Source organism: Cellulosimicrobium sp. AB352 (genome assembly GCF_049538415.1).
In the GTDB taxonomy this organism is placed as follows: Bacteria; Actinomycetota; Actinomycetes; order Actinomycetales; family Cellulomonadaceae; genus Cellulosimicrobium; species Cellulosimicrobium funkei.
On record NZ_JBMVFX010000030.1, the window covers coordinates 1 to 45,813 of the forward strand.

Sequence of the window (45,813 nt, forward strand, 5' to 3'; positions counted from 1 at the left end):
AGAGGCGGGCGATGCGCCGGTCGACGGCGCGGCGCACCGAGCGCAGGACGAGCGCGGCGGCCCAGGCGGCGCCGGCCCAGCTCGCGGTGCGGACGCTGCTGCGGGCGACGCGGCGCCGCCGCCCGCGGAACTCGCGGATGGGCCAGCCGACGTCCTGCGCGTGGCGGCGCAGGCGGGCGTCCGGGTTGATGGGGCACGGGTGCCCCACGGCCTCCATCATCGTCACGTCGTTGAGCGAGTCGCCGTACGCGTACGACGCCTCGAGGTCGATGTCCTCGCGCTCGGCGAGCGCCCGCACCCCGGCGGCCTTGGCGCGGCCGTGCATCATGTCGCCGACGAGCCGTCCCGTGTAGAAGCCGTCCTCGTGCTCCGCGACGGTGCCGAGCGCGCCCGTCGTCCCGAGCCGGCGCGCGATGAGCTCGCCGATCTCGACGGGGGTCGCGGAGACGAGCCACACCTGGTGCCCGGCCGCGAGGTGCTCGTCGAGCAGGCGGCGCGTGCCGGGGTAGATGCGCAGCGACAGGACGGTGTCGTAGACCTCCTCGCCGATCGCGGTGACCTCGGCGACGGAGCGCCCGGCGATGAGCGCGAGCGCGCGCGACCGGATGCGGTCGATCTGCTGCTTGTTCTCGCCGAACACGAGGTACCGGGCCTGGTGCACGGCGAAGCGCACGATGTCGAGCGTCGAGAAGAACTCGCGCTGGTATAGGGCGCGCGCGAGGTGGAACGACGAGGCGCCGCGGATGATCGTGTTGTCGACGTCGAAGAACGCGGCGGTGCGGTGCGGCGGACCGGGGGCGCGCGCGGGCGCCTCCTCGGGGAGCGTCGGCCGGGAGGTCGGGTCGGGGCCCGGGCCGGGAGACGTCGCCATGCCTCCACTCTAGGCGGTCGGGCTGCCGGGGCCTCGTACCCTGGGAGGCGTGAGCACCTCCGACGCCCCCGCCCCCGTCCTGCTGTTCGGTCGCGCGGGCTGCCACCTGTGCGACGACGCGCGGACGGTCGTCGAGGCCGTGTGCGCCGACGCGGGCGTCGCGTGGGCGGAGGTCGACCTGGACGCGCCGGGCACGGACCCGGCCCTGCGCCAGCAGTACGGGGAGTACGTGCCGGTCGTCACGGTCGGCGGGGTGCAGCAGGGTTTCTGGCGCGTGGACGCGCGCCGGCTGGCGCGTGCGGTGGCCCGGATTTCGGCGCCGCGCGCGGACCTGGGATGATTCCTCCCGTGGAGCGTGACCGTCGACGAGGACGGTCCCTGGACGACGGAGTGACGGTGGCTGAGCAGGTAGTCGGTGAGGTGACGGCGCCGGGGATCCCGAGCGCGACGGTGGCGCGGCTCCCGTCCTACCTGCGCGCGCTGCGGGACCTCGTGGCGCGGGGCGTCGGGACGACGTCGTCGGTCGAGCTCGCGGAGCTGTCCGGCGTGGGCCCGGCCCAGCTGCGCAAGGACCTGTCGTTCCTCGGCTCGTTCGGCACGCGCGGCGTGGGCTACGACGTCGACTCGCTGGCGCAGTACATCACCGAGGCCCTGGGCCTCGTCGACGAGCACCGCATCGCGATCGTCGGGATCGGCAACCTGGGGCACGCGCTCGCGAACTACTCGGGCTACGAGCAGCGCGGCTTCCACGTGGCGGCGCTCCTCGACGCGTCGCCGGACGTCGTCGGGACGCGGGCCGCGGGCCTCGTCGTCGAGCACGTCGACGCGCTCGAGGAGGTCGTGGAGCGCGAGAAGGTGTCGATCGTCGTCCTCGCGACGCCCGCGGCGCACGCCCAGGCGGTCGCGGACCGCGTGGTCGCGGCGGGGGTGCGCGAGATCCTCAACTTCGCGCCGCGCGCGCTCCAGGTCCCGGCGGACGTCGACGTGCGCGGCGTCGACGTGGGCAGCGAGCTGCAGATCCTCGCGTTCCACTCGCAGGCCCGCGCCCTCGCGGCGTCGCAGGAGCGCTGAGCGGCCCCGGCGTCCGGACCCGGGGACGACGAAGGGCCGCGTGCCGGTGCACGCGGCCCCTCGGGGCGGCTCCCCTGCCGGAGGGTGCCGGTCTCGCCCGGGACGTGCCCGGGACGACGGTCAGGCCTGCTTGATGGCCGAGACGTCGAGCGCGATCTTGATCTTGTCGCCGACGAGCACGCCGCCGGTCTCGAGCGCGGCGTTCCAGGTGAGGCCGAACTCCTTGCGCGAGATCTCGGTGGTCGCCTCGAAGCCGGCGCGCGGGTTGCCGAACGGGTCGGTCGCGGTGCCCGCGAACTCCGTCTCGAGCTCGACCGGCTTGGTGACGCCGTTGATCGTCAGGTCGCCGGCCACGACGTAGTCGTCGCCGTCGCCCGTGATGCGCGTCGACGTGAACGTCCACGTCGGCTTGTTCTCCGCGTCCCAGAAGTCGGCGCTGCGCAGGTGGTTGTCGCGGTTCTCGTCGCCCGTGCTCACGGACGCGGCGTCGAGCTGGGCGGTCACGGACGTCGACTCGAGGTCGTCGCCGACGGTGATCGTGCCGTCGGTGATCGCGAGGGTGCCGCGGACCTTCGAGATCCCGGCGTGGCGGACGGTGAACGACGCCTGCGAGTGCGACGCGTCGAGGGCGTAGGTACCGGTCGTGAGGCCGGCGGGCAGCGACGAGGCCATGGGTGCTCCTGCGGGTGGTCGGGGTCCGGGCGGACCAAGTGGTTGAACGTTCAACTTCGGAACGAGCGTATCAACAGCACCCCTCGGTCCGTCTATTCCCGTGGGGTGGAACAATGTTCCGACGCCCCCACGCCCCCGACCGCCCCCGCACCGCCGAGGACCCATGACCCGCAACGACGTCGACACCCCGACGGCGAGCACCGTCCGCACCCCCGCAGCCCCCGCCGCCGAGCCGCGCTGGCTCGACGCGGAGCAGCAGCGCCTGTGGCGCGCGTACCTCGACGGGACCGTGCGCTTCATCGAGGCGCTCGGCCGTGACCACGAGGAACGGTCCGAGGTGTCGCTCAACGAGTACGAGCTGCTCGTGCGCCTCTCCGAGAGCCCCGACCACACGCTGCGCATGTCGGCGCTCGCGGACGGGCTCGCCCGCTCGCGCAGCCGCGTGACGCACACCGTCGCGCGCATGGAGGCGCGCGGCCTGGTCCGGCGCTCCGCGAGCTCGGGCGACCGCCGCGGCGTGAACTGCGCGATGACGAGCGAGGGCTACCGCGTGCTCGTCGCGTCGGCGCCCGCCCACGTCGCGGCCGTGCGCCGGTACCTCGTCGACGTGCTCACGCCGGAGCAGTTCCGCGCGCTGGGCGAGGCGATGGCGGCCGTCGCGGAGGCGTGCAAGGCCGACCGCGACGCCTGACCACCCGTCCCGGCCCGTCGCGCCGGCCCGCGGTGGCGTGCGCCCGCCCCGAGTGCGGGACACTGGTGGGCATGGTCTCCACCATCGTCCACCTCCTGCGCCACGGCGAGGTCCACAACCCCGACGGCGTCCTCTACGGCCGGATCCCCGGCTACCACCTCTCCGAGCGCGGCCACGAGATGGCCCGCCGCGTCGCCGCGCACCTCGCGGGCGAGCCCGGGCCCGACGGCACGTCGCGCCCCCGCGCCGACCTCACGGTCGTCGTGGCCTCGCCGCTGCAGCGCGCGCAGGAGACCGCGACGCCCGCCGCCGAGGCGTTCGGTCTCGAGCTGGGCACGGACGAGCGGCTCATCGAGGCCGCGAACCACTTCGAGGGCAAGACCTTCGGCGTCGGGGACGGCTCGCTGCGGCACCCGCAGCACTGGCCCTACCTGTGGAACCCGTTCCGCCCCTCGTGGGGCGAGCCGTACGTGGAGCAGGTCGCGCGCATGCGGGCCGCCGTCGCCGACGCGCGGGACAAGGCGGCCGGGCACGAGGCGCTGCTCGTCAGCCACCAGCTCCCGGTGTGGCTCACGCGCCTGAGCTTCGAGAACCGCCGGCTCTGGCACGACCCGCGCAAGCGCGAGTGCTCGCTCGCGTCGCTCACGTCGCTGCACTTCGAGGACGACCGCCTGGTCGGCCTCCACTACACCGAGCCGGTCGCGGACCTCCTCCCGGGCGCGGCGACCGTCTCCGGGGCGTGACGTCGGTCATGTCCAGCGCTGTCGCCACGGCCGTCGCGTCCGAACTGCACGGTTCGGGCGTGGCGGAGGTCACGTCTCTCAGGTCCCGTTCAGGAAGCGCGGGCAGGGTGCGTCCCGTGATGCCGTCGTGACCGCCGACTCGCGCGCGCGTGCCGCGCGCCCCCTCTCCGTCGAGGCGCGGGCCGTTGCCCTGCCGTCGCGTCGGCGACCCGTGCGCCGTGCGCTGACGGGCGCCGTCGTGCTCGCCGCGACCCTCGGTCTCGCGGCGTGCGCGCAGGACTCCGGCGCCTCGACCGACGTCGTGGGGCAGGGCTTCGTCTCGGGCGACGGGTCGGTCCGCACGTGGGACGCCGACGAGCGCGGCGACGTCGTCGCGCTCACGGGCACGGACTACGAGGGCGAGCAGGTCGACACGAGCGCGTGGCTCGGGGACGTCGTCGTGCTCAACACCTGGTACGCGGCGTGCGCGCCGTGCCGGGCCGAGGCGCCCGACCTCGTGGCGCTCGCCAACGACCGCGCCGACGACGGCGTGCAGGTGCTCGGGATCAACACGACCGACGAGGCGGGCGCCGCCCAGGCGTTCCAGCGCCGGTTCGACGTCCCCTACCCGTCGATCGACGACCGTTCCGGCGAGGTCGTTGCGGCGCTCTCGGGCACCGTCCCGCTCCAGGCCGTGCCGTCCACCGTCGTGCTCGACCGCGAGGGCCGCGTCGCGGCGCGCGTCATCGGGCTCGTCGAGGGCTCGACGCTCACCGCCCTGGTCGACGACGTCCTCGCCGAGAGCTGACCGTGCCCGTCCTCACGCCCCTCGCCGCCGCGGTCCCCGCGGCCGCCGCGTCGAGCATCGGCGACACCTTCGCGACGACCGTGTGGAGCGGCTCGATGCTGCTCGCGGTGCCCGTCGCGGTCATCGCGGGCCTCGTCTCGTTCGCGTCCCCGTGCGTGCTGCCGCTGGTGCCGGGGTACGTCGGCTACGTCTCGGGCATGGCCGCGGCCACCACCGGCGACGGGGGCAAGGCGTCCCGGGGCACGACGACGGCCACGCGGGTCGCGGCACCGAGCCGGGGCCGCGTGCTCGCGGGCGTCGGGCTGTTCGTCGCCGGGTTCACGCTCGTGTTCGTGGCGCTCATGTTCGCCGCGGGCGCGATCGGCGTGCACCTGGTCCGCTGGGAGGACGTCATCACGCGCGTGCTCGGCGTGGTCGTCATCCTCATGGGCTTCGCGTTCCTCGGCGCGCTGCCCTTCCTCCAGCGCGAGCGGCGCCTGCACGTGAGCCCGCAGGCCGGGCTGTGGGGGGCGCCGCTGCTCGGCATCGTGTTCGGGCTCGGCTGGACCCCGTGCCTCGGCCCGACGCTCGTCGCCGTCCAGGCGCTGTCGCTCAGCGAGGCGTCGGCGGGGCGCGGCGCGATCCTCGGCGTCGCGTACTGCCTCGGGCTGGGCGTGCCCTTCCTCCTCATCGCGCTGGGGCTGCAGAGCTCGCAGCGCATGCTCGGGTTCCTGCGCCGGCACCGTCTCGCGATCATGCGGATCGGCGGCGGGCTGCTGGTGCTCATCGGTCTGGCGCTGGTCACGGGCCTGTGGACGACGTGGACGACGTCGCTGCAGGGCTGGATCGGCGGATACGTGACGGTGGTGTGAGATGAGCCGGCGGACCGGGGAGCCCGGGAACAGCGAGCAGGCCGAGCAGGCCGGCACGACCGTGCGGACGGGCTACCGCCCCGAGGGCATCGACGACGCGTTCTCCGCGGGCGACGGCCCGGGGGAGCGGACGCCGTCGGGCGGGAAGGGCGGCGCGGGAGGCGACGGCGGCCCGGCGCTCCCGTCGCTCGGGTGGCGCGGTGCGCTGCGCTGGACGTGGCGCCAGCTCACGAGCATGCGCGTCGCGCTCATGCTCCTCATGCTGCTCGCGGTCGCCGCGGTGCCCGGCTCGGTCCTGCCGCAGCGCCCGCAGGACCCGGCGGCGGTGCTGCGCTACCTCCAGGAGAACCCCACCACGGGGGAGTGGCTCGACCGTCTCGGCTTCTTCGACGTCTACGCGTCGGTGTGGTTCTCGGCGATCTACATCCTGCTGTTCGTCTCGCTCGTCGGGTGCATCCTGCCGCGGACGAAGGCGCACCTGCAGGCGCTGCGCTCCCGCCCGCCGCGCACGCCCCGCCGCTTCGACCGGTTCCCCGCGCAGGGCCGCGCCGTCACGGACGCGACGCCCGACGAGGTCGTCGAGGCGGCGAGCACGCACCTGCGCGGACGCCTGTCCTGGCTCCCGACCTTCCGCGTCGACACCGGCGCCGAGGACGCGACGCCCGCCCGCGGACGCGCCGCCGCCCGGCCCGCCGCGCGGACGGTCTCCGCGGAGCGCGGGTACCTGCGCGAGACCGGGAACCTGCTGTTCCACCTGTCCCTCGTCGGGCTGCTCGTCGCGGTCGCGACCGGCCAGCTCCTGCACTACCGCGGCCAGGCCATCGTCACCGAGGGCCGCGGGTTCGCGAACGCGGTCGTCGACTACGACACGTTCGAGAACGGCGCCTGGTTCCGCCCGTCGTCGCTCGTCCCGTTCTCCATGACGCTCGACGCGTTCGAGTCGGAGTTCGCGGCCGACGCCGCCGCGTTCGCCCAGTCGCGCGACTTCACGGCGTTCGTCACGGTGCGCGACCCCGACGGCGCCCATCACGAGGAGACCATCAAGGTCAACCACCCGCTCACCGCGGGCGGCGCGAAGATCTACCTCCAGGGCAACGGGTTCGCGCCCGAGGTCACGGTGCGCGACGCCGACGGCGAGACCGCGTTCTCGGGCCGCGTGCCGTTCCTCCCGGAGGACACGATGTACACGTCGCGCGGCGTCATCAAGGTGCCCGACGTCTCGGACGGCCTCGACCAGATCGGCCTCGTCGGGTACTTCCTGCCGACGGCCGAGATCAGCGAGGACGGCGAGACGGCGGCCTCGATCTACCCGCAGCCCATCAACCCGCTCCTCGTGCTCGAGGTGTACCGGGGCGACCTGGGCCTCGACGAGGGCCTGCCCCAGAACGTCTACCGCCTCGACACCGACGACCTCACGCCGTCGGTCGACGAGGACGGCGAGCGCGTGAAGATCCTCGTCGCGCCCGGCGAGACCGTCGACCTCCCCGACGGGCTCGGCACCATCACGTTCGACTCCCTGCCGCGCTACGTGGCCCTCGACCTGCGGCACGACCCGTCGCTGACGTGGGTGCTCGTCTTCTCGCTCGGCGCCCTGCTGGGCCTCGCCGTCTCCCTCTTCACGCCCCGCCGCCGCGTCTGGGTGCGCGCGTGGCGCGAGGAGGTGCCCGGCACGGGCGACGACGACGCCCCGCGCGAGCGGACCGTCGTCGCCGTCGCGGGGCTCGCCCGGGGCGACGACGCCGGGCTGCAGGGCGAGGTCGACTCGCTTCTCGCCGCGCTCCCGGGCGTGGCACCATCGGACGAGGGCGACCTCACCTCGTCGCCGGGGCGTGCCCCGGCGGACGGCACCCGCCCCACCGGGCGTCCCGCACAGGACCCGACCTCGCGCGACCGCGCACGAAAGGCTGACCGATGACCCTCGCCGAGCTGAGCCAGGACCTCGTCTGGGCCGCAGCGACCGCGCTGACCGTCGCGCTCGTCGCGTTCGCGATCGACCTCGCGCGCCTCGCGGGCCGCGCGGACCTCGAGCGTGCCGACGCCCGGGCCGGGGCGCGCGAGCGCTCCGCGGACCGCGCCGAGGTGCTCACCGCCGCGGGTGCCTCGTCGGCCTCCCCGTACGGGCCCGGCACGACGGACGCCGCCGACGCGGACCCGGCGGACGCCGCGCCGCCGTCGCGCAAGGCCGCGAACATCGGCGTCTCGCTGACGTGGCTCGGTACCGCGCTGCTGCTCGTCGCGATCGTCACGCGCGGCGTCGCGGCCGGGCGCACCCCCTGGGCCAACATGTACGAGTTCACGCTCGTGGGCACGTTCGTCGCGCTCGCGGCGTTCCTCGCCGTCTCCCTCAAGCGCGACGTGCGCTTCCTGGGCTCGTTCGTCACGGGGCTGTCGGTCCTGTTCCTCGTGCTCGCCCAGAACGCGTTCTTCGTCGTCGCGACGGGCGTGCAGCCGGCGCTCCAGTCCTACTGGCTCGTCATCCACGTCGGGGTCGCGATCATCGCGACGGGCATCTTCACCGTCGCGTTCGTCACCTCGGTGCTCCAGCTCCTGCGCGACTCGCGCGACTCGGGCAACGCGTTCCTCGGGGCCCGCGGGTGGCGCTGGCTCGACTCGACGCCGGGCGCGCTCCAGCTCGAGGCCCTGAGCTTCCGGCTCAACGCGGTGGCGTTCGTGCTGTGGACGTTCACGATCATCGGCGGGGCGATCTGGGCCGAGCACGCGTGGGGCCGCTACTGGGGCTGGGACCCCAAGGAGGTCTGGAGCTTCGTCGTCTGGATCGTCTACGCGGCCTACCTGCACGCGCGCACGACCCGCGGGTGGTCCGGCCGCCGCGCGGCGTACTTCGTGATCGTCGGCTACGCGTGCGTGCTCTTCAACTTCACCGGCGTCAACCTGCTGTTCAACGGCAAGCACTCGTACTCGGGCCTCAACCCGGGCGACTGACCCACCGCTGCGCAGCACCACGACGCGGCGCGGCACGACGAAGGGGGCCGCCGTCCGATCGGACGGCGGCCCCCTTCGTCATGCTGCGGGCTGGGTGGCGCGAGCCTCGTGGTGCTGCGGGCTGGGTGGTGCGAGCGTCGTGGTGCTGCGGGCTGGGTGGTGCGAGCGTCGTGGTGCTGCGGGCTGTGCGGTGCGAGCGGCGTGGTGTCGCGGACTCGGCGGTGCGAGCCTCGTCGTGGCGGGAGACTCGGGTCGCGCCAGGTGCCTCAGCGCGTCGCGTCGTCGCCGTCCTCCGAGGGGTTGCTCGCGCCGGGGCGGCGCGCGTCGCCGTCGTCGGTGCGGTCGTCCCCGGGGGTCGCGCCCGTGGCCGGAGCGTCGTCGGCGGGCGCCGGGGAGTCGTCGCGTGCCTGGCGGCGCTGCTGCTGCTCGAGCCGCCAGAGGAACTCGGGGTCGTCGTCGGGCGCGACGGGCGCGTTGCGCCGACGCCGCGCGCCCCCGGGGGCCGAGCCGGGGCCGGGGCGGCCGGCGGGGCGGGAGCGCGCCCCGGACCGCGACGCCGAGCGCTTGACGAGGATCCACGCGATGGGGCCGAGGAACGGCAGGAGGATGATGAGCACGACCCACAGCCCCTTGGGGATGCCGCCGCGTTCGTCCTCGTCGCTCGAGGCGAGGTCGACGAGCGCGTAGACGGCGAGACCGACGGCGAGCAGCGGGAGCAGGACGCGGAGCATGGCTCCAGCCTACGGGCCGTACCCTGGAGTCGTGCCTGTCGTCGTCTACTCCGTCCTGCGTCTGCTCCTCTTCGCGGTGGCGCTCGGCGCCCTCTGGTTCGCCGGCCTGCGCGGCTGGCTGCTCGTGCTCGTCGCGGCCGCCGTCGCGCTCATGCTGTCGTACCTGACGCTGAGCAAGCCCCGCGAGGCGGCCTCGCGCTACCTCGCCGCCCGGGCCGAGCACCGCGCCCGCACGGGCGAGCGGTTCTCCCGGGAGATCGAGGACGACGCGGCTGCCGAGGACGCGGCCGTCGACGGCGCCGCGGCTGCCGCCGGGTCCGCGGACCCCGCCGCGGTGGACAGGACGTCCAGCCCCCAGGCCGAGGCCGACGCGACCGGCCGCCCGGGCGCCTCCCCGGCGCGCTGACCGACCGGGGGCGCCGGAGCCGGCCCGGCCGGGCCCGCCCCCGCGCAGACCCCGCCGGGGCAGAGCCCGCCGACCCCGAGCGGGTCCGCGCTCAGAGCGCCAGCCCGACCCCCAGCAGGACGCCGTAGCCGAGCTCGAACAGGCCGGTGCCCGCGAGCACCGGGACGAGCAGCGGACCGCGCGCACCCGCGACCACCGGGACGGTGAGGAGCGCGGCGGGCAGCAGGAGCACGAGCGTGCCGAGCGCCCACGGCGACGCGAACGCGCACACCACCGCCAGCAGGAGCGGCACCCAGATCATCGCGACGTAGGCGCGGCGCGCCCGGAAGTCGCCGAGCCGCACCGCGAGCGTGCGCTTGCCCGCGACGACGTCGGTCGGGATGTCGCGAATGTTGTTGACCATGAGGATCGCGCACGCGAGCAGCCCGACGGCGACCGCGCCGACCGCGGACGGCCAGGTGACGACCCCGGCCTGCGTGTAGGTGGTGCCGAGCGTCGCGACGAGGCCGAAGAACACGAACACCCCGACCTCGCCGAGGCCGCGGTAGCCGTAGGGGTTGCGTCCGCCCGTGTAGTACCAGGCGGCGAGGATCGCGACGGCACCGACCGCCAGGAGCCACCAGTGGCCCGTGACCGCGCACAGGACGAGGCCCAGCACGCCCGCGACGCCGAACGCAGCGAACGCCGCGGCGCGCACCTGCGCGGGCCGCGCGAGGCCGGACGCGGTGAGCCGCAGCGGGCCGACGCGGTCGAGGTCGGTGCCGCGCACGCCGTCCGAGTAGTCGTTGGCGTAGTTCACGCCGACCTGGAGCGCGAGCGCGACCCCGAGGGCGAGCAGCGCGGGCCAGAACGCGAACCCGTCCACCTGGGCCGCGGCGCCGGAACCCACGATGACGGGCGTCGCGGCGGCAGGGAGGGTGCGCGGGCGTGCGCCCGCGACCCACTGGGTGGTGCTGGCCATGGTGCTCCGTCTCGGTCGTGCGTCTCGGGTCGTGCGGCGCGGTCGTGCCGGGGGTGGCCCGGCCGGCTCAGCCGGGCGGGGTGCGCCCGTGCCCGACGGCGATCCGGGCCACCGCGGCGCGGTCCACCTTGCCGGGCCCGCGCCGGGGGAGGTCCGGGACCACGAGCACGCGGCGGGGTGCGGCCGCCCGCTCCAGCCTATCCGCGACGCGGCCCCGCACGGCGGCGACGAGGTCGGGCGGTGCGCTCGTCGCGCCCCCGGCGCCCCCGGCGCCCACCGTGCTCGCCGTGCCCGCGGTGCCCACCGTGCTCACTGCGCCCGCCGTGCCCGCCGTGCCCGCCGTGCTCACGGTGCCCGACGTGCCCGCCGCGGCACCGTCGTCGTGCGGCGCGCCCGCCAGCGTGACGACCGCGACGACCTCCTGGCCCCACTCCGGGTGCGGCACCCCGACGACGCACGCCTCCCCGACGCCCGCGACCTCGCCGACCACGGCCTCGACCGCGGCGGGGGCGACGTTCACGCCGCCCGTGACGATCACGTCGTCCGCGCGGCCGAGGACGGTGAGCACCGGCGCGTCCGCGGGGCCGTCGAGCCGCCCGAGGTCGCTCGTGCGGAACCAGCGCGTGCCGTCGTCGTCGGTGCGGAACGCGGCGGCGGTCGCGTCCGGCTCCCCGAGGTAGCCGTGCGCGAGGAACGGGCCGGAGAGCTCGACGACGCCCGCCCCCTCGCCCTCGGTGTCACCGGCCGGGACCAGCCGGACGCGCGCGCCCGGGAGGGGGACGCCGTCGTACACGCAGCCTCCGCACGTCTCCGTCATGCCGTACGTGGTGACGACGCGCGCCCCCGCGGACCGCGCGCGGCGCAGCAGCGCGGGCGGCGTCGCGGCGCCGCCGAGGAGCACGGCGTCGAGCGAGCGGAGCGCGTCGAGGCCCGCGGCGCCGTCGGCGGACCCGGCGTCGGCCGCCTCGACGAGGCGGTGGAGCTGGGTCGGGACGAGCGAGACGTACCGCCGCTCGCCGCGCGGGGTGCGCGCGACGAGCGCCGCGAACCCGCCGGGGGTGAAGGGCTCGCCCGCGGGCGCGACCGTGAGGCCCCGCCCCGCGGCGTGGGCCCGCGCGACGACCTGCACCCCCGCGACGTGCGTCGGGGGCAGCGTGAGGAGCCAGTGCCCGGGGCCGCCCAGCCGCTCGTGCGTCGCGGCGCCCGACGCGCGCAGGGCGTCGGCACCGAGCAGCACCTCCCGGGGCGCGCCCGTCGAGCCCGACGTGCGCAGCACGAGCGCGGTGCCCGCGGGCACGTCGCCCGAGGTCGGCCCGGAGCCCTGGGGGCGGGGGAGCAGCGGGACGGGCGCGACGGGCGGGCCGTCGCCGTCGAGCGCGGCCCCGACCGCCGCGACGAGGGCGTCCAGATCGGCGGGGACGACGGCGCGGTTCACCGGATCAGCCTAGGTCGGGTCGTACCGTGGCCGAGGACACAGGTCCGTCGTGGTGCCGGCACGGGCAGGGGCCCCGGGCCGTCGGGAGGTCGAGGGTGACGAGGACGGGACGAGGAGTCCGGGGGAGCGCGCTCGCCGCGGTTGTGGTGGCGGCGGTGGTCGCGCTCGCCGGGTGCGCGGGCGAGCCGGCGACGCCGAGCACCACGACGGTCGAGCCCGACGCGTCGGGCACCAAGGAGGTGCCCCCGACGCCGGACGTCCCCCTCGTGTGGCCGCTCACGGGCGTCGCGGCCGACGAGGTCGCGGACCGGCCGGCGCTCGCGGTGAAGATCGAGAACGCGCCCCAGGCGCGCCCGCAGACCGGGCTCGAGCAGGCGGACGTCGTCTGGGAGGAGGTCGTCGAGGGCGGCATCACCCGCTTCGTCGCCGTCTTCCACTCGCAGGTGCCGCAGAGCGTGGGCCCCGTCCGCTCGGTGCGGCCGATGGACCCGGCGATCGTCGCTCCGCTGCACGGCGTCCTCGCGTACACCGGCGGGCAGCAGCCGTTCATCGACGCCTTGGGTGCCGCGGGCGTCCAGTCGGTCGTCATGGACGAGGGCGACGACGGCTTCACGACCACGCGCGCGCGGCGCGCCCCGCACAACGTGTACGGCAGCCCGGAGGCGTTCTGGGCCCAGGCCGACGGCGACCGCACGTCCCCGCCGCCCGCGCAGCTCGTGTTCGCCCGCGAGCCCGGGACGGCGACCGCGACGGTCGCGGGCGACGCGGCGACCCGGCTCGACGTGCGTCTCACGCACGCGAGCCGCGCGGTGTGGGAGTGGGACGGCGGCGAGGGCCGCTACGTGCGCAGCGAGGGCGACCGCCCGGCCGTCTCCGCGGACGAGGTGCGGCTGTCGGCGACGAACGTCGTGCTGCTCGCCGCGACGATGGTGGACACGCGGTTCAAGGACCCTGCGGGGGTGGCCGTCCCCGAGACGCAGCTCGTCGGGACGGGCAAGGGTGTCGTCGCGAGCGGCGGCAAGCAGGTCGCGGTGACGTGGTCCAAGGAGGGCGTCGAGGCCCCGCTCGTGCTCACCGACGCCGACGGCGCACCCGTCGAGCTCGAGCCGGGCGCGTCGTGGATCGAGCTCGTGCCCACGGGGTCCGGGAGCTGGACGGTGGGCTGACCCTCCGCCGTCGGGCGGACGGCGTCCTCCCCACGGCGTACGTCCGCTCCGCCCCGAGGGGGACCGTCCGCCGCGCAGGTCGAGCCGCGGGGCCGACGCGCGGGAGGGGTCCCGGGCGGCACCGTGGAGTCATGGCAACCGTCGTCCCGCACCCCGTCCACCCGTCCCAGCCCCGCACCCCGTCGGAGGGCACCCCGCAGCGCCCGGCCCCGACCTCGCTGCCGCCGTCGTACGCGCCGCGCACGTCGCGCGACGACGAGCCGGGCGCCGCCCGCTCGGCCGTCCCGGTCGTCGTCTCGGTCGGGCTCCTGTTCGGCCTCGCCGTCGCGGCGGCGTTCGTCGGTCGCGGCCTCCTCGAGATGCTGACGAGCCTCGTCGGCGGCTCCTGAGCCGCGGCCGTCAGAACGCGTAGCCGAAGCGTCCCCAGTCCGGGTCGCGACGCTCGAGGAACGCGTCGCGCCCCTCGACGGCCTCGTCCGTCATGTACGCCAGCCGCGTCGCCTCGCCCGCGAAGACCTGCTGCCCCATGAGCCCGTCGTCCGCGAGGTTGAACGCGAACTTCAGCATCCGGATCGCCTGCGGCGACTTCGTCGCGATCACGCGGGCGTACTCGATCGCGAGCGCCTCCAGGTCCGCGTGGTCCGCGACCTCGTTGACCGCGCCCCACTCGTACGCGTCCTGCGCGGAGTACTCCCGCGCGAGGAAGAAGATCTCCCGCGCGCGCTTCTGGCCCACCTGCCGCGCGAGGTACGCCGAGCCGTAGCCACCGTCGAACGACCCGACGTTCGCGTCGGTCTGCTTGAACCGCGCGTGCTCGCGGCTCGCGATCGACAGGTCCGCGACGACGTGCAACGAGTGCCCGCCGCCCGCGGCCCAGCCGTTGACGACCGCGACCACGACCTTCGGCATCGTCCGGATGAGCCGCTGCACCTCGAGGATGTGCAGGCGCCCCGCGCGGCCCGGGTCGACGGCGTCGCGCGTGTGCACGTCGCCGCCGCCGTCGGGCGCGGTCGTGTACTGGTACCCGGAGCGCCCGCGGATGCGCTGGTCGCCGCCCGAGCAGAACGCCCACCCGCCGTCCTTCGGCGAGGGCCCGTTGCCCGTGAGGAGCACGGTCCCGACGTCCGACGTCATGCGCGCGTGGTCGAGGACGCGGTACAGCTCGTCCACGGTGTGGGGCCGGAACGCGTTGCGCACCTCGGGCCGGTCGAACGCGACGCGGACCACGGGCAGGTCCCGCACGACGGCGCCGTCGGCGTCGCGCTCGACGCCGCGGTGGTAGGTGAGGTCGGTGAGCTCCTCGAAGCCGTCGACCTCGCGCCAGGCGCGGGGGTCGAACGTCTCGGAGACCTGGCGGGGGAGGGCGTGCTCCCGGCGGGCGGGGGCGCGGCTCGCGTCGTCGGGCACGGCGGGGGTGGGGTCAGTGCTGCTCACGCCCGCCACGGTAGCCGGTGCGCGAGCGGGCGGCGTGCGCGCGCCGGGGCGAGGCCCAGCACGAGGCCCGCCCCGACGACGAGCGTCCCGACGACCGACCGCGCGCTCGGCTCCTCGAACCCGAGCACGACCGACGCGACGAGCGCCGCCACGGGCAGCAGGCCGGCGAACAGCCCGGCGCGCGCGGGCCCGATCGTCGCGAGCCCGGAGTACCAGAGGAGGAACGCGACGGCCGTGACGACGACGGCGAGGTACGCGAGCGCGGCGAGCTCGGCGCCGTCGGGCACCGCGAGGAACGGGCTCCCCGACACCTGCTGCCGCACCAGCCCGAGCACGGCGAGCTGTGGCACGGCGAGGACGCACGCGTAGGCGGACACGCGCAGCGCGCCGAGCGTCGGCAGGAGGGGGACGGCGAGGAGCGAGAAGCACACCTCGCACGCGAGCGCGCCGAGCGCGAGCGCGACGCCGACGGGGTCGCCCGCGCCGCCGCCCTCCACGACCACGATCCCGGCGGTCACCACGACGGCGGCCGCGAGGGTGCGGACCGCGAGCCGTCGGGCCCGTAGCGCCCCCGCGGCCGCGAGGACGACGGGCGAGGCGCCCACGACGGCCCCGACGAGCGACGGGTCGGCGCGGCCCGCGCTCTCGACGACGAGGACGCTGAAGCCGACGAGCCCCGTGGCCGCGAGCGCGGTCAGGCGCCCGAGCGCGCGCGGCGAGGGGAGCACCCAGGGGACCCGGCGCACGGCGAGGACGGCGAACAGGACGAGCGCGGCGACGGCGTAGCGCGCGGCCTGGCCGCCCAGCACCGGGAACCCGGCGAGGGCGGCGGACGCGACGAACGACGAGCCGACGATCGCCATGCCCGCGGCGCAGCGCAGGTCGCCGGTCCGCAGGCTGCCGGGACGCTCGGGTGCGGGTGTCATGCCTCGACGGTAGGAGCGTCGTGGACCAGGGTGCAGGGCCAGGTCGTGCCTGGTTCACTGGGCCAGATGACGACCCGGCTCGCGCCCGAGGCCCTCCTGCTCGTGCTCGCCCCGCGCCCCGCGCGCGACGTCGGCCGCTGGTTGCAGGACGGCCTGCGCGCGGCCGTCGTCGAGGGGCGGGTCGCGGCGGGCACGGTCCTGCCGTCGGGCCGGGACGCCGCCGTCGCGCTCGGGCTCTCGCGCGGCACGGTGACGACGGCGATCGACGTGCTCGTGGGCGAGGGGCTGCTCGTGTCCCGGCCGCGGTCGGGCGTCGTCGTCGCGGCGCTCCCCGCGGCGCCGTCCCCCCGAGGGGCACCGCCCGCACGGGGCCCGGGGACCGAGAGCACCCGGCACGGCACGGCGGGCCCCCGGCCCGTGAGCGTCGGGACCCCGGACCCGGCGCTGTTCCCCCGGGCGGCGTGGGCGCGCGCGGTCCGCGACGGCGTCCGCGGGCTCGCGGACGCCGACCTCGGCTACCCGGACCCCCAGGGCCTGCCCGCGCTGCGCGAGGCGCTCGCGGAGCACCTGCGCCGCAGCCGCGGCGCGCACGTGACCGCGCACGACGTCGTCGTGGTGAGCGGCGTCGCCCAGGCGCTCGCGCTGCTCGCGCGGCTGCTCGCCGCGGGCCGGGTGGCGCCCGGGCCGGGGCCACGGCCAGGGACAGGGACAGGGCCCGTCACGGTCGCCGTCGAGGACCCGTCGTCGCGGGGCGCGCTCGAGCTCCTGCGCGACGCGGGGACCCGGCCCGCGGGCGTGCCCGTCGACGCCGACGGGCTGCGGACCGACCTGCTCCCCGAGGACGCGCGCGCCGCGCTCGTGACGCCCGCGCACCAGTTCCCGCTCGGCGTCGTGCTCGCCCCGGCGCGCCGTCGTGCGCTGCTCGCGTGGGCCGCCGCGGGGGACCGCCTCGTGCTCGAGGACGACTACGACGCCGAGCTGCGCTACGACCGTCGGCCCGTGGCATCGGTGCAGCCCCTGGACCCCGAGCGGGTCGTGCTCCTCGGCTCCGTCTCCAAGCTCCTGTCGCCCGCGCTGCGGCTCGGCTGGGTCGTCGCGCCGCCGCGCGTCGTCGGGCCGCTCGTCGAGGCCAAGCGCCACGCCGACCTCGGCACGTCCGTCCCCGAGCAGGCGGCGCTCGCGGCGCTCCTCGGCTCGGGCGCGTACCAGCGGCACCTGCGCCGGGCCCGGGTCGTCTACCAGCGGCGGCGCCGCGCGCTGCTCGCCGCGCTCGGCGAGGCCCTGCCCGGCGTCACGGTCGGGGGCGTCGCGGCGGGTCTCCACCTCGTCGTCCCGCTCCCCGGCCCGGCGGCCGAGGACGCGGCGGTCGACGGGCTGCGCGCGGCCGGCGTCCCCGTCGAGCCGCTGAGCGGGACGGGCGTCGAGCGCGCCGAGCCGACCGAGCACGGCGTGGTCGTCGGCACGGCGCGCGTGCGCGAGCCCGACGTCGCGCGCGTCGTCGACGCGCTGCGGGCGGCGGGCGCGGGACGCCTGCCCGCCTGACGAGCGCGCGGCCGGTGCCCTACGGTGTGCGGGTGGGGACGACGCCGACCGAGACCGCCGACCGACGACCCGCACCGCGGCGCCAGGCGCGCGGTGTCGCGCGCCGGGACGCGATCGTCCGCGCCGCCGCGGACCTCATCCTCCAGGACGGCCCCGCGGCGGTGACCCACCGCGCCGTCGCGACGCGCGCCGACGTCCCGCTCGCGGCCACCACCTACTACTTCACCGGCCTCGACGACCTCATGGGCGCGGCCGGCGAGCTCATCGTCACCGGGTGGGCGGAGCACGCGCACGGCGCCGCGGAGCGCGCGGCGCGCGGCGGGGACCGGGCCCGGGAGGACGCGCGCGTCCTCGTCGACGCCGTCCTGCCGCCCGGCGGGGAGAGCGAGCTGCGGGGCTTCTACGAGCACCTCGTCGGCGCGGGCCGCTACCCGGCGCTCGCCCGGGCCTACGGGAAGGGTCGGCAGGGGCTGGACGACGCCGTCGCGCAGCTCCTCGCCGTGCGGGGCCTCGGCCACGTCGCGGCGTCGCTCCTCGTCGCGGTCGTCGACGGCGCCGCCGTGAGCGCGCTGAGCGAGGGCCGCGACGTGCGAGCGCTCGCGGTCCGCCTCGTCGGCGAGCTCGTGGCACCCGGACCGCGCTGAGGTCGGGCGCCGCCGCCGGGTAGCCTCGCGGCCCATGACCCGACGCCCGTCCACCGCCCGACCCGCCCTGCGCGACCGCCTCGTCCCCGAGACCACCCGGACCCTCGTCTCGACCGTCGTCGCGCTCGTGACCGGTCCGGTCGTCGTGCTCCTCGCGGAGGGCCCGCTCGGCCTCGACGACCGCACCGTGCCCGTTGCGGCGGGCCTCCTCGTGTGGGTCGTGCTCGCCGGGCTCTCGTGCACGCTGACGTGCGTCGCGTTCGCCGGGCGCCGCGGCCCCGAGCTCGAGCGGGCCCTGCTGCGCGCGCACCCCGACGGGCGCGGCCGCGTCCGCACGCTGCTCCTCGGCGGCGGGTCGACGGCGTGGTCCGTCCAGTTCGCGGTCATGGCGCTGCTCGTCGGGTTCGCGCTCGCGCAGGGTGTCGCGTGGGCCGCGGCCCCCGCGCTGACCGTGCTCGGCGTCGCGGTCATCGTCGTGTCGTGGGTCGCGGTGCTCGTGTCCCACTCCGTGCACTACGCCCGCCGCGACGTCGCGGCGGGCGACGGCCTCGGGTTCGCGTTCCCCGGCGAGGGGCCGCGCGCCTACGCCGACTACGTGTACCTCGCCGCGGGCGTGAGCACGACCTTCTCGACCGCCGACGTCACGGTGCTCGACTCCGTCACGCGCCGGAAGGTCACGACCCACGCCGTCGTCGCGTTCGCGTTCAACGCCGTGATCGTCGCGCTCGTCGTCGTGGTGCTCGTCAACGCGTGAGGGCCGCGCGCCGCGGCCGTGCCCGCGTCGGTGCCGCGGGCCGACGACGACGCGTGGCATAGCCTGGGCGCGTGCCCGACTCCCGCGCCGTCGTCTACCGCACCCGACTCACCACCCGGTTCCGCGGGCTCGACGCGCGCGACGGCGTCCTCCTGCGCGGAGACGCCGGCTGGGGCGAGTTCTCGCCCTTCTGGGACTACGACGACGCCGAGTCCGCCTCCTGGCTGCGCGCCGCGCGCGAGGCGGCCGACGACGGCTGGCCCGCCCCCGTCCGCGATCGGGTCCCCGTGAACGTGACCGTCCCCGCGGTCGGGCCGGACCGCGCCCGGGAGCTCGTCGCCGCGTCCGGCGGGTGCCGCACCGCCAAGGTCAAGGTCGCGCAGCGCGGGCCCGACGGCGCGCTCGAACCCCTCGACGCCGAGGTGGCGCGTCTCGAGGCCGTGCGCGACGCGCTCGGCCCGGGCGGTCGGGTGCGCGTCGACGCGAACGGCGCCTGGGACCCCGACGAGGCGCTGCGCCGCCTCCCGCACCTCGACCGCGCGGCGGGCGGGCTCGAGTACGTCGAGCAGCCGTGCCCCGACGTCGCCGGCCTCGCGGCCGTGCGGCGCGGCCAGCGGGGCGACACCGCCGTGCCCGTCGCCGCGGACGAGTCGATCCGGCGCGCCGAGGACCCGCTCGCCGTCGTGCGCGCGGACGCGGCCGACGTCGTGGTGCTCAAGGTGCAGCCGCTCGGCGGCGTGCGCGCGTGCCTCGATCTCGCCGAGCAGGTGCGGCTGCCCGTCGTCGTGTCGTCGGCGCTCGAGTCGTCGGTCGGCATCGCCGCGGGCGTCGCGCTCGCCGCCGCGCTCCCCGCGCTGCCGTACGCGTGCGGCCTCGCGACCGTGAACCTGTTCGCCGCCGACGTCGTGGCCGCGCCGCTCGTGCCCGTCGACGGGGCCCTGCCGGTGGCCCGCCCCGCGCCGAGCGCGGAGGCGCTCGCGGCGACTGCGCCCGACCCGGGCACCGACCGGCGGTGGCGCGCGCGGCTCGACCGCGTCGCCGGCCTCGTGGCCGCCGGGAGCGTGCGATGAGCGCCGCCCTCGACCCGCTGCTGGACGGCCTGGACGCGCAGCCGCCCGCGGTGCGCACCGCGTTCGCGCTCGTGCACCGCCTCGCGCTCGAGGGAGTCGCGGACGTCGTGCTCGCCCCCGGGTCGCGCAGCGCTCCGCTCGCGTACGCGCTCGCGGCGGCGGCCGACCTCGGCCACCTCACGCTGCACGTGCGCGTCGACGAGCGAGCGGCCGGGTTCCTCGCCGTCGGGCTCTCGCGCGGCGCGGGCCCGCTCGTGCGCGGCGGCGTCGCGCTGCCCCGTCCCGTCGCGGTCGTCACGACGTCCGGGACGGCCGTCGCTAACCTGCACCCCGCGGTGCTCGAGGCGCACCACACGGGCGTCCCGCTCGTGCTCCTCACCGCCGACCGGCCGCACGAGCTGCGCGGCACGGGCGCGAACCAGACGACCCACCAGGCCGGGATCTTCGGCCCCGCGACGCGGTTCGCCGCGGACGTCCCGGCGCCCGACGGCCGCCCGGGCGAGGTCCGCGACCTCCTCGCCGTCGCGGCGCGCGCGCTCGCCGAGGCCGTGGGCGCACGCTCGGGGCACCCCGGTCCGGTGCACCTCGACCTCGCCTACCGCGAGCCGCTCGTGCCCGTCGGCCTGCCCGGCACTCCTCCCGCTGCCGCGCTCGCTGGGCCCACCGCCCCCGCCGCCCTCGATCCGGACCTCCCGGGTGTCCGCCCGGTCGTCGTCGTGCCGGCCGCCCCCGCGGCCGTGCCGACCGCCGTCGCGCCGGGCGACGTCACGGAGCCGCTCGGCACGCCGGTCGCCCCCGTCGCGCTGCCGGTGCCCGGCGAGCGGACGGTCGTCGTCGCGGGCGACGGCGCGGGCCCCGTCGCGCGCGACCTCGCCGAGGCGCGCGGTTGGCCGCTGCTCGCCGAGCCGTCGTCCGGGGCGGCGGGCGGTCGGCGTCTCGTCGTCGCGCACCCGCTCGTGCTCGGGGTCGACGCGCTCGTGGACGACGTGGAGCACGTCGTCGTGCTGGGGCGGCCCACGCTCTCGCGGCCGGTGCAGCGGCTCCTCGGGCGCGGGGACGTCGCGGTGACCGTCGTGGCTCCGGGCTCGCGCCCCTGGCCCGACGCCGCGCGCAACGCCTCGACCGTGCTCCCCGTGGTGCCCGCGGGGTGGCTCGAGCCCGCGTCCGCCACGGGCTGGGCCGAGCGCTGGCAGGCGGCGTCGGCCGCGGCGGCGGCCGTCGTCGCGGCGGCGACCGACGGGGCCCGGACCGACGGGCCGAGCGTCGCGCGCGCGGTCGCCGCGGCGGGCGGCCCGGACGACCTGCTCGTGGTCGGCTCGTCGAGCCCCGTGCGCGACCTGGGCCTCGTGCTCGGCCTCGACGGGCCCGGCCCGCGCGTGCTCGCCAACCGCGGGCTCGCGGGCATCGACGGGACCGTGTCGACGGCGCTCGGCGCGGCCCTCGCGACGGGTCGTGGCCACCGGCGCACCCGCGCGCTGCTCGGCGACCTCACCTTCCTCCACGACGTCGGCGGGCTGCTGCGCGGACCCGACGAGCCGCACGCGGACCTCCAGCTCGTCGTCGTGAACGACGACGGCGGCGCGATCTTCGCGGGGCTCGAGCCCGGGGCGCTGGGGGAGTCGTCCGAGGGCGCGCGCCGCACGTTCGAGCGCGTCTTCGCGACGCCGCACGGCGCGCACCTCGCGCCGCTGTGCGCGGGGTACGGGGTGGACCACCAGCTCGTCCAGGACGTCCCCTCGCTGCGGCACGCGCTCGCGGCACCGAGCCACGGCGTCCAGGTCCTCGAGGTGCGTGTCGGGCGCGCGGAGCGTCGTCGCGACGGCCTGCTCCTGGCGGACGACGTCCAGGCGGCGGTGCGTGCGGCGCTGTCCTCGGGCGGCTGAGGGGCGCGGAAAAACTCGCAGCAGACTCCCAGGTTCGTTCAAGCGTCGTTCAAGCGCGGCGGTGTGAAGTAGTGGGCAGAAGAAGGAGGCCCACCATGACGAACACCCCGGGCACCGAGCCCACCCCCGTCCCGACGCCCGACGCCACGCAGCCGCTGCCGGCCGCGACCGCGGGCGAGCAGGCACCGGTCCGGCCGTCGGCGCACCCGACCGGCCACCCGACGCAGCCGCTCCCGCCGCACCCCGTGCAGCACCTCACGACGCCGCAGCCCGCCCCGACGGGCCACGCCACCGCACCCGCGGGGCACACGCCCACCGCTGCGCCGGCGAACCCGTACGCGCGACCCGCGCAGGGCGCGCCCGCCCCCGGCGCGCACACGCCGTCCGGCAGCTTCGGCCCGCCGCCCGCACCGCCGGCCCCGGCCACCGCCGGGGAGAGCGGCGCCCCGCAGCGCCGCCGCACCTGGGTGCCGGTCGTCAGCGCCGCGGCCGCCGCGGCGCTCCTCGCGAGCGTCGGCACCGCCGGCCTCACCGGCGCGTTCGGCGCCGACCAGGACTCCGCGTCGCTCGCCGACGTCGGCCAGCAGCACGAGACGTCGGCCGCGCCCGTCGCCGACTCGTCGTCGCAGAACCCCGACTGGGAGGCCGTCACCAAGGCCGTCGCGCCGTCGGTCGTGGCGATCCAGGTCCAGACCCCGCAGGGCGGGGCCGAGGGCTCCGGCGTCATCATCGACGACAAGGGCCACGTGGTGACGAACAACCACGTGGTGTCCGGCGCCGAGAACGACACCGTCCAGGTCACGCTCAGCGACGGCCGCCTGTTCGACGCGAAGATCGTCGGGCTCGACCCGGCGACGGACCTCGCCGTCGTGCAGCTCGTCGACGCCCCCGACGACCTCCAGCCCGCGACGCTCGGCGACTCCGACGACGTGACCGTCGGCGAGTCGGTCCTCGCGGTCGGCAACCCGCTCGGCCTCGCGAACACGGCCACGACCGGCATCGTGTCGGCCGTCGACCGCCCGGTGTCCGCGTCCGGCGAGGGCGGCGGCACGTCCGTCGTCACCAACGCGATCCAGATCGACGCGGCCATCAACCCGGGCAACTCCGGCGGCCCGCTGTTCGACGCGCAGGGCCGGGTCATCGGCATCACGTCGTCGATCGCCACGCTGTCGAGCGGCGGTGGCCAGTCCGGCTCGATCGGCCTCGGGTTCGCCATCCCGGTGAACCTCGCCAAGACGATCGGCCAGCAGCTCGTCGACAACGGCACCGCGGAGCACGCGTTCCTCGGCGTGACGCTCGCCGACGCGACCGCGACGGCCGACGGCGTCACGCGCCGCGGTGCCGAGGTCCAGGAGGTCACCGACGGCTCGCCGGCCGCCGACGCGGGCATCCGCTCGGGCGACGTCATCGTCGCCATCGACGGCCACCCGGTCGGCGGGGCGGAGTCGCTCACCGCGTTCGTGCGCGAGCGGGCCGCGGGCGCCGAGTCGAAGCTCACCGTCGTCCGCGACGGCAAGACGCTCGAGCTCGACGTCACCCTCGCGACGCGCCCGGCGGACGACGAGACCACCGGCCAGGGGCAGACGCCGGGCCAGGACGGCCAGGGGCAGCTCCCCGGCCAGGGCGACCAGGGTGACCAGGGCGGCCAGCAGGGCGACCAGGGTCAGCAGGGCGACCCGACCGACCCGGGCAACGTCCCGAACCCGTTCGACTGGTTCTTCGGCGGCCAGGGCTGACCTGGCCCCGCACCCCGTCCCGCCACCTCCTCTGACCGTGGCGGGACGGTGGGCCGTCGGGGACGTCCCCGCCCCGGCGGCCCACCGCGCCGAGCGGCCGGCACGGATCTCCGTGCCGGCCGCTCGTCGTCGTCCTGGGGCGTTGCCGTGCGGTGCCGGTCGTGCGGGACCGGCGCGTCAGGCGCCGAGCGCGTAGCGCATCGGCTCGAGCTTCGCCTCGGACTCGGCGACCTCGGCCGCCGGGTCGGACGCCGCGACGATCCCGCACCCGGCGAAGAGCCGCACGGAGCGGGGGTCGGTGCCCGACAGCTCGGCCGAGCGCAGCGCGATGCCCCACTCGCCGTCGCCGTCGGCGCCCAGCCACCCGACGGGCCCGGCGTACCGGCCGCGGTCCATGCCCTCGATCTCGCGGATGAGGTCGCGCGCGACGACCGTCGGCGTGCCGCACACCGCCGCGGAGGGGTGCAGCGCGGCCGCGAGCGCCAGGCTCGTCGGCCCCGCCGCGGCGCCGCCCGACGCCCCGGGCGCGCTCGCGCCGCGCGCGAGGACGGCCGTCACGTCGGACGCGAGGTGCATGACGTTCGGCAGGTGCAGCACGAACGGGGAGTCGGGGACGTTCATCGACGAGCAGAACGGGGCGAGCGCCTGCGCCACGGACCGGACGGCGTACTCGTGCTCCTCCAGGTCCTTCGACGACCGGGCGAGCTGCGCGGCCCGCAGGAGCGCCTCGTCGTCGGACAGGCCGCCGCGCCGGATCGTGCCGGCGAGCACGCGGGACGTCACGAGGCCCTTCTCGCTGCGGACGAGCAGCTCGGGGGTCGCGCCGACGAGCCCGTCGACCGAGAACGTCCAGCACGCCTCGTAGGCGGAGGCGAGGCGCGCGAGCAGCCAGCGCGGATCCACGGGCTCGCTCGTGTGGGCGACGACGTCGCGCGCGAGCACCACCTTCTCCAGCGCGCCCGAGCGGATGCGCTCGACGCCTTCCGCGACGACGGCGGCCCAGTCGTCGGCGCCGAGCGCGCCGTCGTGCCAGGCCACGTCGCCCGGCGCGCGCACGGGCTCGCGGGGTGTGCGGCGCAGGGCGTCCGTGGGGGAGGAGGACAGCGATCCGGCGGTGTCCACCGTCGTGAGCCACGCGTGCCCGTCGCGTCGCCCGACGACGACGCGCGGCACGACGAGCACCCCGCCGGCCCGGACCGGGTCGTGCGCGTCGTCGCCCGGCGCGGAGTCGTCGAACGCGAACGAGCCGAACGCGACGGGGCCCGTGCCGGGCAGGCCCACCTCGTCGCGCACGACCGCGCGCGCGAGCGTCTCGTGCCACGCGGCCTCGGCGTCGGCGAACCGGCCGGGGCCCCACGTCTCGAGCCGCAGCGCCTCGCCCCAGCCGACGATCCCGTCGCCGCGGCGCACCCACGCGAGGGGCCGCGTGTCCGGCAGGAGGTCGACGAGGGCGTCGAGACCGCCGGGCAGGTCGGGGATCCGGGTGGTCCTCACGACCAGCGGGTGGGGCTGTGCGGCCGTGGCCGACGGTTCTGCGCTCATCGCCTCCCAGCGTAAGCCGCGGCGGTGCGACCGCGGGCGCGGGGACGTGGAAGCATGGGCGCCATGCCCCGTGCCAACCTGGACAAGAAGCCCTCCGAGGTCGCGTCGATGTTCGACGGGATCGCCTCCCGGTACGACCTGACCAACGACATCCTGTCGCTCGGGCAGGACCGCGCGTGGCGCCGGGCGACGGTCCGCGCGGTCGGTGCGCTGCCGGGCGAGAAGGTGCTCGACCTCGCGGCCGGGACGGGCACGTCCTCGGAGCCGTTCGCCGACGACGGCGTGCGCGTCGTCCCGTGCGACTTCTCCATAGGCATGCTCCAGGTCGGCAAGGAGCGCCGCCCGGACCTCCCGTTCGTCGCCGGGGACGCGACGCGGCTCCCGTTCGCCGACGGCACGTTCGACGCGGTGACGATCTCGTTCGGGCTGCGCAACGTCGTCGACACCGAGGGCGCGCTGCGCGAGATGCTGCGCGTCGTGCGGCCGGGCGGGCGCGTGGTGATCTGCGAGTTCTCGACCCCCACCTGGGCGCCGTTCCGCGTCCTGTACCAGGAGTACCTGGTCCAGGCGCTGCCGCGCATCGCCTCCGCGGTGACCCGCGAGGGCGGGTCGTACCAGTACCTCGCCGAGTCGATCGCCGCGTGGCCGGACCAGGAGGGCCTGGGCCGTCTCCTGCTCCGCGCAGGCTGGGAGAAGGTCGCCTACCGGAACCTCTCCGGCGGGATCGTCGCGCTGCACCGGGGCGTGCGCCCGGCCTGACGGGACGCCAGGTCCACGGCCCCGCGCGTGCCGCGCGGGGCCTTCTCGGCGACCCCGGCGGCACGCGGCCGCGTCGGCGCGCGTGCGCGGCGCTGACCTGGGACGACGGCGACCCGGGCGGGCGCGGACGCGCGGGAGGCTAGGCCATCGCGGCGCCGGCCCCCTTGCCCGCGAGTCCTCGTCCCCAGGGCCGGTCGTCGCCGGGCGCCAGGACCTTCGTCACAGGATCTCCCAGGGAAGGGTCGCCTTGCTACACATCTCCCGTCCGGAGTGACTAGAGTGGCGGTGTCCATTGTGACCGACTTCACAAGGACAGTGGATGCACCGTGTCCCGAGCCGGGCCACGGTGGAGCATCGCACGAGGACTCCGACGACGGGACGGCGAGGTGGGCACGGTGGGCGCGAGGCTCGACGACGCCGACGTGATCGTCGTGGGCGCCGGCCCGGCCGGTTCCGCGGCCGCCCACTACTGCGCCGCCGCGGGCCTGAGCGTGCTCCTCCTCGAGAAGTCCGCCTTCCCGCGCGACAAGATCTGCGGCGACGGCCTCACGCCGCGCGCGGTCGCCGAGCTCGTGCGCATGGGCGTCCCCACGCGCTCCGAGGACGGCTGGATCCGCAACCGCGGGCTGCGCGTCGTCGCGAGCGGCCGCTCGTGGGAGCTCGCGTGGCCGGACCTCGCGTCGTACCCCAGCTACGGCATGGCCCGCGCGCGCCACTCGTTCGACCGCACGCTCGCCGAGCACGCGCAGCGCACCGGCGCCAAGCTGCTCGAGCGCACCGCCGTCACCGGTCCCGTCCTCGACGAGCGCACGGGCCGCGTCGTCGGCGTCACGGCGCGCCCCGTGGACGAGAAGGGCCGGCGCGCCGGGGACGAGGTCACCTACCGGGCGCCCGTCGTCATCGCGGCCGACGGCGTCTCGTCCCGCTTCGCGCTCGCCCTCGGCCTCGCGCGGCGCGAGGACCGCCCGATCGGCGTCGCCGTCCGCACCTACTTCCGCACGCCCCGCCACGACGACCCGTGGATGGAGTCCCACCTCGAGCTGTGGGACGGCAAGCCCCGCGAGTCGAACCTCCTGCCGGGCTACGGCTGGATCTTCTCGCTCGGCGACGGCACGGCGAACGTCGGCCTCGGCTCGGTCAGCTCGACGCCCGCGCGCCAGTCCGCGGCGAACGTCGACTACAAGGACCTGTTCGCCACCTGGATGCGCAACGCGCCCGCCGAGTGGGAGTTCACGGAGGAGAACCGGCTCGCCCCGGTGCGCGGCGCGGCGCTGCCCATGGGCTTCAACCGCACGCCGCTGTACACGCGCGGCGTGCTGCTCGTCGGGGACTCGGGCGGCATGGTGAGCCCGTTCAACGGCGAGGGCATCGCGTACGCGATGCAGGCCGGGCGGGCCGCGGCCGACGTCGTGGCCCAGTCCCGCGTGCGCCTCACCGACGCGGGGCGCGAGCGTGCGCTGCAGACGTACCCGCGCCTCATGCGGCGCGAGCTCGGCGGCTACTACACGCTCGGCCGGTACTTCGTGAAGCTCATCGAGCACCCCGAGATCATGCGGATCTGCACGCGCTACGGGCTCCCGCGCCCGGTCGTCATGCGGTTCGTCCTCAAGCTCCTGTCGGACTGCTACGAGCCCCGCGGCGGCGACTGGGTCGACCGCGTCATCGCCGGGCTGACCAGGGTGGTGCCATCGTCATGAGCCCACGAGGTGGGCCGGCACCCGCGCACCACGCAGCGCCGGCACTCGCACCACCTGACCGCGGACCCGGACGACGCCGTCCGGGGAGACCCGTCCCGAGCCCCCACTCGAGGAGTCGACGATGACCAACCCGTACGTCCCGCTGCTCGTCCTCATGGGCGTGGCCGCCGTGCTCGCGCTCGGCGGCGTCGCCGCGAGCGCGGTCATCGGCCCCAAGCGGTACAACCGCGCCAAGCTCGACGCCTACGAGTGCGGCATCGAGCCCACGCCCCACGCCGTCGGCGGCGGGCGCTTCCCGATCAAGTACTACCTCGTCGCGATGACGTTCATCGTCTTCGACATCGAGGTCGTCTTCCTCTACCCGTGGGCCGTCGACTTCGCGACGCTCGCGACGTTCGGGCTGGTGGCGATGCTCGCGTTCCTCGCGCTCATCACCGTCCCGTTCGTCTACGAGTGGCGCCGCGGCGGCCTCGAGTGGGACTGACGGTGGCACCCAGCGTGGGCCCCGGCGGGCACCGGCGAGAGAACTAGGAGAGACACCATGGGGATCGAGGAAGCTCCCTCGGGCTTCTTGCTCACCACGATCGAGGACCTCGCGGGGTACCTGCGCAAGGCGTCGCTGTGGCCCGTGACGTTCGGCCTCGCGTGCTGCGCCATCGAGATGATGGCGGCTGGCGCGTCGCGGTTCGACCTGTCGCGCTTCGGCATGGAGGTCTTCCGCGCGTCGCCGCGCCAGGCGGACCTCATGATCGTGGCCGGGCGCGTGAGCCAGAAGATGGCGCCGGTCGTGCGGCAGGTCTACGACCAGATGAGCGAGCCCAAGTGGGTCCTGTCCATGGGCGTGTGCGCGTCGAGCGGCGGCATGTTCAACAACTACGCGATCGTGCAGGGCGTCGACCACGTCGTCCCTGTCGACATCTACCTGCCCGGCTGCCCGCCGCGGCCGGAGATGCTCATCAACGCGATCCTCGCGCTGCACGACCAGATCCAGCACGAGCCGCTCGGCGTGAACCGCAAGGAGGCGGCGCGCGCCGCCGAGGCGGCGGCGCTCGAGGCGACGCCCACGTTCCAGATGAAGGGGCTGCTGCGGTGACGGACGAGAAGAGCGGCGCCGGCACGCCGGTGCCGCAGCCGGAGGAGGTGAACGGCCCCCGGTCGGCCGACCTCGTGACCGGTGCCGGGGCGCCCCGCACGCTCGAGGTCGTCGAGGTCCGCGAGGGCATGTTCGGCGTCCACGGCTCGGGCGACACGTCCGGGTACGGCGGGCTGGTCCAGCCCGTGGCGATGCCGGGCGCGAGCGCGCGCCCCTACGGCGGCTGGTTCGACGAGGTCGTGGACGTCCTCGCCGAGGTGCTCGAGGCCTCCGGCGTCGCGTTCGACGCCGCGGTCGAGCGCGTCGTCGTCGACCCGCCCGGCGCGCACGCCGAGCTGACGCTGCACGTGCACCGCGACCACCTCGTCGAGGTGTGCCGGGCGCTGCGCGACGACCAGGACCTGCGCTTCGAGCTGAGCCTGGGCGTGAGCGGCGTGCACTTCCCGCACGACGTCGGCCGCGAGCTGCACGCCGTCTACCACCTGACCTCGATCACCCACGGCCGGCGGCTGCGGCTCGAGGTGTCGGTGCCCGACGCGGACCCGCACGTGCCGACCACGACGTCCGTCTACCCGACGAACGACTGGCACGAGCGCGAGACGTGGGACTTCTTCGGCATCGTCTTCGACGGCCACCCGTCGCTCGCGCGCATCGAGATGCCCGACGACTGGCCGGGCCACCCGCAGCGCAAGGACTACCCGCTCGGCGGGATCCCCGTCGAGTACAAGGGCGCGACCGTGCCCCCGCCCGACACGAGGAGGTCGTACTCGTGAGCACGCACACCACCGGCGCCCCCGGCGGCGCCCCGCACGCCACCCGTCCGCCCGTCGGCGACTTCGATCCCGGCGTCCCGAGCTTCGAGGCGTCCGGCGGCGACTGGGCCGAGATCGCGGAGAGCGCCGTCGCGGCCGCCGCGCTCGGCGAGGAGCGCATCGTCGTCAACATGGGTCCGCAGCACCCGTCGACGCACGGCGTGCTGCGCCTCATGCTCGAGATCGACGGCGAGACGGTCACCGAGGCGCGCTGCGGCATCGGCTACCTGCACACCGGCATCGAGAAGAACATGGAGTTCCGGACGTGGACGCAGGGCGTCACGTTCTGCACCCGCATGGACTACCTCGCGCCGCTGTTCCAGGAGACGGCGTACTGCCTCGCGGTCGAGAAGCTCCTCGGCATCACGGACGACGTGCCCGAACGGGCGAGCGTCATCCGCGTGCTGATGATGGAGCTCAACCGCATCGCGTCCCACCTCGTGTGCCTCGGCACGGGCGGCAACGAGATGGGCGCGACGACCGTCATGACCATCGCGTTCACCGCGCGCGAGGAGATCCTGCGGATCTTCGAGGCGGTCACGGGGCTGCGCATGAACCACGCGTACGTCCGTCCGGGCGGTGTCGCGCAGGACGTGCCGCCGGACCTCGTCGAGCAGGTGCGCCGGGCGGACCCGCTCGTGCGCCGCTACCTCGGCCAGCTCGGCGACCTCATGCTCGCCAACCCCATCTTCAAGGGGCGCCTCGTCGGGGTCGGGCACCTCAACCTCGCGGGCTGCATGGCGCTCGGCGTCACCGGACCGGTGCTGCGCTCGACGGGCCACCCGTACGACGTGCGCAAGGCCGACCCGTACTGCGGCTACGAGACGTACGACTTCGACGTCCCGACCGCGACGGGCGCCGACTGCTACGACCGCGTGGTGCTGCGGCTCGAGGAGTGCTACCAGTCGCTGCACATCGTCGCGCAGTGCCTGGACCGCCTCGAGGCGACGGCGGGCCAGCCCGTCATGGTCGGCGACCGCAAGATCGCGTGGCCCGCGCAGCTCGCGATCGGGAGCGACGGCCAGGGCAACTCGCTCGAGCACATCAAGGAGATCATGGGCTCCTCGATGGAGGCCCTGATCCACCACTTCAAGCTCGTCACCGAGGGCTTCCGGGTCCCCGTGGGGCAGGCGTGGCAGACCGTGGAGCACCCGCGCGGCGAGCTCGGGGTGCACCTCGTGTCCGACGGCGGCACGCGCCCCTACCGGGCGCACTTCCGCGACCCGTCGTTCAACAACCTCCAGGCCGTGGCAGCGATGTGCGAGGGCGGCCAGGTGGCCGACGTCGTGGTCGCGGTCGCGTCCCTGGACCCCGTGCTGGGAGGGGTGGACCGATGACCATCGACGCCGGACCTGCGACGGACGGGACGCCCGCCCGGCGGGCGCGCCCCGGGTACGACGCAGAGACGACGGCGCGCCTCGCCGCCGACGCCGCGCAGATCGTCGCGCGCTACCCCGAGTCCCGCTCCGCGCTGCTGCCGATGCTGCACCTCGTGCAGTCCGAGGACGGCTACGTGTCGCGCGACGGCATCCTGTTCTGCGCGGAGCAGCTCGGTCTCACCGCGGCCGAGGTCTCCGCCGTCGCGACGTTCTACACCCAGTACAAGCGCCACCCCAACGGCACCTACACCGTGGGCGTCTGCACGAACACGCTGTGCGCGATCATGGGCGGCGACGCGATCTTCGACGAGCTGTCTGAGCACCTCGGCGTCGGGCACGACGAGACGACCGAGGACGGCGCGATCACGCTCGAGCGCGTGGAGTGCAACGCGGCCTGCGACTACGCGCCCGTGATGATGGTCAACTGGGAGTTCTTCGACAACCAGACCCCCGGGAGCGCGACGGACGTCGTGGACCGGCTCCGCGCCGGCGAGGCCGTCGCCCCGACGCGCGGCGCGGCGAGCGTGTGCACGTTCAAGCAGATGAGCCGCGTGCTCGCCGGCTTCACCGACGGCCGCGCCGACGAGGGCGTCGGCGCGGGCGAGCCCACCCTCGCCGGCCTGCGGCTCGCGCGCGAGCACGGCTGGACCGCACCGACCGGTGAGACGGACGCGGAGGCGGCCCCGGACGGCGGCGCCCCCGCCGGCGGTGCGCCGGACGCCGGCGAGGCGCAGTCGAGCGCCGAGCGGAAGCCGACGACCGACGCCGACGTCGACCCCGGCGGCAAGGCCGAGTCGCCCGGCACGAAGCCCGACCCGTCGAAGGGAGCGGACGCATGAGCGAGCAGCAGAGCACCGAGACCCGTCCGGCGCCGGACCCGCTGACCCCGGTCCTGTCGGACACGTGGGACGCGGACCGGTCCTGGACGCTCGCGTCGTACCTGGACCGCGGCGGCTACGCGGGCCTGCGCGCGGCGCTCGGGCAGGAGCCGGGCGACGTCGTCGCGACGGTCAAGGCGTCGGGCCTGCGCGGCCGCGGCGGCGCGGGGTTCCCCACGGGCATGAAGTGGGGCTTCCTGCCCGCGCCCGACGGCGGCCCGCGCTACCTCGTCGTCAACGCGGACGAGTCCGAGCCGGGCACGTGCAAGGACATCCCGCTCATGCTCGCGAGCCCGCAGGCGCTCGTCGAGGGCGTCGCGATCACGTCGTACGCGATCGGTTGCCGGCACGCCTTCATCTACGTGCGCGGCGAGGTGCTGCACGTGTACCGCCGCCTGCTGCGCGCGGTCGAGGAGGCGTACGAGGCGGGCTACCTCGGCAAGGACGTGCTCGGGTCGGGCTTCGACCTCGACGTCACGGTCCACGCCGGGGCCGGCGCCTACATCTGCGGCGAGGAGACGGCGCTGCTCGACTCGCTCGAGGGCCGCCGCGGGCAGCCGCGGCTCAAGCCGCCGTTCCCCGCGGTCGCGGGCCTGTACGCGCGCCCGACGGTCGTCAACAACGTCGAGTCGATCGCGAGCGTGCCGTCGATCGTCGCGCGCGGTGCGGACTGGTTCACCTCGATGGGCACGGAGCGCTCGGCCGGCGTCGGCCTGTTCTCGCTCTCCGGGCACGTGACGCGGCCGGGGCAGTACGAGGCCCCGCTCGGCACGACGCTGCGCGAGCTGCTCGACCTCGCGGGCGGGATGCGCGGGGGCAAGGCGCTGAAGTTCTGGACGCCGGGCGGCTCGTCGACGCCGCTGTTCACCGACGCGCACCTCGACACCCCGCTCGACTACGAGTCAGTTGCCGCGGCGGGCTCGATGCTCGGCACGCGCGCGCTCCAGCTCTTCGACGAGACGACGTGCGTCGTGCGGGCCGTGAGCCGGTGGACCGACTTCTACGCGCACGAGTCGTGCGGCAAGTGCACGCCGTGCCGCGAGGGCACGTACTGGATGAAGCAGGTGCTGGCGCGCATCGAGGCGGGCCAGGGCACGGAGGCCGACCTCGACCTGCTCCTCGACACGTGCGACAACATCCTGGGCCGCGCGTTCTGCGCGCTCGGCGACGGTGCGACGTCGCCCGTCACGAGCAGCATCGCGCTGTTCCGCGACGAGTACGAGGCGCACATCACGGAGCACCGCTGCCCGTTCGACCCGGCGGCCTCGGCGCTCTTCGACTACACGCCCCGCCCGGCCCGCGTCCTGACGGCAGGAGTGCACTGATGACGACCACGACCCCCGCCCCGGGCACCGGCTCCTCGGCCGTCGCGCCCTCGGGCGGCGCGGCCAAGACCCCGGCCCCCGCGGACCAGGTGACGTTCACGATCGACGACATCGAGATGTCGGTGCCCAAGGGCACGCTCGTGATCCGTGCGGCCGAGCAGATCGGGATCCAGATCCCGCGGTTCTGCGACCACCCGCTGCTCGAGCCCGCCGGGGCGTGCCGCCAGTGCCTCGTCGAGGTCGCGGCGCCCGACCGCGAGGGCAACGTGCGGCCCATGCCGAAGCCGCAGGCGTCGTGCACGCTCGAGGCGACGCCGGGCATGGTGGTGAAGACCCAGCGCACGAGCCCGGTCGCCGACAAGGCGCAGCACGGGATCATGGAGCTGCTGCTCATCAACCACCCGCTCGACTGCCCGGTGTGCGACAAGGGCGGCGAGTGCCCCCTGCAGAACCAGGCGATGAGCAACGGGCGCGCGACGAGCCGGTTCGTCGACGTCAAGCGCACGTTCCCCAAGCCGATCGCCGTCTCGACGACGATCCTGCTCGACCGCGAGCGCTGCGTCCTGTGCCAGCGGTGCACGCGCTTCTCCCAGGAGATCGCGGGCGACGCGTTCATCGACCTGCAGAAGCGCGGCGCCGCGCAGCAGATCGGGCGCTTCGACGAGGCCGTGCTCGACTTCGCGCCGCCCGCGGGCGAGGCGCCCGGCGACCGCCCGGTGGGCCTGGCCCTGGAGGACGAGGCGGGCCTCCCGTTCGCGTCGTACTTCTCCGGCAACACCGTGCAGATCTGCCCGGTCGGCGCGCTCACGGGGGCGGCGTACCGCTTCCGGTCGCGCCCGTTCGACCTGGTCTCGACGCCGTCGGTCGCCGAGCACGACTCGTCCGGGTCGGCGATCCGCGTCGACCACCGCCGGGGCGTCGTGCTGCGCCGCCTCGCGGGGGAGGACCCGCTGGTCAACGAGGAGTGGATCACCGACCGGGACCGCTTCGCCTTCACGTGGCAGTCCGCGCCGGACCGCCTCACGCACCCGCTCGTGCGCGACCGCGAGGTCGCGCCCGACGGGACCGTCACGCGCGGCGAGCTGCGCCCGGCCTCGTGGGCCGAGGCGCTCGAGGTCGCGGCCGACGCCCTGACCCGGGCCCGCGACGCGGGCGGGGTCGGCGTCCTGCCGGGCGGGCGGCTCACGGTCGAGGACGCCTACGCGTACGCCAAGCTCGCGCGCACGTGGCTGCGCACGAACGACGTCGACCACCGGGCCCGCGCGCACAGCGCGGAGGAGGCGGACTTCCTCGCGCACGCGGTCGCCGGCACGGGTCTCGGCGTGACCTTCCCCGACCTCGAGAAGGCCCCCGCGGTCCTGCTCGTCGGCCTCGAGGCCGAGGAGGAGGCGGGCGTCGCGTTCCTGCGCCTGCGCAAGGGCGCGCTGCGGCACCGGGTCCGCGTGTTCTCCGTGGCGCCGTTCGCGTCGCGCGGCGTGCAGCGCATGCACGGCACGCTGCTCCCCGCCGCCCCGGGGACCGAGGCCGAGTGGCTCGACGGCATCGCCGCGGGCGACCGGGTCCGCACGCTCGACGAGGCGAGCGGCACCGACGACGTCCTCGCCGACGCGAGCGACGCGCTCCGCCAGCCGGGGGCGGTCGTCCTCGTGGGCGAGCGGCTCGCCACGACGCCCGGCGGGTACAGCGCGCTGCTGCGCGCGGTCGCCGCGACGGGCGCACGCCTCGCCTGGGTCCCGCGCCGAGCGGGCGAGCGCGGCGGCGTCGAGGCGGGCACGCTGCCCAACCTCCTGCCGGGCGGACGCCCGGTCGCCGACGCCGCGGCCCGCGTGGACGTCGCGACCGTGTGGGGCGCGGCGACCACCGAGGACCACCCCGCGGGGCTGCCCACCGCGCCGGGCCGCGACCTGGGGGAGATGCTCGACGCGCTCTCGGTCGGCCAGCTCGCGGGCGTCCTCGTGGGCGGGCTCGAGCTCGACGACCTGCCCGACCCGGCGCACGCGCGCCGCGCGCTCGAGGCGGCGGACGTCGTCGTCTCGCTCGAGGTGCGGCGCTCGGCGGTGACGGACCTCGCCGACGTCGTCCTCCCGGTCGCGCCGCCCGTGGAGCGGGCCGGGGCGTTCGTCAGCTGGGAGGGGCGCGTGCGCCCGTTCCCGGCCGCGCTCGCCTCGACCGCGATGCCCGACCACCGCGTGCTCGACGCACTCGCGGACGCCGCCGGCGCCCCGCTCGGCCTGTCGACGCTCGAGGCCGTGCGCGCCGAGCTCGAGCAGCTCGTGGGCGACGGCGCGTGGGACGGCGCGCGCGCCGCGGCGCCCACGGTCGACGCGACCGAGCCGCCCGCCGTCGCGCCGGGGACCGCGGTCCTCGCGAGCTGGCGCCTCCTGCTCGACGACGCGCGCGGCCAGGACGGCGAGCGGTACCTCGCCGGCACGGCCAAGCGCCCCGTGGCACGCCTGTCGGCGGCCACGGCCGCCGCGGTCGACGTGTTCGACGGCGAGCTCGTGCGGGTCGTCACCGACCGGGGCGCGGTCACGCTCCCCGTGGTGGTGACCGACATGGTCGACCACGTGGTGTGGCTGCCGCTGCGCTCGCCGGGGTCGTCCGTGCACGCCACGCTCGGCGCGGTGCCGGGCGACCTCGTCCGGCTCGAGCCGGGGACCACCGACGGAGGGGAGGGCGCATGAGCGGCCTGCACGCGCTCCACGCGCTGGCCACCGAGACGCCGGCGGTGCCCGGCATCGTGGCGAACTTCTCGCAGGACAACGGCTGGACCTACCTCGTCAAGGCCGTCCTCATCCTCGTCTTCCTGCTGACGAGCGTGCTGTTCGCGATCTGGTTCGAGCGCAAGGTCGTCGCCCGCATGCAGGTGCGGCCCGGCCCGAACTGGCACGGCCCGTTCGGCCTGCTGCAGTCGCTCGCCGACGCGATGAAGCTCCTGCTCAAGGAGGACATCACCGTCAAGGCGGCCGACAAGTTCGTCTACCTGCTCGCGCCGATGATCTCCGTGTTCTGCGCGCTCCTCGTGTTCGCGGTCATCCCGTTCGGGCCCGAGGTGCAGATCCCGTTCACGGACTACGTGACGCCCGCCCAGCTCACCGACTTCCCGGTCGCGACGCTCTACATCCTCGCGTGCGCGTCGCTCGGCGTGTACGGGATCGTGCTCGGCGGCTGGTCGTCCGGCTCCACGTACCCGCTGCTCGGGTCGGTCCGCTCGACGGCCCAGGTCATCAGCTACGAGCTCGCGATGGGTCTGTCGCTCGTCTCCGTCTTCCTCATGGCGGGGTCGATGTCGACCTCGCGCATCGTCGACTCGCAGACGCAGCTGTGGTGGTTCCTCCCGCTCCTCCCGGCGTTCGTCATCTACGTCATCTCCATGGTCGGCGAGACGAACCGCCTGCCGTTCGACCTCCCCGAGGCCGAGGGCGAGCTCGTGTCGGGGTACATGACCGAGTACTCGTCGATGAAGTTCGCGTGGTTCTTCCTCGCGGAGTACATCAACATGCTCAACGTCTCCGCGGTCGCGACGACGCTGTTCCTCGGCGGGTGGCGGGCCCCGTGGCCGCTCTCGGCGATCAACGACGGGATGTTCAACGAGGGCTGGTGGCCCATCCTCTGGTTCCTCGTCAAGGTCTGGGCCGTCATGTTCTTCTTCGTGTGGGTGCGCGGCACGCTGCTGCGCCTGCGCTACGACCAGTTCATGCGCTTCGGCTGGAAGGTCCTCATCCCCTTCGCGCTCGCGTGGCTCGTGCTGCTCGCCGTCGCCCAGGCCGTGCGCCAGTTCCTCGACGTGGACCTGCGCGTGTTCATCGGGATCGCGGTCGCGATAGCCCTCGTCGTCGTGGTCGTCGTCTGGTTCTGGCCCGAGAAGAAGGCGCCACCCGGCGCCGCTCCGCGCACCGCGGGGGGCGCGCCCGAGCCGTTCGACGCGTTCGCCGGCGGCTTCCCCGTCCCGCCGCTGCCCGGCCAGTCGCTCCCGCCCTCGCCGCGCCGTCGGGCCCTCGTGCCCGACGACGCGGGCGCGGCCAGGACGTCCGCACCGGGTGCCGGTGCCCCCCGCGACACACCGCACGACAAGGAGGTCGACCGTGGCTGACGACCAGAAGCCGGACCGGCCGGGCGAGTACGAGGTCCGCCGCCCGCAGGCGAAGGGCCTGCGCGAGCTCGTCGCGCCCGTCGCCGGGTTCGGCGTGACCTTCTCCTCGATGTTCCGGCCGACCGTGACGGAGCAGTACCCGCGCCAGAAGGTGCCGCCCAAGCCGCGCTACCACGGCCGGCACCAGCTCAACCGGTACCCCGACGGGCTCGAGAAGTGCATCGGGTGCGAGCTGTGCGCGTGGGCGTGCCCCGCAGACGCGATCTACGTCGAGGGCGCGGACAACGCCGACCTGCCCGACGGCGGCCACATGTCGCCCGGCGAGCGGTACGGCCGCGTCTACCAGATCAACTACCTGCGCTGCATCTTCTGCGGGCTGTGCATCGAGGCGTGCCCGACGCGCGCGCTGACGATGACCAACGAGTACGAGCTCGCCGGGCCGACGCGCGAGGGCATGATCTGGGAGAAGCAGGACCTCCTCGCGCCGCTGCGCGAGGGCATGCTCGCCGCGCCGCACCCGATGGTGCCCGGGACGTCGGACACCGAGTACTACCGCGGAGAGGTGAGCGGACCGGTGGCCGAGCAGGTGGAGTGGGTGCGCGAGCACCGGCCGGACGACCCGACGCTCCCGCCGGAGCCGGCGGGCCGCGAGCCGGAGGTCCGGCGGGTCGCGCAGCCGTCCGGGCGGTCCGCCCGTCCGTCGGCCCGGAAGGGCGCGCGGTGATCGGGGGCGGCGGCGAGGCGGTCCTCTTCTGGGTCCTCGCCCCCCTCATGGTCCTCGCGGCGCTCTCGCTGCTCTTCGCGCGCAAGGCGGTGCACGCCGCCATCGCGGTCATGTTCGTCATGGTCGACCTCGCGATCCTCTACATCGCGCAGGAGGCGCCGTTCCTCGGCGTCGTCCAGGTGGTCGTCTACACGGGCGCCGTGATGATGCTGTTCCTCTTCGTGCTCATGCTCGTCGGCGTCGACGCGTCGGACTCGCTCGTCGAGACGATCCGCGGCCAGCGCTGGATCGGCGTGCTGCTCGGGCTCGGGCTCGGGGCCGTCCTGGTCGGCGTCGTCTCGCAGGCGGCGTTCCCGCCCGCGGTCGGTCTCGAGGCCGCGAACGCGGTGACGAACCCGACGGCGCTCGCGCGCGTGCTCTTCGCGGACTACGTGTTCGCGATGGAGGTCGTGGGCATCCTGCTCATCACCGCCGCGGTCTCGGCGCTCGTGCTCACGCACCGGCGCCGCCTCACCCCGAAGGTCGGCCAGCGCGAGCAGGCGGACGCGAAGGTCGCGGCCCTGCCGTCGGGCGGCCGACTCACGCCGCTCGCCGCGCCCGGCGTGTACGCGCAGAACAACGCGATGGACACGCCGGCCCTCGACCCGCAGGGGCGGCCCATCGAGGAGTCGGTGTCCCGCATCCTGCGGATCCGTGGCCAGGAGCGCTCGGCCGGCATGATCCTCGAGGCCGAGCGCGACGTGCTCGTCGAGCACGAGCCGCACCGTGCCCTGCCCGCGCTGCGGGCCCAGGACGCGAACGAGCGCGTGGTGCAGGCCGCGACGGCCGAGCAGCCCGAGGGCGAGCCGCCCGCCGGCGACGTCGGGGGTCCCGACGACCCGGGCCGGTCCCGCGTGCCCGGCGCGACCCCGGGAGGAGAGGACTGATGGAGCTCACCCACTACCTCGTGCTGGCCGCGATCCTCTTCGCGATCGGCGCGGCGACGGTCCTGCTGCGCCGCAACGCGATCATCGTGTTCATGGGCATCGAGCTCATGCTCAACGCGACCAACCTCGCGTTCGTGACGTTCGCCCGCATCCACGGCGACGTGACCGGCCAGGTCCTCGCGTTCTTCGTCATGGTGGTCGCGGCGGCGGAGGTCGTCGTCGGCCTCGCGATCATCGTGTCCATCTTCCGCACCCGTCGGTCCGCCTCGGTCGACGACGTCAACCTGCTCAAGAGCTGAGGGGCCGGCACCGATGACGATGCTCCTTCCCGCCCTGCCGTCGGCGGGCGGACTGCTGACCGCGACCGACGTCGTGCCCGCGACCGAGACGGTCCCGGGCGCGTTCCTCGCCGCACCGCTGCTCGTGCTGCTCCCGCTCGTCGGGGCGGCCGTCCTGCTGCTCGCGGGCCGCCGCAGCGACCGCTGGGGCGCCTGGTTCGGCGTGCTCATGTCCGCCGCGGCGTTCGTCGTGGGCCTGGTCCTCTTCGTGTCGATGCTCGGCCTTCCGGTCGACGAGCGCGTCGTGGACTACCGCCTGTTCGACTGGATCGCGTCCGGCGGGCTCGACCTCGCCGTCGGGCTGCGGATCGACCCGCTGTCCCTGACGTTCGTGCTCCTCGTGACGTTCGTCGGGACGCTCATCCACGTGTACGCGGTCGCCTACATGGCGCACGACCGCGACCGGCGCCGGTTCTTCGCGTACCTCAACCTGTTCATCGCGGCGATGCTCGTCCTCGTCCTCGCCGACTCGTTCCTCCTGCTGTTCGTCGGCTGGGAGGGCGTGGGCCTCGCGTCGTACCTGCTCATCGGGTTCTGGAACCACAACCGGGCGTACGCGGTCGCGGCGAAGAAGGCGTTCGTCATGAACCGCGTGGGCGACATCGGCCTCATCGTCGCGATGATGCTGATGTTCGCGACGTTCGGCGCGCTCGACTTCAGCACGGTCTTCGCCCGCGTGCCGGAGGCCTCGACCGCGCTGCTCACGGCGACGGGCCTCGCGCTCCTGCTCGCGGCCTGCGGCAAGTCGGCGCAGTTCCCGCTCCAGGCGTGGCTCGGGGACGCGATGGCCGGCCCGACGCCGGTCTCCGCCCTCATCCACGCGGCCACCATGGTCACGGCGGGCGTCTACCTCGTCGTCCGGTCCGCGCCGATCTTCGAGGGCGCGCCGACGGCGCAGCTCGTCGTGGTGATCGTGGGTGCGGTGACGCTGCTCTTCGGGGCGATCGTCGGCTGCGCGAAGGACGACATCAAGAAGGCGCTCGCCGCGTCGACCATGTCGCAGATCGGCTACATGATCCTCGCCGCGGGGCTCGGCCCGATCGGCTACGCGTTCGCGATCTTCCACCTCGTGACGCACGGCTTCTTCAAGGCCGGGATGTTCCTCGGCGCGGGGTCCGTCATGCACGGCATGGACGACCAGGTCGACATGCGCCGGTTCGGCGGCCTCGCGCGGTACATGAAGGTCACGTGGATCACCTTCATGATGGGCTGGCTCGCGATCCTCGGGATCCCGCCGTTCTCGGGCTTCTGGAGCAAGGACAAGATCATCGAGGCCGCGTTCGTCCCCGTCGACGGCGAGCCGTGGCGGGCGTGGGTCTTCGGCGGCGTGGCGCTGCTCGGCGCGGGGATCACGGCGTTCTACATGTCGCGCCTGTTCTTCATGACGTTCTCCGGTCGCCGCCGCTGGAACGACGGCAGCGGCTCCCTGGACGGCCTCGGCCCGCAGGACGGTCCCGTCCAGCACCCGCACGAGTCCCCGCGCCTCATGACGTGGCCGATGATCGTCCTCGCCGTCGGGTCGGTGGCCCTGGGCGGCATCCTCGCCGCGGGCTCGCGCTTCGTCACGTGGCTCGAGCCCGTCACGGGGCACGCCGAGCACCACGAGCCGGTGCTGCCCGTCTGGTCGCTCATCGCCCTGACGCTCCTGCTCGTCCTCGCGGGCGTCGCCCTCGCGTGGCGCCAGTACGCGATGTCGAGCGTCCCGGTCCGCGCCCCGCGCGGCTCCGTGCTCACGCGCGCGGCCCGCCGTGACCTGTACCAGGACGACGTCAACGAGACGGTGTTCATGCGTCCCGGCCAGTACCTCACGCGCTCGCTCGTCTACGCCGACAAGGAGATGGTCGACGGCGGCTGGATGGGCCTGGCCGGCCTCGTCGGCAAGGTGGGGGAGTGGCTCCGCGGGTGGCAGAACGGCTACGTGCGCTCGTACGGCGCGACGATGCTCGGCGGCCTCGTGGTCGTCGTCGCCGTCGTCCTCGCCCTGACCACCGGCTCCGCGAGCTGAGAGGGAGACACCCATGACCACCTCCGTCCCCTGGTTGTCCCTGCTCATCGCCTGGCCCCTGGTGGGTGCCGCGGCGGTGTGGCTCACGGCCGCGGCCCGCACGCGCGGCGTCGGTGCGGGCGCGCTGCGTGCCGTGCGCGGCATCGCGCTCGGCGCGGCGCTCGTCGAGCTCGGCCTGCTCGTCGGCGCGTTCACCGCGTTCGACACGTCCGCGGCCGGTACCCACCAGCTCGCCGAGACGTACCGCTGGATCCCGCAGATCGGGGCGAGCTACGCGGTCGGCGCCGACGGCGTCGCGCTCGCGCTCGTCGCGCTGTCGGTGCTGCTGGTCCCGCTCGTCGTGCTCGCCGCGTGGAAGGAGCAGGACGGCGACGTCCGCCGCCTGCGCCACTACCTCGCGCTCGTGCTGCTCCTCGAGGCGTTCATGGTCGCGGTGTTCGTCGCGCGCGACGTGTTCCTCTTCTACGTGCTGTTCGAGGCCATGCTCATCCCGGTCTACTTCATGATCGGCGGGTTCGGCGTCGGGGCGCGGCGGCGCTACGCCGCGGTGAAGTTCCTGCTGTTCTCGCTCGCGGGCGGCCTCATCATGCTCGCGGCCGTCATCGCGCTCTACGTCCAGGTGCCGATCGACCCGGCCACGGGCGCGCGGCCCGAGGACGCGTTCCTCACGACGAACCTCGTCGGGTACTTCGCGGAGAACCCGATGCCGGTCACGATCGAGCGGCTGCTGTTCCTCGGCTTCTTCCTCGCGTTCGCCATCAAGGCGCCGCTCTTCCCCGTGCACACCTGGCTGCCCGACGCGGCGCAGCACGCGCCGGCCGGGACGTCCACGCTGCTCGTCGGCGTCCTGGACAAGGTGGGCACGTTCGGGATGCTCACGCTGTGCCTGCCGCTGTTCCCGAACGCGAGCAGGTGGGCGGCGCCCGTCGTCGTCGTGCTCGCCGTGGTCTCGATCCTGTACGGCGCGCTCATGGCGATCGGGCAGAGCGACCTCATGCGGCTCATCGCCTACACGTCGGTGTCGCACTTCGGGTTCATCGTGCTCGGCATCTTCGCGTTCACGTCGCTCAGCGTGTCCGGCTCGTCGCTCTACATGGTCAACCACGGGATCTCGACCGGGGCCCTGTTCCTCCTCGCGGGCTTCCTCGTCGCGCGGCACCCGGAGCGCTCGCAGCGCATCGCGGACTACGGCGGCCTGCAGAAGGTCGTCCCGGTGCTCGCGGGCACGTTCCTCGTGGCGGGCCTGTCCGCGCTGTCGCTGCCCGGCCTGTCGACGTTCGTCAGCGAGATCATGGTCCTCGTCGGGACGTTCGCGCGCAGCCCGTGGGCCGCGCTCGTCGCGGTGCTCGGCGTCGTGCTCGCCGCGCTCTACGTGCTGCTGACCTACCAGCGGATCTTCACGGGCGGAACCCGCGAAGGGCTCGACCGGCTCCCCGACCTGGGCGCGCGCGAGAAGTGGGTCGTCGCGCCGCTGATCGTCGTCCTCCTGGTCCTCGGCTTCTACCCGGCGCCCGCGCTCGACCTCGTGCGCGAGCCCGCCGAGGTGACGCTCTCCGACCTCGCGGTCGCGGGCGTCGAGGACCCGCCGCGCTCCGACCCGTTCGCCGCGGGGACCGAGCAGGTCGCCTCCTCGAGCCAGGGCACGTCCGTCACTCGTAGCTCCGACGAAGGGAGCGAGTCGTGAACGACTCCTTCGTGGCCCCCACGGTCGACTGGCTGTACCTCGCCCCGGTCCTCGTCGTGCTCGGTGCCGGCGTCGTCGGCGTGCTCGTCGAGGCGTTCGTCCCGGCGCGCGTCCGGCGCACGGTGCAGGTCGTGCTGGCCCTGCTCGCGACCGCCGCGGCGCTCGCGCTCGTCGTCGTGCTGTGGCGCGACCCCGCCGTCCAGGGCACCGACGGCGTCGCCTACGGCGTGCGGGTGCTCGGCGGGTCCATGGTCATCGACCCCTTCGGGCTCGCGATCCAGGGGATCGTCGTGCTGCTCGCGTTCCTGGCGATCCTCGTGATCGCCGACCGGACGTCGACCGGCCAGGACGCGTTCGCGCCGTCCGCGGCCGCCGTCCCCGGCTCGCCGTACGAGGACCTCACGCGGCGCAAGGGGCTGGAGCAGACCGAGGTCTACCCGCTCGTGCTGTTCGCCGTCGGCGGCATGATGATCTTCCCCGCCACGGGCAACCTCCTCGTGATGTTCGTCGCGCTCGAGGTGCTCTCGCTCCCGCTGTACGTGCTGTCCGCGATGTCCCGGCGCCGCCGCCTGCTGTCGCAGGAGGCGTCGTTCAAGTACTTCCTGCTCGGCGCGTTCGCGTCCGCGCTGTTCGTGTTCGGCGTCGCCCTCGTCTACGGGTTCGCCGGCTCGGTGGACCTCGTCGAGGTGTACCGGTCGCTCGCGACGCCCGAGGGCCCGCTCGCGAGCATGCCCGGGCTGGTCGTCGTCGGTGCCCTGCTCATCCTTGCGGGGCTGCTGTTCAAGATCGGCGCCGCGCCGTTCCACTCGTGGACCCCCGACGTCTACCAGGGGGCCCCGACGCCGATCACCGGCTTCATGGCGGCGTGCACCAAGGCAGCGGCGTTCGGCGCGCTCCTGCGCGTGCTGTACGTCGTGAGCCTCGGCCTCGCGCAGTCGTCGCCGGCCACGCGCGAGGACCTGTTCGTCGCGCTGTGGATCGTCACGCTGCTCACCATGGTCGTCGGGACCGTCGTCGGTGCCGTCCAGACCGACGTCAAGCGGCTCCTCGCGTACTCGTCGATCGCCCACGCGGGCTTCATCCTCGTCGGCGTCCTGGGGTTCTCCCAGCTCTCGCTGCGGGCGACGGTGTTCTACCTCCTCGTCTACGGCCTCGCGACGGTCGGCGCCTTCGCGGTCGTCACGCTCGTCCGCGAGACGGCCCCCGTCCGCGAACGGGTGCCCGCGACCGTCGGGGCGGGCGCCGGGGGAGCCGACGGCTCGGACGCGGCGGACAACGTCACGGACGGCTCGTCCCGGGAGCCCGTCGCCGTGCTCGGCGAGGCCACGCACCTCGCCCAGTGGGCAGGTCTGGGGCGCCGCAGCCCGTGGCTCGCCGGCGTGTTCTCGCTCTTCCTGCTCTCCATGGCGGGCATCCCGCTGACCGCCGGGTTCGTGGCGAAGTTCACCGCGTTCGGCGCGGCGATCGCCGGCCCCGACGGGCAGGGCGGCGGCTCCACGTGGGTGCTCGCGGTGGTCGGTGTGCTCGCCTCGGCCGTGGCGGTGTTCTTCTACGTCCGCCTCATCGTGCTCATGTTCTTCACGGCGCCGTCCGGCGGCGTGCGCGACGGCGCGGACGGCGGCGCGGAGGCCTCCGAGGGCACCGGCGTGACCGTCGTGCGGTCGACCGGACCGACGACCGTGGCGATCGCCGTGTGCGCGATCGGGGTGCTCCTCCTCGGTGTGTTCCCCTCCCCGGTTCTCGATCTGGCGGCCGAGGCGGTTAAGTTCGTCCCGTGACCTCCGTGCCTCCCGTCCCCTCCGCGCCCGCCGGGCCCCGCGGCCCGCGCGAGCGGACCGCTCCCGTGACGACCACCGCGATCCCGATCTCGGACCCCGAGCTCGCGGCCGCCCTCACCGAGCGCCTGGCGGAGGTCGAGACCCGGCTCCGGGCCGCCGTCGCGCACGCCGACCCGCTCGCGGACTCGGCGTCGCGGCACCTCGTGAACGCCGGGGGCAAGCGTCTGCGCCCCCTGCTCACGCTGCTCGCGGCCGAGCTCGGGGACGGGACGCGCCCCGAGGTCGCGGAGGCGGCCGTCGTCGTCGAGCTCACGCACCTCGCGTCGCTCTACCACGACGACGTCATGGACTCCGCGCCCGTGCGGCGCGGGGCGCCGTCCGCGCACGCGGTGTGGGGCAACTCCGTCGCGATCATGGTCGGCGACCTGCTCTTCGCGCGCGCCGCGTCGACCGTGGCGGCGCTCGGCCCGGAGGCCGTGCTCATCCAGGCACGCACGTTCGAGCGGCTCTGCCTCGGCCAGCTCCACGAGACCACGGGGCCGGGCGAGGGCGACGACCCCGTCGAGCACTACCTCGAGGTCCTCGCGGACAAGACGGCGTCGCTCCTGTCGACGTCCGCACGGCTCGGCGCGATGTTCGCCGGCTGCCCGGCCGACGTCGTCGAGACGGTCGCGGCGTACGGCGAGCGGCTGGGGGTCGCCTTCCAGCTCGCCGACGACGTCCTGGACCTCGCGTCCTCGGGCGACGAGTCGGGCAAGACGCCCGGCACCGACCTCCGCGAGAAGGTCCCCACGATGCCGGTCCTCCTGCTGCGCGCGCGTATCGCGCAGGGGACGGCGACGGAGGACGACGCGGCGCTCGTCGAGCTCCTCGACTCCGACCTGACCGACGACGCCGCGCTCGCGGCGGCCGTCGCGGCGCTGCGCCGCCACGAGGTGCTCGCCGAGACGCGCGCCCTCGCCGTCCGGTGGGCCCGCTCCGCCGTGGACGAGCTCGACACGCTGCCCCCCGGGCCGGTGAGCGACGCGCTGCGCTCCTTCGCGGAGGCCCTGGCGGACCGCGCCGCCTGACCCGCCGACGGGGTGAAATTCCCGGTCGCCGGTGCCGTGCGCACGGGGCCGTCCCGGTGCCCGCGCCGGTTGCCCGGGACACCCGTCCGGCCCGGCCAGGAGCGGCACGCCCGACAGCGGTCCGCGCCGGTGGCCCCGGGGCGCGCGGCCTGAGAGGGGAGTTCTCCCCATGGGACGGGTGTCGGATCTCACTCGCCGTCCCGTTATCCTCGGTTGCGCGATCGGTGGGGCCGCCCGGCAAGTGCGAGATCGAGGGGGCCGGCGAAGGGGACCGGTCGCCTCCCGATCCGGCACCTCGGAGGACTTGTGGGTTTCCTGGCGCGCCTGCGTGAGCACCGCCGTACCGTCGCGTCGGTGAGCACCGTGTCGGTGTTCTCCACGGCGCTGGTGGGG

General features: G+C 75.3%; 42 protein-coding genes. 34 read left to right on the forward strand and 8 right to left on the reverse strand.

Going from position 1 to position 45,813, the window contains the following annotated elements; all coding sequences use genetic code 11:
• The coding region (locus ACPCUX_RS17310) for an HAD family hydrolase (protein ID WP_076403236.1) at nt 1–871 on the reverse strand (871 nt) is incomplete at its 3' end.
• Between the two features lie 49 nt (nt 872–920).
• On the opposite strand from ACPCUX_RS17310, the gene ACPCUX_RS17315 reads away from it, so the two are divergent.
• Together ACPCUX_RS17315 and ACPCUX_RS17320 are read left to right on the forward strand one after the other, a co-directional pair.
• The gene (locus ACPCUX_RS17315) at nt 921–1,211 is read left to right on the forward strand and encodes a glutaredoxin family protein (protein WP_423389261.1); all 291 of its coding nucleotides are present in this window, start codon (nt 921–923) and stop codon (nt 1,209–1,211) included.
• 56 nt (nt 1,212–1,267) lie between these two features.
• A complete protein-coding gene (locus ACPCUX_RS17320; protein WP_021482510.1) occupies nt 1,268–1,942 on the forward strand; it encodes a redox-sensing transcriptional repressor Rex in 675 nt (224 codons plus the stop codon).
• Between the two features lie 120 nt (nt 1,943–2,062).
• Here ACPCUX_RS17320 and ACPCUX_RS17325 read toward each other — a convergent pair whose 3' ends face one another.
• On the reverse strand, nt 2,063–2,614 hold the full coding sequence (locus tag ACPCUX_RS17325) for a YceI family protein (protein WP_043655749.1): 552 nt from the start codon (nt 2,612–2,614) through the stop codon (nt 2,063–2,065).
• Nucleotides 2,615–2,777: 163 nt separating this feature from the next.
• Here ACPCUX_RS17325 and ACPCUX_RS17330 point away from each other — a divergent pair, with 163 nt between their 5' ends.
• The 6 genes from ACPCUX_RS17330 to ccsB all read left to right on the forward strand — a co-directional run bounded on the left by ACPCUX_RS17330 (nt 2,778) and on the right by ccsB (nt 8,629).
• Entirely contained in the window at nt 2,778–3,305 is a 528-nt protein-coding gene (locus tag ACPCUX_RS17330; protein ID WP_082774794.1) for a MarR family winged helix-turn-helix transcriptional regulator, read from the forward strand.
• A 71-nt stretch (nt 3,306–3,376) separates the two neighbouring features.
• Entirely contained in the window at nt 3,377–4,048 is a 672-nt protein-coding gene (locus ACPCUX_RS17335) for a histidine phosphatase family protein (protein WP_043655743.1), read from the forward strand.
• A 211-nt stretch (nt 4,049–4,259) separates the two neighbouring features.
• Nucleotides 4,260–4,835: a TlpA family protein disulfide reductase gene (locus ACPCUX_RS17340; protein ID WP_061269150.1), complete on the forward strand. Its 576-nt coding sequence runs from the start codon at nt 4,260–4,262 to the stop codon at nt 4,833–4,835.
• A gap of 56 nt (nt 4,836–4,891) precedes the next feature.
• Nucleotides 4,892–5,686 (forward strand): cytochrome c biogenesis CcdA family protein, encoded by a 795-nt coding sequence (locus ACPCUX_RS17345; RefSeq protein ID WP_423389273.1) that lies wholly within the window; start codon nt 4,892–4,894, stop codon nt 5,684–5,686.
• A gap of 1 nt (nt 5,687) precedes the next feature.
• Nucleotides 5,688–7,601 carry a cytochrome c biogenesis protein ResB gene (gene resB / locus ACPCUX_RS17350; protein WP_423389262.1) on the forward strand — a complete coding sequence of 638 codons (1,914 nt, stop codon included), beginning with the start codon at nt 5,688–5,690 and terminating at the stop codon, nt 7,599–7,601.
• Nucleotides 7,598–8,629: a c-type cytochrome biogenesis protein CcsB gene (gene ccsB, locus ACPCUX_RS17355; RefSeq protein ID WP_137281580.1), complete on the forward strand. Its 1,032-nt coding sequence runs from the start codon at nt 7,598–7,600 to the stop codon at nt 8,627–8,629. The genes resB and ccsB overlap by 4 nt, the downstream gene beginning before the upstream one ends.
• Nucleotides 8,630–8,895: 266 nt before the next feature.
• Here the strand turns inward: ccsB and ACPCUX_RS17360 are convergent, their stop codons facing one another.
• Nucleotides 8,896–9,360, reverse strand: a complete 465-nt coding sequence (locus ACPCUX_RS17360) for a PLD nuclease N-terminal domain-containing protein (protein WP_086149005.1) — start codon at nt 9,358–9,360, stop codon at nt 8,896–8,898.
• A 31-nt stretch (nt 9,361–9,391) separates the two neighbouring features.
• Here ACPCUX_RS17360 and ACPCUX_RS17365 point away from each other — a divergent pair, with 31 nt between their 5' ends.
• Entirely contained in the window at nt 9,392–9,766 is a 375-nt protein-coding gene (locus ACPCUX_RS17365; protein WP_206158445.1) for a DUF4229 domain-containing protein, read from the forward strand.
• A 91-nt stretch (nt 9,767–9,857) separates the two neighbouring features.
• On the opposite strand, the gene ACPCUX_RS17370 is transcribed toward ACPCUX_RS17365, so the two are convergent.
• Complete coding sequence (locus tag ACPCUX_RS17370) at nt 9,858–10,727, reverse strand: 1,4-dihydroxy-2-naphthoate polyprenyltransferase (protein WP_043660717.1); 870 nt, start codon at nt 10,725–10,727, stop codon at nt 9,858–9,860.
• A 67-nt stretch (nt 10,728–10,794) separates the two neighbouring features.
• A complete protein-coding gene (locus ACPCUX_RS17375; RefSeq protein WP_423389263.1) occupies nt 10,795–12,162 on the reverse strand; it encodes an AMP-binding protein in 1,368 nt (455 codons plus the stop codon).
• Between the two features lie 155 nt (nt 12,163–12,317).
• Here ACPCUX_RS17375 and ACPCUX_RS17380 point away from each other — a divergent pair, with 155 nt between their 5' ends.
• Nucleotides 12,318–13,328 carry a DUF3048 domain-containing protein gene (locus tag ACPCUX_RS17380; RefSeq protein ID WP_423389264.1) on the forward strand — a complete coding sequence of 337 codons (1,011 nt, stop codon included), beginning with the start codon at nt 12,318–12,320 and terminating at the stop codon, nt 13,326–13,328.
• Nucleotides 13,329–13,459: 131 nt separating this feature from the next.
• Nucleotides 13,460–13,717, forward strand: coding sequence for a hypothetical protein (locus tag ACPCUX_RS17385; protein ID WP_034655574.1), 258 nt, complete (start codon nt 13,460–13,462; stop codon nt 13,715–13,717).
• Nucleotides 13,718–13,727: 10 nt separating this feature from the next.
• On the opposite strand, the gene ACPCUX_RS17390 is transcribed toward ACPCUX_RS17385, so the two are convergent.
• On the reverse strand, nt 13,728–14,735 hold the full coding sequence (locus ACPCUX_RS17390; RefSeq protein WP_423389274.1) for a 1,4-dihydroxy-2-naphthoyl-CoA synthase: 1,008 nt from the start codon (nt 14,733–14,735) through the stop codon (nt 13,728–13,730).
• Between the two features lie 23 nt (nt 14,736–14,758).
• The gene (locus tag ACPCUX_RS17395) at nt 14,759–15,688 is read right to left on the reverse strand and encodes a DMT family transporter (protein WP_423389265.1); all 930 of its coding nucleotides are present in this window, start codon (nt 15,686–15,688) and stop codon (nt 14,759–14,761) included.
• Between the two features lie 66 nt (nt 15,689–15,754).
• Here ACPCUX_RS17395 and ACPCUX_RS17400 point away from each other — a divergent pair, with 66 nt between their 5' ends.
• The 6 genes from ACPCUX_RS17400 (at nt 15,755) to ACPCUX_RS17425 (ending at nt 23,317) form a co-directional block, all read left to right on the forward strand.
• Nucleotides 15,755–17,230, forward strand: a complete 1,476-nt coding sequence (locus ACPCUX_RS17400) for a PLP-dependent aminotransferase family protein (RefSeq protein ID WP_423389266.1) — start codon at nt 15,755–15,757, stop codon at nt 17,228–17,230.
• A 32-nt stretch (nt 17,231–17,262) separates the two neighbouring features.
• Nucleotides 17,263–17,874: a TetR/AcrR family transcriptional regulator gene (locus ACPCUX_RS17405; protein ID WP_051028633.1), complete on the forward strand. Its 612-nt coding sequence runs from the start codon at nt 17,263–17,265 to the stop codon at nt 17,872–17,874.
• Nucleotides 17,875–17,908: 34 nt separating this feature from the next.
• Complete coding sequence (locus tag ACPCUX_RS17410) at nt 17,909–18,628, forward strand: DUF1345 domain-containing protein (RefSeq protein WP_423389267.1); 720 nt, start codon at nt 17,909–17,911, stop codon at nt 18,626–18,628.
• Nucleotides 18,629–18,699: 71 nt separating this feature from the next.
• On the forward strand, nt 18,700–19,698 hold the full coding sequence (locus ACPCUX_RS17415) for an o-succinylbenzoate synthase (protein ID WP_423389268.1): 999 nt from the start codon (nt 18,700–18,702) through the stop codon (nt 19,696–19,698).
• A complete protein-coding gene (gene menD, locus ACPCUX_RS17420) occupies nt 19,695–21,581 on the forward strand; it encodes a 2-succinyl-5-enolpyruvyl-6-hydroxy-3-cyclohexene-1-carboxylic-acid synthase (protein ID WP_423389269.1) in 1,887 nt (628 codons plus the stop codon). The genes ACPCUX_RS17415 and menD overlap by 4 nt, the downstream gene beginning before the upstream one ends.
• A 95-nt stretch (nt 21,582–21,676) precedes the next feature.
• Entirely contained in the window at nt 21,677–23,317 is a 1,641-nt protein-coding gene (locus ACPCUX_RS17425; protein ID WP_396050634.1) for a trypsin-like peptidase domain-containing protein, read from the forward strand.
• A gap of 177 nt (nt 23,318–23,494) precedes the next feature.
• Here ACPCUX_RS17425 and ACPCUX_RS17430 read toward each other — a convergent pair whose 3' ends face one another.
• The gene (locus ACPCUX_RS17430; RefSeq protein WP_389299437.1) at nt 23,495–24,859 is read right to left on the reverse strand and encodes an isochorismate synthase; all 1,365 of its coding nucleotides are present in this window, start codon (nt 24,857–24,859) and stop codon (nt 23,495–23,497) included.
• A gap of 63 nt (nt 24,860–24,922) precedes the next feature.
• On the opposite strand from ACPCUX_RS17430, the gene ACPCUX_RS17435 reads away from it, so the two are divergent.
• From ACPCUX_RS17435 to ACPCUX_RS17515, 17 genes are all read left to right on the forward strand, one after another.
• Nucleotides 24,923–25,618, forward strand: coding sequence for a demethylmenaquinone methyltransferase (locus ACPCUX_RS17435; protein ID WP_423389270.1), 696 nt, complete (start codon nt 24,923–24,925; stop codon nt 25,616–25,618).
• 395 nt (nt 25,619–26,013) lie between these two features.
• Nucleotides 26,014–27,315 carry a geranylgeranyl reductase family protein gene (locus ACPCUX_RS17440; RefSeq protein WP_255436974.1) on the forward strand — a complete coding sequence of 434 codons (1,302 nt, stop codon included), beginning with the start codon at nt 26,014–26,016 and terminating at the stop codon, nt 27,313–27,315.
• 121 nt (nt 27,316–27,436) lie between these two features.
• The gene (locus ACPCUX_RS17445; RefSeq protein WP_021481795.1) at nt 27,437–27,799 is read left to right on the forward strand and encodes an NADH-quinone oxidoreductase subunit A; all 363 of its coding nucleotides are present in this window, start codon (nt 27,437–27,439) and stop codon (nt 27,797–27,799) included.
• Between the two features lie 57 nt (nt 27,800–27,856).
• A complete protein-coding gene (locus ACPCUX_RS17450) occupies nt 27,857–28,408 on the forward strand; it encodes a NuoB/complex I 20 kDa subunit family protein (RefSeq protein WP_021481794.1) in 552 nt (183 codons plus the stop codon).
• Entirely contained in the window at nt 28,405–29,181 is a 777-nt protein-coding gene (locus ACPCUX_RS17455) for an NADH-quinone oxidoreductase subunit C (RefSeq protein WP_021481793.1), read from the forward strand. Before ACPCUX_RS17450 ends, ACPCUX_RS17455 begins: the two co-directional genes overlap by 4 nt.
• Nucleotides 29,178–30,557: an NADH-quinone oxidoreductase subunit D gene (locus ACPCUX_RS17460; protein WP_021481792.1), complete on the forward strand. Its 1,380-nt coding sequence runs from the start codon at nt 29,178–29,180 to the stop codon at nt 30,555–30,557. The genes ACPCUX_RS17455 and ACPCUX_RS17460 overlap by 4 nt, the downstream gene beginning before the upstream one ends.
• Entirely contained in the window at nt 30,554–31,438 is an 885-nt protein-coding gene (gene nuoE / locus ACPCUX_RS17465) for an NADH-quinone oxidoreductase subunit NuoE (protein WP_175007753.1), read from the forward strand. Before ACPCUX_RS17460 ends, nuoE begins: the two co-directional genes overlap by 4 nt.
• A complete protein-coding gene (gene nuoF, locus ACPCUX_RS17470; RefSeq protein ID WP_415298000.1) occupies nt 31,435–32,802 on the forward strand; it encodes an NADH-quinone oxidoreductase subunit NuoF in 1,368 nt (455 codons plus the stop codon). The genes nuoE and nuoF overlap by 4 nt, the downstream gene beginning before the upstream one ends.
• A complete protein-coding gene (locus tag ACPCUX_RS17475) occupies nt 32,802–35,486 on the forward strand; it encodes an NADH-quinone oxidoreductase subunit G (protein ID WP_415298002.1) in 2,685 nt (894 codons plus the stop codon). Before nuoF ends, ACPCUX_RS17475 begins: the two co-directional genes overlap by 1 nt.
• Nucleotides 35,483–36,895 carry an NADH-quinone oxidoreductase subunit NuoH gene (gene nuoH, locus ACPCUX_RS17480; RefSeq protein WP_051027981.1) on the forward strand — a complete coding sequence of 471 codons (1,413 nt, stop codon included), beginning with the start codon at nt 35,483–35,485 and terminating at the stop codon, nt 36,893–36,895. Before ACPCUX_RS17475 ends, nuoH begins: the two co-directional genes overlap by 4 nt.
• A gap of 58 nt (nt 36,896–36,953) precedes the next feature.
• Nucleotides 36,954–37,619 (forward strand): NADH-quinone oxidoreductase subunit NuoI, encoded by a 666-nt coding sequence (gene nuoI / locus ACPCUX_RS17485; RefSeq protein WP_232422943.1) that lies wholly within the window; start codon nt 36,954–36,956, stop codon nt 37,617–37,619.
• 47 nt (nt 37,620–37,666) lie between these two features.
• Nucleotides 37,667–38,545 (forward strand): NADH-quinone oxidoreductase subunit J, encoded by an 879-nt coding sequence (locus ACPCUX_RS17490; protein ID WP_423389275.1) that lies wholly within the window; start codon nt 37,667–37,669, stop codon nt 38,543–38,545.
• Nucleotides 38,545–38,844: an NADH-quinone oxidoreductase subunit NuoK gene (gene nuoK / locus ACPCUX_RS17495; RefSeq protein ID WP_021482715.1), complete on the forward strand. Its 300-nt coding sequence runs from the start codon at nt 38,545–38,547 to the stop codon at nt 38,842–38,844. Before ACPCUX_RS17490 ends, nuoK begins: the two co-directional genes overlap by 1 nt.
• Nucleotides 38,845–38,857: 13 nt before the next feature.
• Nucleotides 38,858–40,888, forward strand: a complete 2,031-nt coding sequence (gene nuoL, locus ACPCUX_RS17500) for an NADH-quinone oxidoreductase subunit L (RefSeq protein WP_249356048.1) — start codon at nt 38,858–38,860, stop codon at nt 40,886–40,888.
• Between the two features lie 13 nt (nt 40,889–40,901).
• Nucleotides 40,902–42,572: an NADH-quinone oxidoreductase subunit M gene (locus ACPCUX_RS17505; RefSeq protein WP_423389271.1), complete on the forward strand. Its 1,671-nt coding sequence runs from the start codon at nt 40,902–40,904 to the stop codon at nt 42,570–42,572.
• Entirely contained in the window at nt 42,569–44,350 is a 1,782-nt protein-coding gene (nuoN, locus tag ACPCUX_RS17510; protein WP_423389272.1) for an NADH-quinone oxidoreductase subunit NuoN, read from the forward strand. The genes ACPCUX_RS17505 and nuoN overlap by 4 nt, the downstream gene beginning before the upstream one ends.
• 65 nt (nt 44,351–44,415) lie before the next feature.
• Nucleotides 44,416–45,420 carry a polyprenyl synthetase family protein gene (locus ACPCUX_RS17515; protein ID WP_034652106.1) on the forward strand — a complete coding sequence of 335 codons (1,005 nt, stop codon included), beginning with the start codon at nt 44,416–44,418 and terminating at the stop codon, nt 45,418–45,420.
• The last annotated feature ends 393 nt before the right edge of the window (nt 45,421–45,813 follow it).

Bases quoted from the DNA above. Each gene is read 5' to 3' on its own strand.
- ACPCUX_RS17325 (WP_043655749.1), bottom strand. From the start codon at position 2,614: ATGGCCTCGTCGCTGCCCGCCGGCCTCACGACCGGTACCTACGCCCTC.
- ACPCUX_RS17330 (WP_082774794.1), top strand. From the start codon at position 2,778: ATGACCCGCAACGACGTCGACACCCCGACGGCGAGCACCGTCCGCACC.
- ACPCUX_RS17335 (WP_043655743.1), top strand. From the start codon at position 3,377: ATGGTCTCCACCATCGTCCACCTCCTGCGCCACGGCGAGGTCCACAAC.
- resB (WP_423389262.1), top strand. From the start codon at position 5,688: ATGAGCCGGCGGACCGGGGAGCCCGGGAACAGCGAGCAGGCCGAGCAG.
- ccsB (WP_137281580.1), top strand. From the start codon at position 7,598: ATGACCCTCGCCGAGCTGAGCCAGGACCTCGTCTGGGCCGCAGCGACC.
- ACPCUX_RS17360 (WP_086149005.1), bottom strand. From the start codon at position 9,360: ATGCTCCGCGTCCTGCTCCCGCTGCTCGCCGTCGGTCTCGCCGTCTAC.
- ACPCUX_RS17370 (WP_043660717.1), bottom strand. From the start codon at position 10,727: ATGGCCAGCACCACCCAGTGGGTCGCGGGCGCACGCCCGCGCACCCTC.
- ACPCUX_RS17385 (WP_034655574.1), top strand. From the start codon at position 13,460: ATGGCAACCGTCGTCCCGCACCCCGTCCACCCGTCCCAGCCCCGCACC.
- ACPCUX_RS17395 (WP_423389265.1), bottom strand. From the start codon at position 15,688: ATGACACCCGCACCCGAGCGTCCCGGCAGCCTGCGGACCGGCGACCTG.
- ACPCUX_RS17400 (WP_423389266.1), top strand. From the start codon at position 15,755: ATGACGACCCGGCTCGCGCCCGAGGCCCTCCTGCTCGTGCTCGCCCCG.
- ACPCUX_RS17410 (WP_423389267.1), top strand. From the start codon at position 17,909: ATGACCCGACGCCCGTCCACCGCCCGACCCGCCCTGCGCGACCGCCTC.
- menD (WP_423389269.1), top strand. From the start codon at position 19,695: ATGAGCGCCGCCCTCGACCCGCTGCTGGACGGCCTGGACGCGCAGCCG.
- ACPCUX_RS17425 (WP_396050634.1), top strand. From the start codon at position 21,677: ATGACGAACACCCCGGGCACCGAGCCCACCCCCGTCCCGACGCCCGAC.
- ACPCUX_RS17430 (WP_389299437.1), bottom strand. From the start codon at position 24,859: ATGAGCGCAGAACCGTCGGCCACGGCCGCACAGCCCCACCCGCTGGTC.
- ACPCUX_RS17435 (WP_423389270.1), top strand. From the start codon at position 24,923: ATGCCCCGTGCCAACCTGGACAAGAAGCCCTCCGAGGTCGCGTCGATG.
- ACPCUX_RS17445 (WP_021481795.1), top strand. From the start codon at position 27,437: ATGACCAACCCGTACGTCCCGCTGCTCGTCCTCATGGGCGTGGCCGCC.
- ACPCUX_RS17450 (WP_021481794.1), top strand. From the start codon at position 27,857: ATGGGGATCGAGGAAGCTCCCTCGGGCTTCTTGCTCACCACGATCGAG.
- nuoE (WP_175007753.1), top strand. From the start codon at position 30,554: ATGACCATCGACGCCGGACCTGCGACGGACGGGACGCCCGCCCGGCGG.
- nuoF (WP_415298000.1), top strand. From the start codon at position 31,435: ATGAGCGAGCAGCAGAGCACCGAGACCCGTCCGGCGCCGGACCCGCTG.
- ACPCUX_RS17475 (WP_415298002.1), top strand. From the start codon at position 32,802: ATGACGACCACGACCCCCGCCCCGGGCACCGGCTCCTCGGCCGTCGCG.
- nuoH (WP_051027981.1), top strand. From the start codon at position 35,483: ATGAGCGGCCTGCACGCGCTCCACGCGCTGGCCACCGAGACGCCGGCG.
- ACPCUX_RS17490 (WP_423389275.1), top strand. From the start codon at position 37,667: ATGGTCCTCGCGGCGCTCTCGCTGCTCTTCGCGCGCAAGGCGGTGCAC.
- nuoK (WP_021482715.1), top strand. From the start codon at position 38,545: ATGGAGCTCACCCACTACCTCGTGCTGGCCGCGATCCTCTTCGCGATC.
- nuoL (WP_249356048.1), top strand. From the start codon at position 38,858: ATGACGATGCTCCTTCCCGCCCTGCCGTCGGCGGGCGGACTGCTGACC.
- ACPCUX_RS17505 (WP_423389271.1), top strand. From the start codon at position 40,902: ATGACCACCTCCGTCCCCTGGTTGTCCCTGCTCATCGCCTGGCCCCTG.